The organism is Paraburkholderia sp. JHI869 (genome assembly GCF_038900775.1).
Classification (GTDB): domain Bacteria; phylum Pseudomonadota; class Gammaproteobacteria; order Burkholderiales; family Burkholderiaceae; genus Paraburkholderia.
Genome location: NZ_JAYMSC010000025.1, coordinates 1 through 57,671, shown reverse-complemented (window position 1 = coordinate 57,671; position 57,671 = coordinate 1). Strand labels below are relative to the sequence as shown.

At 64.2% G+C, this 57,671-nt stretch carries 50 protein-coding genes; 34 read left to right on the top strand and 16 right to left on the bottom strand.

From position 1 onward, the window contains the following. Positions 1–182: 182 nt before the first annotated feature. Both VSR72_RS32055 and VSR72_RS32050 read right to left on the bottom strand, forming a co-directional pair. Positions 183–1,622 (bottom strand): coniferyl aldehyde dehydrogenase, encoded by a 1,440-nt coding sequence (locus tag VSR72_RS32055; protein WP_342956275.1) that lies wholly within the window; start codon positions 1,620–1,622, stop codon positions 183–185. 59 nt (positions 1,623–1,681) lie between these two features. Next, positions 1,682–3,226: an acetolactate synthase large subunit gene (locus VSR72_RS32050; protein WP_342956274.1), complete on the bottom strand. Its 1,545-nt coding sequence runs from the start codon at positions 3,224–3,226 to the stop codon at positions 1,682–1,684. A gap of 145 nt (positions 3,227–3,371) precedes the next feature. On the opposite strand from VSR72_RS32050, the gene VSR72_RS32045 reads away from it, so the two are divergent. The 5 genes from VSR72_RS32045 to VSR72_RS32025 all read left to right on the top strand — a co-directional run bounded on the left by VSR72_RS32045 (position 3,372) and on the right by VSR72_RS32025 (position 8,000). Then, positions 3,372–4,358 carry a LysR family transcriptional regulator gene (locus VSR72_RS32045; RefSeq protein ID WP_342956273.1) on the top strand — a complete coding sequence of 329 codons (987 nt, stop codon included), beginning with the start codon at positions 3,372–3,374 and terminating at the stop codon, positions 4,356–4,358. 283 nt (positions 4,359–4,641) lie between these two features. Beyond that, a complete protein-coding gene (locus VSR72_RS32040) occupies positions 4,642–4,977 on the top strand; it encodes a DUF4148 domain-containing protein (protein ID WP_342956333.1) in 336 nt (111 codons plus the stop codon). Positions 4,978–5,236: 259 nt separating this feature from the next. Next, positions 5,237–6,532 carry an FAD-binding oxidoreductase gene (locus tag VSR72_RS32035; protein ID WP_342956272.1) on the top strand — a complete coding sequence of 432 codons (1,296 nt, stop codon included), beginning with the start codon at positions 5,237–5,239 and terminating at the stop codon, positions 6,530–6,532. 13 nt (positions 6,533–6,545) lie between these two features. Then, positions 6,546–7,103, top strand: coding sequence for an XRE family transcriptional regulator (locus tag VSR72_RS32030; RefSeq protein ID WP_342956271.1), 558 nt, complete (start codon positions 6,546–6,548; stop codon positions 7,101–7,103). A gap of 618 nt (positions 7,104–7,721) precedes the next feature. Then, positions 7,722–8,000, top strand: a complete 279-nt coding sequence (locus VSR72_RS32025) for an HU family DNA-binding protein (protein ID WP_110382897.1) — start codon at positions 7,722–7,724, stop codon at positions 7,998–8,000. Positions 8,001–8,239: 239 nt separating this feature from the next. On the opposite strand, the gene VSR72_RS32020 is transcribed toward VSR72_RS32025, so the two are convergent. Together VSR72_RS32020 and VSR72_RS32015 are read right to left on the bottom strand one after the other, a co-directional pair. Then, positions 8,240–9,700, bottom strand: coding sequence for a GGDEF domain-containing protein (locus tag VSR72_RS32020; protein WP_342956332.1), 1,461 nt, complete (start codon positions 9,698–9,700; stop codon positions 8,240–8,242). Positions 9,701–9,862: 162 nt separating this feature from the next. Continuing rightward, positions 9,863–10,240 (bottom strand): DUF427 domain-containing protein, encoded by a 378-nt coding sequence (locus tag VSR72_RS32015; protein WP_342956270.1) that lies wholly within the window; start codon positions 10,238–10,240, stop codon positions 9,863–9,865. Positions 10,241–10,465: 225 nt separating this feature from the next. Here VSR72_RS32015 and ssuD point away from each other — a divergent pair, with 225 nt between their 5' ends. The 3 genes from ssuD to VSR72_RS32000 all read left to right on the top strand — a co-directional run bounded on the left by ssuD (position 10,466) and on the right by VSR72_RS32000 (position 13,346). Continuing rightward, positions 10,466–11,611, top strand: a complete 1,146-nt coding sequence (gene ssuD / locus VSR72_RS32010) for an FMNH2-dependent alkanesulfonate monooxygenase (protein WP_342956269.1) — start codon at positions 10,466–10,468, stop codon at positions 11,609–11,611. 161 nt (positions 11,612–11,772) lie between these two features. Next, positions 11,773–12,018 carry a helix-turn-helix transcriptional regulator gene (locus VSR72_RS32005; protein WP_133187879.1) on the top strand — a complete coding sequence of 82 codons (246 nt, stop codon included), beginning with the start codon at positions 11,773–11,775 and terminating at the stop codon, positions 12,016–12,018. Positions 12,019–12,020: 2 nt separating this feature from the next. Next, positions 12,021–13,346 (top strand): type II toxin-antitoxin system HipA family toxin, encoded by a 1,326-nt coding sequence (locus tag VSR72_RS32000; protein WP_342956268.1) that lies wholly within the window; start codon positions 12,021–12,023, stop codon positions 13,344–13,346. A gap of 9 nt (positions 13,347–13,355) precedes the next feature. Here VSR72_RS32000 and VSR72_RS31995 read toward each other — a convergent pair whose 3' ends face one another. After that, positions 13,356–14,807 carry a PLP-dependent aminotransferase family protein gene (locus VSR72_RS31995; RefSeq protein ID WP_342956267.1) on the bottom strand — a complete coding sequence of 484 codons (1,452 nt, stop codon included), beginning with the start codon at positions 14,805–14,807 and terminating at the stop codon, positions 13,356–13,358. A gap of 83 nt (positions 14,808–14,890) precedes the next feature. On the opposite strand from VSR72_RS31995, the gene VSR72_RS31990 reads away from it, so the two are divergent. Then, positions 14,891–15,802, top strand: a complete 912-nt coding sequence (locus tag VSR72_RS31990; RefSeq protein ID WP_342956266.1) for a haloalkane dehalogenase — start codon at positions 14,891–14,893, stop codon at positions 15,800–15,802. Between the two features lie 232 nt (positions 15,803–16,034). Beyond that, positions 16,035–17,381 carry an MFS transporter gene (locus VSR72_RS31985; protein WP_342956265.1) on the top strand — a complete coding sequence of 449 codons (1,347 nt, stop codon included), beginning with the start codon at positions 16,035–16,037 and terminating at the stop codon, positions 17,379–17,381. Here the strand turns inward: VSR72_RS31985 and VSR72_RS31980 are convergent, their stop codons facing one another. Beyond that, positions 17,382–18,299 (bottom strand): LysR family transcriptional regulator, encoded by a 918-nt coding sequence (locus VSR72_RS31980; protein WP_342956264.1) that lies wholly within the window; start codon positions 18,297–18,299, stop codon positions 17,382–17,384. Between the two features lie 194 nt (positions 18,300–18,493). Here VSR72_RS31980 and VSR72_RS31975 point away from each other — a divergent pair, with 194 nt between their 5' ends. The 9 genes from VSR72_RS31975 (at position 18,494) to VSR72_RS31935 (ending at position 26,373) form a co-directional block, all read left to right on the top strand. Further along, positions 18,494–19,630 (top strand): muconate/chloromuconate family cycloisomerase, encoded by a 1,137-nt coding sequence (locus tag VSR72_RS31975; RefSeq protein ID WP_342956263.1) that lies wholly within the window; start codon positions 18,494–18,496, stop codon positions 19,628–19,630. A 28-nt stretch (positions 19,631–19,658) separates the two neighbouring features. Then, positions 19,659–19,949, top strand: coding sequence for a muconolactone Delta-isomerase (catC, locus tag VSR72_RS31970; RefSeq protein ID WP_342956262.1), 291 nt, complete (start codon positions 19,659–19,661; stop codon positions 19,947–19,949). Positions 19,950–19,994: 45 nt separating this feature from the next. Next, a complete protein-coding gene (catA, locus tag VSR72_RS31965; RefSeq protein ID WP_342956261.1) occupies positions 19,995–20,933 on the top strand; it encodes a catechol 1,2-dioxygenase in 939 nt (312 codons plus the stop codon). A 110-nt stretch (positions 20,934–21,043) separates the two neighbouring features. Continuing rightward, a complete protein-coding gene (locus tag VSR72_RS31960; RefSeq protein WP_342956260.1) occupies positions 21,044–22,414 on the top strand; it encodes a Rieske 2Fe-2S domain-containing protein in 1,371 nt (456 codons plus the stop codon). Continuing rightward, on the top strand, positions 22,411–22,899 hold the full coding sequence (benB, locus tag VSR72_RS31955; protein WP_342956259.1) for a benzoate 1,2-dioxygenase small subunit: 489 nt from the start codon (positions 22,411–22,413) through the stop codon (positions 22,897–22,899). Before VSR72_RS31960 ends, benB begins: the two co-directional genes overlap by 4 nt. 52 nt (positions 22,900–22,951) lie before the next feature. Continuing rightward, entirely contained in the window at positions 22,952–23,974 is a 1,023-nt protein-coding gene (gene benC / locus VSR72_RS31950; protein ID WP_342956258.1) for a benzoate 1,2-dioxygenase electron transfer component BenC, read from the top strand. Continuing rightward, positions 23,971–24,747: a benzoate diol dehydrogenase BenD gene (gene benD / locus VSR72_RS31945; protein WP_342956257.1), complete on the top strand. Its 777-nt coding sequence runs from the start codon at positions 23,971–23,973 to the stop codon at positions 24,745–24,747. Before benC ends, benD begins: the two co-directional genes overlap by 4 nt. A 3-nt stretch (positions 24,748–24,750) precedes the next feature. Further along, positions 24,751–25,974: a benzoate/H(+) symporter BenE family transporter gene (locus VSR72_RS31940; protein ID WP_342956256.1), complete on the top strand. Its 1,224-nt coding sequence runs from the start codon at positions 24,751–24,753 to the stop codon at positions 25,972–25,974. Next, entirely contained in the window at positions 25,975–26,373 is a 399-nt protein-coding gene (locus tag VSR72_RS31935) for a RidA family protein (RefSeq protein WP_342956255.1), read from the top strand. A 41-nt stretch (positions 26,374–26,414) separates the two neighbouring features. On the opposite strand, the gene VSR72_RS31930 is transcribed toward VSR72_RS31935, so the two are convergent. The 3 genes from VSR72_RS31930 to VSR72_RS31920 form a co-directional block, all read right to left on the bottom strand. Beyond that, the gene (locus tag VSR72_RS31930) at positions 26,415–27,644 is read right to left on the bottom strand and encodes a porin (protein WP_342956254.1); all 1,230 of its coding nucleotides are present in this window, start codon (positions 27,642–27,644) and stop codon (positions 26,415–26,417) included. An 82-nt stretch (positions 27,645–27,726) separates the two neighbouring features. Next, positions 27,727–29,052, bottom strand: coding sequence for an MFS transporter (locus tag VSR72_RS31925; protein WP_342956253.1), 1,326 nt, complete (start codon positions 29,050–29,052; stop codon positions 27,727–27,729). Between the two features lie 56 nt (positions 29,053–29,108). After that, positions 29,109–30,341 carry a lactonase family protein gene (locus VSR72_RS31920; protein ID WP_342956252.1) on the bottom strand — a complete coding sequence of 411 codons (1,233 nt, stop codon included), beginning with the start codon at positions 30,339–30,341 and terminating at the stop codon, positions 29,109–29,111. 78 nt (positions 30,342–30,419) lie between these two features. On the opposite strand from VSR72_RS31920, the gene acnA reads away from it, so the two are divergent. The 7 genes from acnA (at position 30,420) to VSR72_RS31885 (ending at position 39,080) form a co-directional block, all read left to right on the top strand. Then, positions 30,420–33,044 (top strand): aconitate hydratase AcnA, encoded by a 2,625-nt coding sequence (gene acnA / locus VSR72_RS31915; RefSeq protein ID WP_342956251.1) that lies wholly within the window; start codon positions 30,420–30,422, stop codon positions 33,042–33,044. 38 nt (positions 33,045–33,082) lie between these two features. Then, positions 33,083–33,973, top strand: coding sequence for a GntR family transcriptional regulator (locus VSR72_RS31910; RefSeq protein WP_342956250.1), 891 nt, complete (start codon positions 33,083–33,085; stop codon positions 33,971–33,973). Between the two features lie 19 nt (positions 33,974–33,992). Continuing rightward, positions 33,993–34,727: an ABC transporter substrate-binding protein gene (locus VSR72_RS31905; protein WP_342956249.1), complete on the top strand. Its 735-nt coding sequence runs from the start codon at positions 33,993–33,995 to the stop codon at positions 34,725–34,727. A gap of 490 nt (positions 34,728–35,217) precedes the next feature. Beyond that, the gene (locus tag VSR72_RS31900; protein ID WP_342956248.1) at positions 35,218–36,378 is read left to right on the top strand and encodes a porin; all 1,161 of its coding nucleotides are present in this window, start codon (positions 35,218–35,220) and stop codon (positions 36,376–36,378) included. Between the two features lie 200 nt (positions 36,379–36,578). Then, positions 36,579–37,007: a MarR family transcriptional regulator gene (locus VSR72_RS31895; protein ID WP_342956247.1), complete on the top strand. Its 429-nt coding sequence runs from the start codon at positions 36,579–36,581 to the stop codon at positions 37,005–37,007. A gap of 73 nt (positions 37,008–37,080) precedes the next feature. Continuing rightward, the gene (locus tag VSR72_RS31890; RefSeq protein ID WP_342956246.1) at positions 37,081–38,349 is read left to right on the top strand and encodes a M20 family metallopeptidase; all 1,269 of its coding nucleotides are present in this window, start codon (positions 37,081–37,083) and stop codon (positions 38,347–38,349) included. Then, entirely contained in the window at positions 38,346–39,080 is a 735-nt protein-coding gene (locus VSR72_RS31885) for a trimeric intracellular cation channel family protein (RefSeq protein ID WP_342956245.1), read from the top strand. The genes VSR72_RS31890 and VSR72_RS31885 overlap by 4 nt, the downstream gene beginning before the upstream one ends. An 11-nt stretch (positions 39,081–39,091) precedes the next feature. Here the strand turns inward: VSR72_RS31885 and VSR72_RS31880 are convergent, their stop codons facing one another. The 5 genes from VSR72_RS31880 to VSR72_RS31860 all read right to left on the bottom strand — a co-directional run bounded on the left by VSR72_RS31880 (position 39,092) and on the right by VSR72_RS31860 (position 44,024). After that, complete coding sequence (locus VSR72_RS31880) at positions 39,092–39,634, bottom strand: cysteine hydrolase family protein (protein WP_342956244.1); 543 nt, start codon at positions 39,632–39,634, stop codon at positions 39,092–39,094. 43 nt (positions 39,635–39,677) lie between these two features. Beyond that, on the bottom strand, positions 39,678–40,997 hold the full coding sequence (locus VSR72_RS31875) for an MFS transporter (RefSeq protein ID WP_342956243.1): 1,320 nt from the start codon (positions 40,995–40,997) through the stop codon (positions 39,678–39,680). A 105-nt stretch (positions 40,998–41,102) separates the two neighbouring features. Continuing rightward, a complete protein-coding gene (locus VSR72_RS31870; protein ID WP_342956242.1) occupies positions 41,103–41,483 on the bottom strand; it encodes a BON domain-containing protein in 381 nt (126 codons plus the stop codon). A gap of 34 nt (positions 41,484–41,517) precedes the next feature. Continuing rightward, a complete protein-coding gene (locus VSR72_RS31865) occupies positions 41,518–42,741 on the bottom strand; it encodes a porin (RefSeq protein WP_342956241.1) in 1,224 nt (407 codons plus the stop codon). 92 nt (positions 42,742–42,833) lie between these two features. Further along, positions 42,834–44,024, bottom strand: coding sequence for a M20 aminoacylase family protein (locus VSR72_RS31860; RefSeq protein ID WP_342956240.1), 1,191 nt, complete (start codon positions 44,022–44,024; stop codon positions 42,834–42,836). Positions 44,025–44,117: 93 nt separating this feature from the next. On the opposite strand from VSR72_RS31860, the gene VSR72_RS31855 reads away from it, so the two are divergent. From VSR72_RS31855 to VSR72_RS31820, 8 genes are all read left to right on the top strand, one after another. Further along, positions 44,118–45,068 (top strand): LysR family transcriptional regulator, encoded by a 951-nt coding sequence (locus VSR72_RS31855; protein WP_342956239.1) that lies wholly within the window; start codon positions 44,118–44,120, stop codon positions 45,066–45,068. Positions 45,069–45,199: 131 nt separating this feature from the next. Further along, the gene (locus tag VSR72_RS31850; protein ID WP_342956238.1) at positions 45,200–46,465 is read left to right on the top strand and encodes an MFS transporter; all 1,266 of its coding nucleotides are present in this window, start codon (positions 45,200–45,202) and stop codon (positions 46,463–46,465) included. Between the two features lie 47 nt (positions 46,466–46,512). Further along, complete coding sequence (locus VSR72_RS31845) at positions 46,513–47,997, top strand: M81 family metallopeptidase (RefSeq protein WP_342956237.1); 1,485 nt, start codon at positions 46,513–46,515, stop codon at positions 47,995–47,997. Positions 47,998–48,086: 89 nt separating this feature from the next. Then, positions 48,087–48,983 (top strand): LysR substrate-binding domain-containing protein, encoded by an 897-nt coding sequence (locus tag VSR72_RS31840; protein WP_342956236.1) that lies wholly within the window; start codon positions 48,087–48,089, stop codon positions 48,981–48,983. Between the two features lie 270 nt (positions 48,984–49,253). Continuing rightward, the gene (locus tag VSR72_RS31835) at positions 49,254–50,357 is read left to right on the top strand and encodes a porin (protein ID WP_342956235.1); all 1,104 of its coding nucleotides are present in this window, start codon (positions 49,254–49,256) and stop codon (positions 50,355–50,357) included. Positions 50,358–50,410: 53 nt separating this feature from the next. Continuing rightward, complete coding sequence (locus VSR72_RS31830) at positions 50,411–52,942, top strand: glucose/quinate/shikimate family membrane-bound PQQ-dependent dehydrogenase (RefSeq protein WP_342956234.1); 2,532 nt, start codon at positions 50,411–50,413, stop codon at positions 52,940–52,942. Positions 52,943–53,081: 139 nt separating this feature from the next. Then, a complete protein-coding gene (locus tag VSR72_RS31825; RefSeq protein WP_342956233.1) occupies positions 53,082–54,119 on the top strand; it encodes a porin in 1,038 nt (345 codons plus the stop codon). Positions 54,120–54,366: 247 nt separating this feature from the next. Beyond that, entirely contained in the window at positions 54,367–56,022 is a 1,656-nt protein-coding gene (locus VSR72_RS31820; protein ID WP_342956232.1) for an ABC-F family ATP-binding cassette domain-containing protein, read from the top strand. Positions 56,023–56,051: 29 nt separating this feature from the next. On the opposite strand, the gene VSR72_RS31815 is transcribed toward VSR72_RS31820, so the two are convergent. Next, complete coding sequence (locus VSR72_RS31815) at positions 56,052–56,726, bottom strand: hypothetical protein (protein WP_342956231.1); 675 nt, start codon at positions 56,724–56,726, stop codon at positions 56,052–56,054. A gap of 279 nt (positions 56,727–57,005) precedes the next feature. After that, positions 57,006–57,671, bottom strand: a 666-nt coding sequence (locus VSR72_RS31810) for a hypothetical protein (protein WP_342956230.1), incomplete at its 5' end; no start/stop codon positions are given.

Genomic DNA, 57,671 nt, shown 5'->3' with positions numbered 1-57,671 from the left:
GAGCGATTGGCGTGTTGCCAACCGGCACGGTCAATCCATCATACGACAACTGCGGCGAGGGGGTATCGGGTTAATGCCGGGTCGATGCACGACGCGTTAGTGGTGCGACGCATCATGGCGATCGAATGACCGTTGAATGCGCGCTGGCCGCGTTTCGCACGCGGCCAGCCACTGCCGATGTATCAGGCGTCGATCATGCCGTTGACTGCGGTTTCCGTAGCCGCCAGATAGGGCGCACGCATCAGGAGATTCGACTCGCCGCCCGAGCTTTGAACGACAACGGGCTTCGCATGGCTGAACGTACGGTAGCCATACTCGCCGTGGTAATGGCCCATACCGGACGCCCCTACGCCCCCGAAAGGCAGCGAATCGAAGAACACGTGGGTCATCGCATCGTTGACGACGAGCGCCCCTGAAGTGGTGCGGCTCGCAACCTGGTGCTGCTCCAGGGCGTCATTGGCGAAATGGTAAAGCGCGAGCGGCCTCGGACGCGCGTTGATATACGCGAGCGCTTCATCGAGTGTCTCGTAGGTCACCACAGGCAGAACGGGCCCGAAGATTTCCTCCTGCATCACGCGCATCGTATCGTTTGCATTCCGAATGATCGTCGGCGCCATCTTGCGAACGGCGGGGTCGGCGAGATCTTCGCCAGCGGGGGCGAGACTCGCGACGTTGGCGCCTTTCTGGCGCGCATCCTCGACGAGCGCCAGTTGCCGTTCGAAACCGCGCACGTTGATCATCGCGGTGTAATCGGGGTTCTCGCGCATGGTCGGATACATCTGCGCAACCGCGGCTTCTGCGTGCTGAACGAAGGCATCGGCGCGCTCTGCCGGAATCAGCACATAGTCCGGCGAGAGGCAAATCTGGCCCGCGTTGAAGGTCTTCACCGTGAGAACGCGCTGCGCCGCAAGAGCGAGATCGGCGTCGCGACCCACGAGGACCGGTGACTTGCCGCCGAGCTCGAGCGTGACCGGAACCAGATTGTCCGATGCCGCTCGCATCACATGGTGCGCGACCTGCGTGCTGCCCGTGAACACGAGATGGTCGAAGGGCTGCGCGCTGAATGCCGCGCCCGTTTGTGCGCCGCCGAGCACGGTGGTGAGTTCGTCGCCGTCGAAATAGCGGGCAATCAGCTCGGCCAGCAATTCCGATGTTTGGGGTGTCAGCTCCGATGGCTTGAGGATGGCCCGGTTGCCCGCCGCAAACGCGCCGCCAAGCGGCCCGAACGCCAGCACGACAGGAAAATTCCACGGGCTGATGATCCCCACGACACCCAGCGGCTGATACTCGACGCGGGCCTTGACGCCCGGAAACGGCTCGGCCGTCGCCGGCTGCGCCATCCACGCTTCGAGATGCTCGCGATTGAAGCGCAGGCCTTCGATCGACGCGAGGATATCGGCGAGCAGCGTCTGCTGTTTGCCGCGGCAGCTATAGTCGGCGTTGATCGCTTCGACCAGTGCGTCCTTGTTCGAACGCAGCAGATCGATCGCGCGATCGACTCGATCGCGGCGAACGGCCAGCGAGGGCGGGCCGTCCTTGAGTTGCGCCTGCTTCATGGCGTCGAGTTGTGCGCGGATTTGCGCGGCTGTCGCTTCGACCGGCAGCCGGAATTGCTTTGACATGCTTGACCTCATCAGAGAATTGAATCGCTCGTTGAATGCGTTGAACGCATTCAGTCTGTTTAAATGACGGCCTCGATCAGCGTCGGGCCGCGGCGCTTCATCGCGCTCGCGAACGCGGCGTCGAAATCCGCCCGCGTTTCGGCACGCACGGCTTCCACGCCCATGCCTCGCGCGAGTGCAACCCAGTCGAGCGACGGGTCCTGCAGATCGAACATGGATGCGGCGTGCGCGCCGTCCGTGCGGGCGCCCACACGCTTGAGTTCGTTTGCGAGGATCTTGTAGCCGCGGTTCGCATAGATGACCGTCACGACGTCGAGCTTTTCGCGCGCCTGCGTCCAGAGTGACTGAAGCGTGTACATGGCGCTGCCGTCGCCCTGAAGGTTGACGACTTTGCGCTCGGGGCAGGCCACGCTCGCGCCGACCGAAACGGGCATCAAGCAGCCGATCGCGCCGCCCGTAAGCGTGAGCAAATCGTGCGGTGCGGCGGTTTCGAGCAGGCCCGAGTACGCCATGGCCAGAGACGCTTCTTCGGTGATGATCGCGTGATCGGGCAGATGCTGCGCGACGCTGCGCATGATCGACTCGCCATCTAGCGCGCCAGCGGGCGAGAACTCGACCGCCGTGCGCGGGTTGATTCGGGCGATGGCATGCTGGGCGCCTGTCGCTTCGACGAGTGCTTCGAGCGCGGCCGCGCCGTCTTCGTGCGGATGGGAAAGCACGGCGATGCGGCAACCCTCCGGCGTGAGCCAGCTCGGCTTGTCCGGGTAGGCGAAGAAGCTCACCGGCGGTTGCGCGCCGACCAGCACGATCAGTTCGGTGCCCGCGAGGAATTCGACCACCTGTTCGGCGAAATAAGGCAGGCGCTCGACCACGACACGCCCGGCGCCGCGCGGCACACGCGGCGCGAAGGTGTCGCACAGCAGGCGAGCGCCCGTTTTCGCGGCGATCTTTCCGGCTGCGCGAAGGCCGCGTTCCTGCAGAGCCTCGCCTCGGAGCAGGAAGGCGGTGCGCACGCCGCTCTGGGCGAGCGCGGCAATCCGCTCGATGGTGTCGTCGCTCACGTGCGCGGGCGCTTGAAGCGGCAGCGGCGCTGCCACGCCATCGGCTTGCGACCAGGCGGTATCGGCGGGCAGGATCAGCGTCGCGATCTGGCCGCCGTCGGCCATCGCGGCCTGCACGGCGCGCGCTGCATCGGCGCCAACGGTCAATGCACTGCTCGACGAGTGGATCCAGTTCGAAACCGGGCGCGCAAAGCCCTTAATGTCGGAAGTGAGCGGCGCTTCGTAGCGCGCATGCGTCGAAGCATGATCGCCGACGATATTGACGACCGGGCTCGACGCGCGGCGCGCGTTGTGCAGATTCGCAAGACCGTTGGCGAGACCGGGGCCGAGATGCAGCAGCGTGGCGGCCGGCTTGCCGGCCATTCTGCCGTAGCCGTCGGCGGCCCCGGTGACAACGCCCTCGAAAAGGCCGAGTATCGGCCGCATGCCTTCAACCGAATCGAGTGCCGCCACGAAATGCATCTCAGACGTGCCGGGATTGCCGAAACACACGTCCACACCACTCGCCACCAGCGAACGCAACAGACTTTCAGCGCCATTCATTTTGGATCACCTCAGTAACAAACCTGTAAGAAGCTTTGCCCCTTGGTTGCCTTGGGGCCCAGACGTCGTGCATCGACGTACGGACTGATCCTAACTACTCGGCTATCGTGCAAAAATACAGTCTGATCTGAAAATTTATTACGTCATGCGCAAGAATCTCGACTACGGATTGCTGCACGCGATGACCGCCTTCGTGCGCGTGGTGGATGCCGGGAGCTTTACGGCAGCTTCTGAACACATGGAATTGACGACGGCGCAGGTGTCGAGGCTCGTATCGGAGCTCGAGAATCGTTTGCAAACGAAGCTGTTGCAGCGAACGACGCGGCGCATGTCGGTCACAAGCGCGGGCGAGCGCTACGCCAACCAGTGCCGCACGATCCTCGACCTGGTGACGGAAGCCGAAGGGGAGGCGAGCGGTGCGCGCATGGAACCCACCGGGAGGCTGCGGGTGCTCTGCATGGCGAGCTTCGGCGACCGCTACGTGGTGCCGCTCGTCACGAAGTATTGCGCGCTGTATCCAACGGTGAGCGTGGAATACAGCGCTTCGCAGTACGTACCGAATCTGTTGGCCGAAGGTGTGGATGTGAGCGTCTATCTCACGCGCAGCCTGCCCGATTCGAGCCTCGTTGCGCAGCGGCTGGGCGACGTTCACGGTGTGCTGTGCGCCGCTCCGGCCTATCTCGAACGTCATCGCACGCCGAAGGCCGTTCATGACCTCGCGGACCATGCCTGTCTGCGTCTCGTCAATCCGTCGACCACAGCGCATTGGGAACTGACCGACGGAACAACGACGCATTCATTGCAGCCTGAGGGGCCATTGGTCGCGGACAAGCCCGAAGCGGTAGTGCAGGCGGCGTGTGCCGGACTGGGCATTGCGTTGCTGCCGGCTTTTGCCGTGCTTGATTGCCTGCGCAAGGGTGACCTCGTACATGTCTTGCCACAGTGGCGCTCGCCCGACGTAGGCGTGTATGTGCTCATGCCGTCGAGAAAATTTCTCGAAGCCAAGACCCGCGCATGGATCGAACTGTTGAAAGCCGAATTGCCGGCCGCACTCGAACGCGACGCGATTCAACTCAATGGGGAAAGCAAGCCAAAACGCAGGCGTTCGCGCGCTGCGAACTTCTCAGGGTAATGTAGAGACGCTTTCCGGTAGTGCGACCTGATCGCTCAGATAGTTATTCAGTACTGCTTTTCTGTTATTTCTTGTGATTGGAAGTTTGGAAATAAACCTGCGTGACCAGACCAGACTGCTTCTCTGTTTACTTCCATGCCATTCCTCGCTGGTTTTTTACCAATGGGCACAAATGTTGTTCCAGTGCGGTTCTTTATCGTAAGTGCTCTCCCATTTACGATGCAATCCGTCGCTGCAAACAACCGTACGCAGCCCTTCACAACCATCGAGGTGAATCATGAAAGTGAAAGTTCTGGCTTCGGCCCTTTCAATCGCAGTGGCGCTCGCCGCACCTGCAATTGCATTTGCTCAGTCTAACGGCGCACTCACTCGCGCGCAGGTTCGCAGCGATCTCGTCCAACTCGAAAAGGCCGGATATCAACCGGGAGACGGTGATCAAACGACTTACCCTCAGCAGATCGAGCAGGCCGAGGCGCGCGTGGCGCGCGTGGCGCGCTTATCTGCGACCTCGAGCGGCTATGGCGGGGTTGCCAGTGGAACTTCGGCGTCCGGTCAAGCCGCAGCAGCCCCTCTCCAAACCGATATTCCGGGTCTGCGACCGATTTACTCCGGCCAATGACTCACGGTTTTCGCGCCCGATTGCGTCATCGAATCGGGCGCCTGCAGCTGGCACAACGTGGTAACAGGGGAGAGGGACACGTACCGATTCACAATCGATTATTAAGGACGACGATATAAGACCGCAAATTGTCGAGGAAGGTCCCCGTGACTTCCCTGGATTCCGGGCACGTTACTGCGGGAATACGCCGATTTGCATGCGTGAAAATATCGTGCTAGTTTTTCATGAAATTTAACATGGAAAATTTCACGCTCACCTCATGTTCGCCGAATCGACTCGTCATATCGAAAGCTATTACGCACGTCACTACACCGAAAGCGGCGTGCTGCCCGAGCGCCCCGCGCTGGCGGGCGATTACAGCGCGGACGTCCTGGTCGTGGGCGCGGGCTTCAGCGGCCTGCACACGGCGTTGCGGCTGGCGCTGGCCGGCCGGCGCGTAGCGGTCGTCGAGGCGAGCCGCGTGGCGTGGGCCGCCTCGGGGCGTAATGGCGGGCAGGCGCTGCTCGGCTGGTCGTGCGACATGCCGCCGTTCGAGCAGGCGCTGGGGTTGGCGGGCGCGCGAGAGTTGTGGGACAGCATGCGCTGGGCCGCCGCCGAAGTGCGCGAGTTGCCCGCGCGTCACGGCTTCGACATCGACTACCGGCCAGGGAGCCTGTGGGCGGCGGTCCGGCGCTCGCGCGTTGGCATGCTCGAAGCCGCGCGCGACGAGGCCGCGCAGAAGTGGGGCTACGAACGCCTGCGTTTCATCCCCGAGTCGGAGATGCCGGAGTGGATCGGCGGCCGCCGCTATCGCGCGGCGCTCTACGATCCCGAGGCGGGGCATCTCGATCCGCTCAAGCTCGCGCTGGGTCTCGCTAAAGCCATCGAGCGCGCGGGCGGCGCTATCTTCGAGCAAAGCCGTGTGCTCGCGTATCGCGAGACGCCGGGCGGCTACGTGGCGAGCACGCGGGAAGGCACGGTGCGCGCCGGCACGCTGGTGCTGGCCTGCAACGCCTACATCGACCGGCTCGATAGCAATCTGGCAAGCCGTGTGCTGCCGGTGGGCACCTGGCAGATCGCCACGCGCAGACTTGACCCTGCGCTGGCGCGCTCGCTGCTGCCGCGCAACAGTTGTGTGATCGACAATCAGTTCGTGCCGGACTACTTCCGCCTGAGTCCGGACCATCGCCTGCTCTTTGGCGGCGCGTGCACGTATCTCGGCGGCATCCCGAAGGACATTGGCGCGGCGATCCGGCCGAGTCTCGAGCGCGCATTTCCGCAACTGCGCGGCATCGAATTCGACTACGCGTGGGGCGGTCATATCGACATCAGCATCCGCCGCACGCCGGACGTCGGTCACGTACGCGATCGCTTCTGGCTGCAAGGGTTTTCCGGGCACGGCATCCTGCCGACGCTCGCGGCGGCGCGCGCCGTTGCCGACGCTATTCTCGGCGAGCCGCGCTTGCTCTCGCTCTATGAGCGCATTCATAATCCGCGCTTTCCGGGCGGCGAGCGCTTCGCCGCGCCGCTCGAGGCGCTCGGCAAGCTGTGGTATCGCCTGCGCGACGTCGTGTGACAGAGAGAACCGCATGGACCAGCAGGACGAAATGGAAGGCCTCGCGATCCTCATTCGCGATCTGCGCAAGCACAAGAAGGTGACGCTCGCCGATCTTGCGCAAAAAATCGGCCGCTCGGTGGGCTTTCTTTCACAGGTCGAGCGCGGTCTTTCGCGGCCAACGGTGGCGGATCTCACGGCCATCGGCGAGGCGCTGCAAACGCCCACTACCTATTTCTACAGCGTGAGCAAGCCGCGCGAGCTGCCGTGGGTCACGCGGCCAGGCGAGCGGCGCACGCTCTACTATGGCGGCGGCATTACGGACGTGCTCGTTTCGCCCAGCATGTCGTCGGGTTTCTCGATGCTCGAGAGCCGGCTCGACCCAGGAGCCACGAGCGGCGAGCGCCCCGTGGACGACAGCGACGAGCAGGGCGGTTTCGTGCTCGAAGGCGAGATCGCGATCTGGGTGGAGGGCAACGAGGAACCCGTGACGCTAAGGGCCAATGACAGCTTCCAGTTGCCGGCGCGTTGCCGCTTTCGCTACGCCAATCTCGCCGATGCGCCCGCGCGCGTCCTGTGGGTTTTCACCTGAGCCTGGTCGTCGCGATCTCGCGCGGCGAGAACAGATAATCAGCATGGCTGATCAATTCGTGGACTGATCGCGCGATTTCCCTTGGTGCGCGCCACACCAAAAGCGTAAGGCGTTCATGCTGCCTTACGTTGCGCAACTGAAAGGCAGGATGTGCGATTCAGCCGGCCGCCATCCCCGCATCGGATGACCGCTCCGATATTGCACAGCGTCCCCTGGACCCGCCCGGCAGGCTCGCCCTACGCGGCGCGAGCTGCGCCCACCCGCAGGATTCGGCAGGCAGGAGGTTGGTTTGAGGCATTTTTTTCTGGCGCGGTCAAAATCGGAAATATCGCCGATTTTCGTTATGCATCTGACGGCATCTGCACGAATTGTTCCTGTATAAGCGCGCTTGAAACCGCCGCAATGTCGTTTTTATGCATTTTTGCCAATTTTTAACGTGTTTTTGTCTACACACTGACTCCGTGTTGTGCTATTGATTCGGCTTTCGTCGTCATGCGCGTGGGAGGCAAAACACGTGCCGGGCGGGCGATCGGCGCGTTTCCATATGCAACGCGATTTGCCTGTTTTGCCCGCGTGAGGTAGGGTATGCAGGTTTTCTCAACTCAACACAGGTAGCAGATGAACAAACAGGAACTCATTGACGCAGTCGCCGCTAGCACGGGCGAGACCAAGGCAGCCACCGGCGCCGCTATCGACGCGATCCTCGAGGTCGTCACGCGTGCGGTCACCTCGGGTGACTCCGTGCAACTCGTCGGCTTCGGCTCGTTCTCGACTGGCCAACGTGCTGCCCGCGTGGGCCGCAACCCGGCCACGGGCGCGGAGATCCAGATTGCCGCAGCCAAGACGGTGAAGTTCACCGCTGGCAAGGCATTCAAGGACGCCGTCAACGCGTCGTGATGCCAGGTCCGCCGTGATGGCGGATGCGCGCGCTGCCGGCTCACTGGCTGGCGCGCGGCGCAGTATCACGCCAGCGCGGTGGCGCGCACTCAGGCACGTGGCGCCACGCCGCTCGCCTGGGTGTGTGAAGCGAGGGCGCAAGGCCCTCGGCAAGCCGGCATGCTGATATGCCGGCCGCTTTTTCTTCCCTGATTTTCTTATGGCGTCCGAAGCGTTTCTCACGTCCCGCGTGTCGACGCTCAGACGTCGCGCGCCGTGTCGGTTTCCATCGACGCGCGGTTCATTTCGTTGCGGCGGCGCTTGGCCTCGTACATCGCCGAATCGGCTTCACGCAGCATCGCTTCCACGCTTTCGCCTTCCTCGCAGCTCGCAAAGCCCATTGAAAAGCTCAGTTTCGGTCCACCGTAAAACTGGTTGTTCAACTCGACGAGTTTGTTGATGCTGTCCACCACGGTTTCCGCGTCGCGGGTGTCGGCGCCGGGCATCAGCACGGCGAATTCGTCGCCGCCGATGCGCGCGGCCTGATGCGGCTTCTGGATCGCTTTCGCGAGCACTTCGCCGGCGCGGCGCAGCAACGCGTCGCCGGCCGCGTGGCCGAGCTGGTCGTTCACCGCCTTCAGGTTGTCCATGTCGACGACGATCGCGCTGACCGGGAACGGCCCCTTGCGATGCAGACGATTGAGTTCGTCCACATAGAACGAGCGGTTCTTGAGCTTCGTGAGCACGTCGTGCTTGCCGAGGAATTCGAGGTAAGCCTCGGCTTTTTTGCGCGCCGTGATGTCGGTGAGCGCAAGCAGCACGAGGTCCCATTGCGCTTCGTGGCCCGGAAACACGGAAAACTGCAGATGCACGTTGACTTCGCTGCCGTCGAGCGCGTAGTTCACCACCTCGCGCTGCTGAAAGAGGCGGCCTTCCCATAGGTCGAGCAACTGCTCGCGGAAATGCGGACGCATTTCGTCGCGGAACACCTCGGGCAGGCGCGCGAGCAGCGTGGCCTTGTCCGGCGCGCGAAACATGCCCAGCGTGTAGTGATTCACGTCGAGCACCTGGATTTCGCTCATGCAGCGCTCGACGAATTCGGGGTGGACGTCGGTGAAGGTGCGAAAGTCGATGATGCCTTGCTCGCGCACTTCGTTGAGCAACTCGCGAATGGCGGAGAAGTTTTCGACCCACAGCGAAACGGGCGCGTGCTCGAAAACGCCGAGCGCGTATTGCTCGCTCGCGGCCGCCCGATGGCGCGCTTCTTCGAGCGCCGAGACGTCTTCGATCGCTACGAGCACGCGGCTCCAGTCGGCTTCGTGACCCGGCAGGATCACACCGCGCAACAAGATATCCATGCGCCGGCCGCGCAGCGTGTAGTTCACGCTCTTGCTCTCGAACGTGCTATGGCCGGCCCACATCTGCTCGAGCTCGCCCACGTGCGCCTGGAACATGTCGTCGCGCAGCACCTGCGGAAGATGCGCGGCGAGTTCGTCATAGTCGCGCGCGCCGTAGAGATCGAGCGTATGGCGATTGACCTTGAGCACGCGGATGCAGGCCGAGCATTCGGCCACGCGGCGTGGATCGTCTTCGAGGAAACGGCGCAGGTCAGTCACGCCTTGCGCGCGCCAACGATCGAAGAGCGCGCGCAACTGGCTATAGTCTTCGAGCCACAGCGAAGTGGGCGTGACGTCGAAGAAGTCGAGCAGATCGACGCCCATGTTGGCAAAGCTGGCCGCGGTGGCCGGGGTGCCTTGTTGCATGTCGGTTGGATGTAAGGGGGCCGGGTGCGGCGGGCTGCGCCGCACGAATACCCGAATCCTGGCACACCTTGGAGCCTGAGTGGGCGTCAATCTTGCAGATGGAGTGCCGCTGTGGCGCGTTCAGTCGGACGTTTCGATCGAATCGACGCGATCCGGGTAGAACGCAAGATGGTTCTTGATTGCCGCGACGGCTTCGTGCGGCGTTTCATAGCTCCATATCGCGTTCGCAGCGCGCGCGCCGCCTGGCGTGATCGAGTAGTAGGAGGCCTCGCCCTTGTATGGACACCAGCTCGTGTGTTCCGTGCGGGAGAGCAGCGCCATGTCGGCGTCCTCGCGCGGTACATAGAACACCGCCGGATAGCTCGCTTCGCGCAGCGTGAGCGCGCGGCGGGTGTCGGCGACCACGCGCCCGCCTGCCTTCACCACTACGCGTGTGTGCGCCGGTTCGACCGTGATCGGATGATCGGGGCCGGGAATCTTGACAGTCCGTGTGTCCATGGCTGGGTTCCTCGCAGAAAGGGGAAATGCGGGCGTTTAGCCGAATACATCATATGCAATTGCAGATTAACTGGTAGGGGAAAACACTGCAGGCTGTTTCAATGAGGGCGCGACGGAGTTCGACGCACGGGCGGCGATTTTCACGCGATAGTCACGCGATTGCGCCGCGCGCATGCACGCTCAAGTCTTCACCCGCGCCTTCATTTACCCGCAGCAGGATCACTGATGAGCCTCGATATTTTCTGGTTCTTGCCGACCTCCGGCGACACCCGCTACCTCGGCAAATCCGATTTCGGCCGCGCGCCGACCAACGCCTATATGCGCCAGATTGCCGTGACCGCCGAAGAACTCGGCTACGACGGCCTTCTCATTCCCACCGGCAGCAGTTGCCTCGACCCCTGGGTGACGGCGGCGAGCCTCGCGCCCGTCACGCAGCGCATCAAGCTGCTCGTCGCACTGCGCACGTCGCTCGGCGGGCCGACCGCTTCGGCGCGCCAGGCGGCCACGCTCGACCAGGCGTTGAACGGCCGGTTGCTGCTCAACGTCGTGCCGGGCGGCGACGCCACCGAACTCGCAGCCGACGGCGTGTTCCTCCCGCACGACGAGCGCTACGAAGCGGCCGACGAATTCCTCACGATCTGGCGCGACCTGCTGCGCGGCGACACGGTGAACTTCGAGGGTAAGCATTTGCGCGTGCAGGGCGCGCAGAACTTTCACGCGCCGGTTCAGACGCCGCATCCGCCGCTGTATTTCGGCGGTTCGTCGCCGGCGGCGCATGAGCTGGCGGCCAAGCATGTGGATGCCTATCTCACGTGGGGCGAGCCGCCCGAGGCCGTCGCGCAGAAGTTCGCCGATATCCGCGAGCGGGCGGCGCGCCATGGGCGCACGCTCAAGCTCGGCGTGCGCCTGCACGTGATCGTGCGCGAAACCAATGACGAAGCGTGGGCCGCCGCCGAGCGGCTCATCAGCAAGCTCGATGACGATGATATCCGCCGCGCCCAGGAAAACTACGCGCGCATGGACTCGGTTGGCCAGCGCCGCATGGCCGAACTGCACGGCGGCAGCCGCGACAAGCTCGAGATCAGCCCGAACCTGTGGGCCGGCGTGGGCCTCGTGCGCGGCGGCGCGGGCACGGCGCTCGTGGGCGACCCGCAAACCGTGGCGACGCGGCTCAAGGAATACGTGGATGCCGGCGCGGACAGCTTCGTGCTCTCCGGCTATCCGCATCTCGAAGAGGCGATCCGCTTTGCCGAACTGGTGTTCCCGCTGCTGCCGGGCAAGAAACCGGTGACGCTGCGCGACCAGGCCTTGACGGGCGGCGCGTTCGACGTTCGCGCGCGTGAGCGGGCGCAGGAGGCCGCGCGCGCGTGAACGCCGGCGTTCGCGGCGACTGAGCCATATACAAGTCAAGTGCAAGAGGCTTGTTGGGTATTTATTCGTGTGGGCGATATCCCCGGTTTATTTGTGTGAGTGATATTGGCGAAATATTCCCCACAGGCATATAATCGGTTTATGCCTCACAGGAATATGCCATGAAGATCATCGTCCAGACGCCCGGCGGGCTTGGTGAGATTCTGCAATCGGCCCGCAAGGCGCGCGGCATGACCCAGGCGCAGGCCGCGGCGAATCTCGGCATCGGCCAGCCACGCCTTTCCGCGCTTGAAACCACAGGCGCCGCCAGCCTCTCGCTCGAGCAGATGCTCGCGCTTTTCGCGCTCTACGGGCTGGAACTCTGCGTGCAGTCGCGCGAAGCCGCGGCCGGCACGCCGGAGTGGTGAGTATGGGCCGCAAATCGCATACGCGCGCGCTATCGATCTGGGCCAACGGCGAGCGCGTGGGCACGTGGATCATGCTGCCCTCCGGCGACACCGAACTGCGTTATGACGACGCCTGGAAGCGTTCGGCCGTGGGGCGGCCGCTTTCGCTCTCGCTGCCGTTCGGCATTGGCGACGTGCCGTTGCGCGGCGAACGCGTGCAGCACTATTTCGACAATCTCCTGCCCGACAGCGAGCCCATCCGCCGCCGCATCGCCGCGCGTTTTCGCACGGATACGCTCGAGGCTTTCGACCTGCTCAAGGCCATTGGGCGCGATTGCGTGGGCGCGGTGCAACTGCTCGGCGAGGATGAAACGCCGGGCCGCGTCGACCGCATCGAAGGCACTGCGCTCACCGATGCCGTCATCGAGCGCCTGCTGCTCGAAACGGCCGGTGCGCTGCCCGGCGGGGCGCTCGAGCCCGACGATCTGCGCATTTCGCTGGCGGGTGCGCAGGAGAAGACCGCGCTCCTGCGTCACCGCGGCAAATGGCTGCTGCCGCGCGGCGCCACGCCCACCACGCACATTCTCAAGCTGCCGCTGGGGCTGATCGGCCATCGCAAGGTGGACTTCAATACCTCGGTCGAAAACGAATGGCTTTGCCTGGCACTGCTGAGAGCGTATGGATTGCCCGCCTCGCAGGCGCAGATCATCAAGTTCGGCACGCAGAAGGTGCTCAGCGTGGAGCGCTTCGACCGTACGCGTTCTCGTACGGGTGGATTGTTGCGCCTGCCGCAGGAGGACTTCTGCCAGGCGCTCGGCGTGCCGCCGCATCGCAAGTACGAAGCGCATGGCGGGCCCGGCGTGCGCGAGATTGCCGGTCTCTTGCGCCAGTCGCAGCACGCGCGCGAAGACATCGAAACGTTTCTCGCCGCGCAAATCGTCTTCTGGATGCTCGCGGCGCCGGACGGTCACGCGAAAAATTTCAGCATCCGCCTGTTGCCGGCAGGGCGCTTTCAGCTCGCACCGCTTTACGACGTCATGTCGATCTGGCCCGTGGAGGGCGACGGCGGCAATCAATGGTCGTGGCACAAGGCGTCGCTCGCCATGGCGGTGTGGGGCAAGGCGCGCCACTACCGCATGCGCGACGTCAAGCGCACACACTTCGACGCCACCGCGCGCCTGTGCCACTACGGACCGGATGCGGGGCCGTTGATCGAGCGCGTGCTGGCGCGCACGCCCGGTGCGATAGAAGAAGTCGCGGCGGCGCTGCCTGAAGGCTTCCCCGAACGGGTGGCCGAGCGGCTTTTCGACGGCTTGCGCTTTTCGGCCGAGCGGCTGGCGGCGCAGTGATGAGGCGCTTCAGCGCACACAGGCGGCCAGTCGCGCGACAGCCGCTTCGATGCGCTCGGCTTCGATCATGCCGAAACCAAACGCGAGTCCTTCGAGCGCCGTGCGCGGCTCGACGGCGAAACCGGCCAGCGCCTGCAAACGGATTCCCGCTCGCGCGGCGGCGCTGACCAGCGCATCGGCGCGCACGCTCGCGTCGAGCCCGGCGGCGAGATGAAGCCCCGCGGCGGGCGCGACGGGCCGCACGAACGCGCTGCAATGGCGGGCAAGCGCCTCCAGCAGCGCGTTGCGACGCGTGCGGTACTGCGAGCGCATCTTGCGGATGTGCCGCACCAGATGGCCCTCGCGCATGAATGCCGCGAGCGTGTCCTGCGCCAGCAGATTGCCGTGCCAGTCGGCACACTGGCGCGCGGCGACGAGCGCATCGCGCACCCAGGCCGGCGCGACGACATAACCCATGCGCAAGCCTGGAAAGAGGCATTTGGAGAACGTGCCGACATAGCAGACGCTCGCATGGCGATCGAGCGTTTGCAGTGCGTCGAGCGGGCGGTCGTCGTGACGGAATTCGCCGTCGTAGTCGTCTTCGATCACGACCGCGCCGTGCCGTTGCGCAAACGCGAGCAACGCACGCCGCCTGGCCGCCGACATTGGGACACCTAACGGAAACTGATGCGAAGGCGTGACGCAGACCACGCGCGCCTCGGCTGGCAGGGCGTCCACGACGATACCTTCGGCATCGACGCTCACGCCCGCGATACGCGCTCCCGCCAGCGCAAATGCGCGGCGCAGCGGCGGGTAGCCGGGGTCCTCCAGCGCAACCACGGTCTTGCCCGGCGTGACGAGTACGCGCGCGAGCAAGTCGAACGCCTGTTGTGCGCCGGCTGTGACGACGACATCCTCCGCCTCGCAGGCCACCGCGCGCGCATAGGAAACGTGGTGCGCAATCGCCTCGCGCAGCGCGGCGCGGCCTTCCGGTTCGGCATACACTGCAGGCGCCCTGGAAAGCCCGCGCAGCGCGCGCGCCGAAAGACGCCGCCAGACATCGAAGGCAAACGTGCGCTTGTCGGGCAGGCCGAGGATGAAGTCGTAGTCGTAGTTCGCGCTGGGATCGAGCCGCACGAGGGCAGGCGGCGTGCGCCAGCGCTCGTTCAGGCGTGGGTCGCCTTCTGCAATAATTTTCGACGCGTTGGCTGGACTGGGCCGCGCCGCGACTTCGCCCACGAACGTCCCGCCGCCCGGCTGCGTGACGATATAGCCCTCCGCGAGCAGCAGATCGTAGGCCGCCAGCACCGTATTGCGCGCGACGCCGCAACTATGCGCGAGCGAGCGGCTCGACGGCAGACGCAGCCCGGCCGCGAGACGGCCTTCGACGATGGCCGCGCGCAACTGGCGATGCAGCGCATGCAAGATCTCGCGCGATCCATGCTCGGGCAGGGTGATTTCGAGCTGCAAGACTGGTTCCATATTCTTTGCCGAATCTGGTCCTGTTCCTGGGCCGGTTCCGATTCTAGCATCGGCTCATACTCCCACCGCGCAGGAGCCGCGCCATGAACATCGCCACCATTTCAGCCGCCGCAATCAGCCCCGACGATCCGCATCCGCGAGAGCGCGCGGCCATTCCGGGCGGCGCGATCGTGTATGTCGATACGGGCGTGGGCGATCCCGTCGTCCTGCTGCACGGCAATCCCACCTCGTCGCGCCTCTGGCGCAACGTCATACCGCATCTGAGCGATGCTTACCGATGCCTCGCGCCAGACCTCGCGGGCATGGGCGATTCGCCTCCCGCGCCCGACGGCGCATGCCGTTTTGCCGATCACGCGCGGTATCTCGACGCGTGGTTCGACGCCGTCCTGCCGCACGGCCGCGTCACGCTGGTGCTGCACGACTGGGGCTCGGCGCTGGGCTTCGACTGGGCGCGCCGCCACCCGCAGCGCGTGCATGCGATCGCTTATATGGAGGCCATCGTGCAACCGCGCCAGTGGAGCGATTTCCCACCCGAGCGCGAACCGCTTTTTCGCGCGCTGCGCGGCGAGGCAGGCGAGCGTCTCGTGCTCGATGAGAATTTTTTCGTCGAAACGGTCTTGCCGCATAGCGTGCTGCGCGCGCTGTCGCTAGAAGAAATGGAGGCGTGGCGCAAGCCGTTCGCGACGCGCGAATCGCGCAGAACGACGCTCGTGTGGGCGCGCGAACTGCCGATCGAAGGCGAGCCCGCCGATGTGACGCAAGCGGTTCAAGCCTACGGAGCGTGGCTCGCTGCCAGCGCTATCCCCAAGCTGCTAATCCGCGCCGAGCCAGGCGCGCTGCTAACGGGCCGCGCGCTGGACGCTTGCCGAAGCTGGCCGAACCAGCGCGAAGCGGCGGTGGCGGGGATTCATTACCTTCAGGAAGATTCGCCGCACGAGATCGGCGCGGCTGTGCGCGAATTCCTCGACGCGTTGGCGGCGGGGAGTGCTCCCTGAATCATTACTGGATGTGCACTCCAGATGAAATCGCAGACCAGACTGCCATGCATGGATCGTCCGCTCAAGGCCCGGTGTGCCGCGCCAACTATGCCTTGAAAGTATGAATGAATACCTATTCGGTGTTGGACGGCGTGCCTCGACGGCCTCTATGCTTGGCCGAGCTTCGATCGGTGTCAAAACAACAAACGCCACGCATCCACCCGATGCGTGCAGTCTGGAGACCTTCGTCATGACTCTCGCTTCCGCGCGTTCCATCCCGGCGCTCATCGACAGAGAGCGGCTCGGCGCGTTCCAGTGGCGCGTGCTCGCGCTCTGCGTGCTGATTGCGTTGCTCGATGGCTTCGATACGCAGGCCATCGCCTTCACCGGGCCCGCCATTCTCGCTGCGTTCAAGCTGCCCGCCAACGCGCTTGCCCCCATTCTGACCGCCGGGATCGTCGGCATGACGGTCGGTGCGATGACGCTGGGCCTGGTTGGCGACCGCATTGGCCGCCGGCCCGCGATCATGATCGGCCTCGCGCTCTTTGGTTGCGCGACGCTGGCGACATCCTGGGCGACCACGCCCCAACTCATTCTGGTGCTTCGCTTCATCGCCGGGTTGGGTATGGGCGGTTGCACGCCCGTGCTGCTCGCGCTGGCCGCCGAATATGGTCCCGCACGGCTGCGCGGCGCCATCATGACCGGCGTGCTGCTTGGTTTGCCCGCGGGCGCGATGCTCGGCGGCCTGCTGGCGGCGCGCATGCTGCCTGTGATTGGCTGGCAGGGCATTTTTGTCGTGGGTGGCGGCGTGCCGCTTGCCGTGCTCGTTCTCGCCGCGCTCTTGCTGCCCGAGTCGCTCTACTATCAGGCCTCGCGAGGCGGCGCCCGCGGACAGCGCTTCGTGCGCAACACGCTCTCGAAGATCGTGACGCAGCCGCTGCCGCCCGACGTGCGCTTCACCGTGCCCGAAGAGGCGGTGGCCAAGGCGAGCGTCGGCGCGCTGTTCAAGGACGGGTACGCAGCGAAAACGCTCGCCATCTGGGCTGTCTATCTGCTCAACTGGGTAGCGTGGTTCATGCTGCTCTCCTGGTTGCCGACGGTCCTCAAATCGGCGGGGCTGCCTGCCGCACAGGCGCCGCTCGGCACCGTGATCGTCAACGCCGTGTTCATCGTTTGCGCCATTCCGCTTTCGTTTGCTTTGCCGCGCGTGAACACGCGCAATCTGCTCGGCGCCATGTTCGCGTTCGGCATCGCCATTGCGTGCGGGCTGAGCTACGCAGGCACCCAGTGGTCGCTCGTCTTCGCTCTCGTAGGTGCGGCGGGTTTCGGCATTGGCGGGCAGCAGATCGCCTTGAACTACCTCGTCGTGGGCGCCTATCCAACAGCCCTGCGCGCCACGGCCACGGGATGGGCCATTGGCATGGGCCGTGCCGGCGCGATTGCGGGATCGGCGATCGGTGGCACATTTTTGTCGTGGGGCGGCCCTGCGGGTTTCTTCCTCGCGCTAGCCGTGCCGCTTGCGGGCGCCGCGCTTGCCGTGTTCAGCCTGCGCCTGAATCCGGTCACGGCCGAGGCCGCTCTCTCGTCGAACCACTGATCACGCGTTCTTCTTCGCCGGCAGCCACGTTTGTGGCTCGGCGTACATCTCCTTGACCAGTTGCTTCACGAGATCGACGTATGGCGAGTTGTCGTTCGCGCGGTGATTCAGGATGATCGGCGATGTCGCGTGGTCGCTGTCTATCAGCCGGTAGTGCACGTCCTGGCGCAACTGCCGCGCTGAAGCAGGGATCACGCATACGCCGAACTCGGCCGCGACGAGACCCAGCGCAGTCTGGATTTCCCGCACCTCCAGCACTTCACCCGGTTGCACGCCGTCGCCGTGCAACACGTTCAATACCTGATCGGCGAAACTGGGGCGCGGCTCCTTGGGATAAACAATCAGTTTTTGCCCGGCCAGTTGCTCAATGGGAATCGGCGTCGATTCCTGTGCCATCTCGCTGCCGATCGGCACGACCACGGCCAGCGGCTCTTCGCGCAGGACGATACCGGCCACGTTGGGGTCGCTGTGACGCACGCGCCCGAAGCCGATGTCGATGCGGCCTTCCTTCAACGCCTCGATCTGCTGCACCGACATGAGTTCGACCATCTGGATGTCGAGTTCCGGCGCATTCTGGCGCAGCTTGCGCATCAACGGCGGCAGGCCCGAGTACAGAACGGAGGCGACGAAGCCGATCGACAACACCGTGCGGTGATGCAGTCCCACGTGCTTGGCCGTTGCCTGCAGTTGTTCGACGCGCCCAAGAATCTGCATGGCCTGCTCGTAGACGAGACGCCCCGCATCGGTCGTGCGCACCGGCCGCGTATTGCGGATCAGAAGAGGCACGCCGATCTCCTGTTCGAGCAATTGAATCTGCCGGCTCAGCGGCGGTTGAGCGATGCAAAGCTGTTCCGCAGCGCGCGTGAAATTGCGCTCGCGGACAACGGCAACGAAGTAACGAAGCTGGCGGAGATCCATGGTCTGATCCGAAAAGAAGCATCGAATTCTCGATACTCAGAGAATATGATGCACCGCAATATCGGCTGATTTATGGGCGATAGCGGTGTCTCCATATTATAAAGGTATGGAATTGGACGCAAATAGTATTGGATCTGGCGGATGCGCGGCGTGTATAAATCCACCATACCTTCTTCACTTATGCCGCCTTCGACATGACTTCCGCGACGATCGAACGTATCGAAACCCGCCTCGTAGATCTGCCGACGATTCGCCCTCACAAGCTATCCGTCGCCACGATGTACGGGCAAACCCTGATGCTGGTAAAGGTCTACTGCAGCGATGGCGTGACCGGCATCGGTGAAGGCACGACGATCGCCGGCATGGCCTACGGCCCGGAAAGTCCGGAAGCGATGAAGCTGGCGATCGACGCCTACTTCGCCCCGGCGATGATCGGCCAGGACGCCACGCGTATCCAGGCGCTCATGGCGCACCTGGGGAAACTGGTGAAGGTCAATCACTTTGCCAAGTGCGCGCTGGAAACCGCGCTGCTCGACGCGCAGGGCAAGCGCCTCGGCGTGCCGGTGAGCGAACTGCTGGGCGGCCGCCGCCGCGAGCGCCTGCCGGTGGCATGGACGCTGGCTTCGGGCGATACCGCCAAAGACATCGCCGAAGCCGAGTCGATGCTCGAAGTACGTCGCCACAAGATTTTCAAGCTGAAGATCGGCGCGAAGGAACTCAAGACGGACATCAAGCACGTTGCCGAAATCAAGAAGGCGATGGGCGATCGCGCCGCCGTGCGCGTGGACGTCAACATGGCCTGGAGCGAGACGCAGGCGGCATGGGCGATTCCTGCGTTGGCGGAAGCCGGCTGCGAACTGGTCGAGCAGCCCGTTGCCTCGCCCGCGGCGCTGGCGCGCCTCATGCGCCGGTTCCCGGTGGCGTTGATGGCCGACGAAATCCTGCAAGGCCCGGAAAGCGCGTTCGAGATTGCGAAGAACGAGGGCGCCGATGTGTTCGCCATCAAGATCGAACAAAGCGGCGGACTGTTCGCGGCGCAGCGCGTGGCCACGATTGCGGACGCCGCGGGTATCGAGCTGTACGGCGGCACGATGCTCGAAGGCGCGTTCAGCACGGTGGCGTCGGCGCATCTGTTCGCGAGCTTCGCGAACCTGCAGTGGGGCACCGAACTCTTTGGCCCCTTGCTGATCACCGAAGAGATCTTGACGAAGCCGCTGGACTACAGCGACTTCGAGCTGACGGTGCCGAACGGGCCGGGTCTGGGCATCGAACTGGATGAAGCAAAGGTCAAGCGCTTCACCCGCGACGGCCTGATGAAAGTCACGAAGTAATCTGGACACCTGATAAACGGACAAGACGATGCTTTTCCACGTACGAATGGATGTGAACATCCCGGCCGACATGCCTGCCGAAGTCGCCAATCAGATCAAGGCGCGCGAAAAGGAGTATTCGCAGGAGCTGCAACGCAGCGGCAAGTGGCGCCATATCTGGCGACTGGTGGGCGAGTACGCGAACTACAGCATCTTCGATGTAGAGAGCAATGCAGAACTGCACGACATCCTCACCGCCTTGCCGCTTTTCCCGTACATGAGGATAACGGTCACGCCGTTGTGTCGCCACCCGTCCTCGGTCAGGGACAACGACGCTTGAGTTGATTTCCCCCTCAATACCAGCAAGCACCAGGAGACAAAGACCATGAGCGCAAAAGTATTCGAAACGAAGGAAGTGCAGGACCTGCTGAAGGCCGCTGCGAATCTGAATGGCGGTAGCGGCAACGCGCGTTTCCAGCAGGTCGTCTATCGACTGCTGGGCGACCTGTTCAAGGCCATCGACGATCTCGACATCACGCCCGATGAAATCTGGGCCGGCGTGAACTATCTGAACAAGCTCGGCCAGGACGGCGAAGCGGCGCTGCTCGCTGCGGGTCTTGGTCTGGAAAAGTACCTCGACATCCGCATGGATGCCGCCGACAAGGCGGTGGGTCTCGAAGGCGGCACGCCGCGCACCATCGAAGGGCCGCTTTACGTTGCGGGCGCACCGGTGCGCGAGAGCGTTTCGCGAATCGACATCAACCCGGACGCCGATGCGGGTCCGCTCGTGATTCACGGCACGGTCACCGGCCTCGACGGCAAGCCGCTCGCGGGCGCCGTAGTCGAATGCTGGCACGCCAATTCGAAGGGCTTCTACTCGCACTTCGACCCGACCGGCGCACAGGACGACTTCAACCTGCGCGGCGCGGTCAAGACCGGCGCAGACGGCAAGTACGAATTCCGCACGCTCATGCCGGTAGGCTACGGCTGCCCGCCGCAGGGCGCGACCCAGCAACTGCTCGACGGCATTGGCCGCCACGGCAACCGCCCGGCGCACGTGCACTTCTTCGTCTCGGCGGATAACAGCCGCAAGCTCACCACGCAATTCAATATCGAAGGCGACCCGCTCATTTGGGACGACTTCGCCTACGCGACCCGTGAAGAACTGATTCCGCCAGTGACGGAAAAGACCGGCGGTACGGCGCTCGGCCTGAAAGCCGATACGTACAAGGACATCGAGTTCAACGTTACGCTCACGCCGCTGGTTCAGGGTAAGGACAACCAGCTCGTCCACCGCCTGCGCGCAGCAGCAGCGGCAGCGTAACCGTCCCGCATGGCGGCGGCATATTGCCGCCGCTCATTTCCCCGCGATCATCTTTCGACACCGATGCAGGAACTCCGTACCGCGAGTGGAGTATGCATAGGAGAGCTAATATGTCAGCCATTATCGACAAAGCCAGTGACCTGGATCACCTGCTGTCCACCGCCGTGCAGGACGACAAGCAAAACGGTGTGTTCCGTTGCCGCCGCGACATCTTTACCAACGCCGACCTGTTCGAACTGGAGATGAAGTACATCTTCGAGAAGAACTGGGTGTACCTCGCGCACGAAAGCCAGATTCCCGAGAACAACGATTACTACACCACGTGGCTCGGACGTCAGCCGGTGGTCATCACGCGTGACAAGACCGGCGCGCTGAATGCCGTGATCAATGCCTGCGCGCACAAGGGCGCCATGCTGTGCCGGCGCAAGCACGGCAACAAGGGTAGCTTCACGTGTCCGTTCCACGGCTGGACGTTCTCCAACACCGGCAAGCTCCTGAAGGTGAAGGACGAAAGGACCACCGAGTATCCCGTGCAGTTCAACAAGAACGGCTCGCACGACCTGAAGAAGGTGGCGCGCTTCGAGAGCTATCGCGGCTTCCTGTTCGGCAGCCTGAACGCCGATGTGCAGCCGCTCGAAGACTACCTCGGCGAATCGAAGGTCATCATCGACCAGATCGTCGACCAGTCGCCAAACGGACTTGAAGTGCTGCGCGGCAACTCCTCGTACACCTACGACGCCAACTGGAAGATGCAGATGGAGAACGGCTGCGACGGCTATCACGTCAGCACCGTTCACTGGAATTACGCGGCGACCATGGGCCGGCGCAAGGAAGACGGCACCCAAGCGGTGGACGCCAATAGCTGGAGCAAGTCGGTGGCTGGTGTTTATGGCTTCGACCACGGCCACATCCTGCTGTGGACGAATACGATGAACCCGGAAGTGCGTCCGGTCTACAAGCATCGCGAAGAAATCAAGGCGCGTGTGGGCGAAGTACAGGCCGATTTCATCGTCAACCAGACGAGAAACCTGTGCCTCTACCCGAACGTGTTCCTGATGGACCAGTTCAGCACGCAGATTCGCGTGGTACGCCCGATCAGCGTGGACAAGACTGAGGTGAACATTTTCTGCTTCGCGCCGAAGGGCGAGAGCGCGGAAGATCGTGCGACGCGCGTTCGCCAGTACGAGGACTTCTTCAACGTGACGGGCATGGGCACCGCCGACGACCTCGAAGAGTTCCGCGCCTGCCAGACGGGTTATGCCGGCACCACGGCGCTGTGGAACGATCTCTCGCGCGGCGCGCCGCTGTGGGTGGAAGGCGCGGACGAGAACGCGAAGAAGATGGGCATCAAGCCGGTCATTTCCGGCGAGCGCAGCGAAGATGAAGGCCTGTTCGTTGTCCAGCACGAGTACTGGGTGCACGCCATGCGCGACGCACTCAAGCAGGAACTGACTCAAGAACAAGCAGGAGCGCAGGCATGAGCAACGATTACCAGAAAATCTGCGCCACGCTGTACCGCGAAGCGCGCCTGCTCGACGACCGCCAGTGGGAAGAATGGCTCGCCTGCTATGCAGAAGACGTGACCTACTGGATGCCCGCGTGGGACGACGACGACCAGCTCACCGACGACCACGAATCGCAGATCTCGCTGATGTACTACCCGGATCGCGGCGGCCTCGAAGACCGCGTGTTCCGCATCAAGACCGAACGCAGCGGCGCTTCGATGCCGGAGCCGCGTACGAGCCACAACGTCACGAACGTGGAAGTGCTGGCCGATCGCGGCGAGGCAGTGGATGTGCGGTACAACTTCCACACGCTCAGTCACCGCTACAAGACGACGGATAGCTTCTTCGGCACGATGTTCGTCACCTTGCGCAAGGCCGGCGACGACTTCCTGATCGCATACAAAAAGATCGTGCTGAAGAACGACTACATCCGGCAGGTGCTCGACGTCTATCACGTGTGAAATCACGTTTGACGTAGAGCCTCAGTTTCAACATGGGATAGAAGGAGACACCATGTCCAGCTACAAGATTGCATTGAATTTCGAAGATGGCGTAACCCGCTTCATCGATTGCAAGGCGGGCGAGAAAGTCCTCGACGCGGCCTTTCGCGCGCGCATCAACCTGCCGATGGATTGCTCGGACGGCGTGTGCGGCACCTGCAAGTGCCGCGCGGAAAGCGGCAGCTACGATCTGGGCGAAGACTATATCGAAGACGCCCTGACCGAAGACGAAAAGGACAGCGGCCTCGTGCTCACCTGCCAGATGGTGCCGGAAAGCGATTGCGTGATCGCGATTCCTGCGTCTTCTTCAGTGTGCAAGACGGGGCACAGCAAGTTCGCGGCCACGGTGACGAAGGTCGAGCAGCACAACGACGCCGCGGTCGTTCTCGAACTGGACGTCGATGCAACGGGCCCCGTGTTTCTGCCGGGCCAGTACGTCAACATCGACGTGCCGGGCAGCGGACAGCATCGTTCGTATTCCTTCTCTTCCGCGCCGGGCGAATCGAAGATCAGCTTTCTGATCAAGAAGATTCCGGGCGGCGTGATGAGCACCTGGCTCGAAGCCGCGCAAGCGGGCACGAAGCTCGAATTGACGGGGCCGCTCGGCAGCTTCTATCTGCGCGACGTGCAGCGGCCGTTGCTTTTCCTCGCAGGCGGCACGGGTCTCGCGCCGTTCCTTTCGATGCTGGAAGTGCTCGCGCGCACCAATGCGCAGCAGAAAGTACACCTGATTTACGGCGTGACGCGCGACCTCGACCTGGTGCTGGTCGAAGCGATCGAAGCCTACGCGGCGAAGCTGCCGAACTTCAGCTTCGCGACCGTCATTGCCGATGCCGATTCGAATCATCCGCGCAAAGGCTGGGTCACGCAGCACATTCCCGCCGACGCCCTCAACGATGGCGACGTCGACGTGTATCTGTGCGGGCCGCCGCCGATGGTGGACGCCGTGCGCAAGTATTTCGACGACGAAGGCGTGAAGCCCAACAGCTTCCACTACGAGAAGTTCACTCCGAACGTAGTCCAGAAGGCAGCATGATCATGCAACGATTCGCAGGCAAGGTCGTCGTCGTCACCGGGGCGGCGCAGGGCATTGGTCGAGGCGTAGCGCTGCGTGCAGCGGCCGAAGGCGGCAAGGTCGTATTCGTCGATCGTGCGGATTTCATTTCCGAAGTCGCGGCCGAGGCACAGGGCGCGCAAACGGCGGGTTTCGTCGCCGACCTCGAAACATATGAAGGCGCGAAAGCGGCAATGGATTTCGCCGCGCAGCAATTTGGCGGCATCGACATTCTGATTAACGGCGTGGGCGGTGCAATTCGCATGCGTCCGTTCGCGGAATTCGAGCCCGCGCAGATCGATGCGGAAATTCGCCGCTCGCTGATGCCCACGCTGTACACGTGCCATGCGGTGTTGCCGCATCTGCTCAAGCGGGGACGCGGCACCATCGTCAACGTTTCGTCGAACGCCACGCGAGGTATTCGCCGCGTGCCGTATTCGGCGGCAAAGGGCGGGGTCAATGCGATTACGCAATCGCTGGCGATGGAATACGCGGAGCAGAATATCCGCGTGGTCGCCACGGCGCCGGGCGGCACCGAAGCGCCGCCGCGCCGCATTCCGCGCAATGCCGCGGGCGACAGCGAGCAGGAAAAGGCCTGGATGAGCGAGGCGGTGCAGCAGGTCACCGAATCGACCTTCTTCAAGCGCTACGGCACCCTCGACGAACAGATCGCCCCGATCCTGTTCCTCGCGTCCGACGAGGCGAGCTATATCACCGGCTCTGTGTTGCCGGTGGCCGGCGGCGACACGGGCTGAGCCATGAACGCCTGGTCCCAACTCATGAAGGACGCCTCGCTGCCGGCGATTGTCGCCGGCAGCATTGCCACATTGATTTCATTTGCAGGCCCGCTCGTGCTCGTGTTCCAGGCCGCGCAGGGCATGCCGCATGCCTTGCTGGAATCGTGGGTGTGGACGATATCGATCGGCTCGGGGTTGCTGGGCATCGTGCTGTCGCTGCGTTACAAGGTCCCCGTGATCATCGCGTGGTCTGCGCCGGGTTCGGCGCTCTTGATCACCTTGCTGCCCACGGTGAGCTTTCCCGAAGCGGTCGGCGCGTATCTCGTCGCGAGCGTGGCGACCTTCGTGATCGGCGTGAGCGGTACCTTCGACAAGATCGTTTCGAGGCTCCCCGCAGGCATCTCCGCGGCGATGCTCGCCGGCATCCTGTTCGGCTTCGCAGCGAAGATGTTCGTCGTCCTGCCGGCGCAGCCTGTGCTCGTCGGCGCGATGTTCGTGGCGTTCTTTGTCGGACGCAGATGCTTCCCGCGCTATGCGGTGGTTGGCGTGCTCGCTGTCGGCGCGCTGGTTGCGATATTGGGCGGCAAACTCACCGGGCACGTACCTTCGTTGCAGTTCACCGTACCGGTGTGGACCACGCCGCGCTTCGACTGGCATGCTGTCGTCAACATCGGACTTCCGCTGCTCGTGGTGGCGCTCACCGGGCAGTGGATGCCGGGTATGGCCGTGTTGCGCAATAGCGGTTATTCGAAGCCGACGGCGGGGCCGCTGATCGCCTGGTCGTCGGCGGTGTCTGCCGTGCTTGCGCCGTTCGGGTGTCACGGGCTGAACCTCGCGGCCATCACCGCCGCGATCTGCACTGGCCACGAGGCCCATGCCGACCCGGAAAAACGCTACGTGGCGGGCGTTTCCGGCGGAGTCGTGTATCTCCTGCTCGGCTGCATTGCCGCGACGGTCTTGTCGCTGTTTGCCATGCTGCCTAAAGAACTGATTGCCGCGCTCGCCGGCCTCGCCTTGTTTCCCACCATCGCCAATGCGCTGGCTGCTTCGATGAGCGATGTGAAGGACCGCGACGCGGCCCTGGTCACCTTTATCGTCTCGGCTTCGGGAATGTCGCTGTTCGGTCTGGGGGCCGCGTTCTGGGGGCTGTTGTTCGGCGTTGCCGCGCACGCGCTGTTGCAATGGAAATTTGCTCGACTGGGCCAAAATTCACACGCGCTGAAAGTAAACATAGGAGACGACTGAATGACTGATCGCGAGGCGATTATTCCCGAAGGAATGGAAGCGGTTTACGAAAAAATCCGCTATGCGCCGGCCGTCAAGGCGGGCAACACGATTTATGTGTCCGGTCAGATTGGCCGTGACAAAGGCATGCAACTCGTGAGAGATCGCGAGGCGCAAATGGTGCAAGCCTTCGAGAACCTGAAAGCGGTGCTTTCCGCTGCCGGTGCGTCGCTGCGCGATGTCGTCGATCTGACGACGTTCCACACGGACATGCGTGACCTGCCGCTCTTCATGCAGGTGCGCGATCGTTATCTGGAGGCGCATCCGCTGCCTGCATGGACAGCGGTGGGCGCGCATATGCTGGGCGGCGAGTCTGGCTACATCATCGAAATCAAGGCGGTGGCCGTATTGCCTGCATGATGGCTCGCCTTGATGCAATCGGTAGCCGAGGTGCTCAATAATCAGAACTTGTGCCGGATCCCCACACGTAGCGAAATCTGCTTGTCGGTGGTAGACGGCGTAAGCCCGGTAATCTGCGCCACGGCGCTCTGACCGAGCGAATCGGTGCCGCTCGCCTTTTCATAGACCGCAAGCGTGTAGACATCCGTGCGAGCCGAGAGGAAATAGTCGAGCCCCGCACTAAAGAGGTTGTAGTTGGCGCCGTCCTTGCCGCCCGCGCCGCCGTTTCGCGTGTAGTCGTAAGCCGCGCCTGCCAGCAGGGAAGGCGTGAGTTGATACTTCGCGTTGACTTCCACGTTGTTGAACGCCGCAGTGCCCTTGTAATGCAGCGTGTTCGGCCCGGACGCGGAACCCATATCCTCGAAGCGCGTATTCGAATACGCGAGGTTCACATTGAGCGAGCCGAGCGTCACGCCAGCGCCCACGCCCGCAATCTCCAGGCGGTTCGCGGAGGCATAGCCCGCGAATACGGGGTTGCTCTGCGGGCTCGTCGCGCTGCCGAAGCTTCCGAGGTTGTTGGTCGTCGCCGGGCCTGCGTTCGGATTCGCGCCGAAAAACGAAGTATTCGGATTGCGGATGTTCAGGTAGCCCGCACCGAGCGAGAAGGGGCCATGCGAATAGGAAGCGCCAGCGCCCCAGATCCAGTTGCTCGAAAACGAACCGGGCGTACCGCCAAGGTTCATCATGGCTTCGACGGTCAGCCCACGGTAGTTGGCGCTGCGGAACTTGATCGAGTTGTTGATGCGCCGGGTATTGAGCGCGTTGTCGAGATCGCTCGGGTGTGACGTCATGTAGCCGCCCCACTGGGGCGCCGCGAGAAACGGTCCGTAGTTATCCACCACGGGATCGTACTGACGCCCCAACGTCACCGTGCCGATGGGGTTGCCCAAGCCGACATACGCCTGCCGCCCGAACATGGCGCCACCTTGATTGAGCACGCCGTTGTTGCTGTAAAAGCCGCTTTCGAGCACGAAGAGCGCCTTGAGGCCGCCGCCCAGGTCCTCGGTACCGCGCAAACCCCAACGGCTGCCCTGCAAACCGGCCGAGCCGCCTTCGATCATGGCGATCTGGTGTCCGCCCTGCAGGCCGCTTGCTGTCTTCGCGGTCTGCACGTTATTGGTGTAGTTGATACCCGTGTCGATGATGCCGTAGAGCGTCACGCTACTCTGGGCATGAGCGAAACCTGCAATTCCGCTTAGGATAACGAATGATATAAGCGACTGTTTCTTCATAAAAAAATCTCCTCCACGTGGAATATTGTTAGTTTGAAATGTTGCCGTTCGCAGGCCGCACGGTGCGGCCTGCAAATTCGAATCAATGACTTTGGTTGGCGACCGCGCCGTGCGTGTCCTGAACCTGCTTCTCGCTGATGCGGATAAAGAACGTCATAAGGAAAGCACCAACGAGCAACGCCGCAAGGAACAGTAGACCTGGCGTCGCGCTCTGGCCCGAGCCCTTGATATAGCCAATCGCAAACGGCCCGACGAACCCGCCCAGATTGCCCACCGAGTTGATCACCGCAATGGACACGGCTGCAGTCGAGCGTGTGAGAAACAGCGTGGGCAGCGCCCAGAACGGCGACTTGAACGCATAGAGTCCTGCGAGGCTCAGGCTGATCATCGCGATCGCCACATAGGGATTTGTCGTGAGTCCCGCGCCGAGTAGCGCGAGGGCGGCAATGCCGAGCGGTATGGCCGAGTGCAGGCGGCGCTCGTTACGGCGGTCGGAACTGCGCGACCAGAGCACCATCACGATCGTCGCGAAGATGTACGGCACCATGGCGATGAGCCCGACCTGCGTATGGCTCAGCGTCTTCGAGAAGCCCCTGATGATCTGCGGCATCCAGTAGCCCACGCCCAGACTGCCGCACTGGTACACGAAGTAGATGAACGAGAGGTACAACACTTTCGGGTTGGTCATCGCCTTGAGCGAGCCGAACTGTTTCGCATCGGGCCATGCCTTTCGGTCGCTGGCCAGTTCGCCCAACAGCCAGTCGCGCTCCTCGGGCTTGAGCCACTTGGCGTCGGCGGGCCGGTCGGTCAGCCAGAGGAAGCACATGACGCCGCCAATTACCGCCGGTGCGCCTTCGAGCACCAGCATCCACCGCCACCCGCTCCATTGGAACCAGTGGACGTTGTCCATCACCCACGTGCTGAGCGGCGCGCCGATGATGTACGAGACCGGAATCGCGGCAGTAAAGAGCGCGACCGTGGTCGCGAGTTCCTTCGCGCGGAACCAGTAGGTCAGATAGACGATGATGCCGGGGAAGAACCCTGCCTCGGCCACGCCAAGCAAAAAGCGCAAGACATAGAGCTGAGTGGCGTTCTGCACAAACGCGGATGCTACGGAAACGATGCCCCACGTCACGAGAATGCGCGCGATCCAGACACGTGCGCCAAACTTGTTGAGCATGACATTGCTTGGCACTTCGAACAGAAAATAACCAATGAAGAAAATGCCGGAAGCAAAACCAAATGCCTCACTCGTCAGCGACAGTTCGTGATTCATCTGCAGCGCCGCGTAGCCGATGTTCGCGCGGTCGATGTACGAGATCACGTAAAGGATGAAGACGAACGGAATGATGCGCCAGGCGATCTTGCGCACGAGCGCGCGTTCGTCGATTGCAGGGTTAGCTTGCATGAAGTTCTCCGCCGGCGGGCGTGCTCGCCGGGTGTCGCGTGAGTCGAAAATGCGTATCAGGCCTGGTGTTGCGAGAAGACCATGCAGACAGGGCTGCCCGACTGGGCAACGAAACCGGTTGGCGTGAGGCCGCCCGCGTGCGCATCGACAGAAAACGCGACGATGGTGTCGCTGTCCTCGTTGAGTGCGTACATGAAGTGCCCGTCCGGCGTCGTGGTGAAGAAACGCGGCGTCTTGCCCTGCGACGGCACGGCGTTCACCAAGTGCAGATGGCCGTTGGCGGGATCGACCCGGTACACGGCAATGCTGTCGTCGCCGCGGTTCGACGCATAGACGAAGCGGCCGCTGCGATCGACTTCGATTTCTGAAGCCCGGCTGTTGCCCGTGTACGTGTCCGGCACGCTCGAAACCACTTGCAACGGAGTGAGCGAGCCGTTCGCCGCGTCATAGCGATAGGTCGTGACCGTCGAATCGAGTTCGTTGACGACCCACGCGTAATGGCCCTGCGGATGGAACGCAATGTGGCGCGGCCCAGCGCCTTCGCGCGAGGCGACGAACGGCGGATTGGCCGGCGTGAGCTGGCCGTTCTCGAAGCGAAACGAGAACGTGCGGTCGAGTCCCTTGTCGGGAACGATCACGAAGCGGCCGCTCGGATCGAACGGATTGAAGTGCGGCTTCGACTGTTTCTGTTCGACACGATGCGGCCCGATCGGGCCTTCGAGATGCACGAGCTGCGTGAGCGGTTCGAGCGAGCCGTCCGCGGCGATGGGCAGAACCGCGAGACTCGAGCCGATGTGATTCGATACGACCACGTAGCGTCCACTCGGATCGATCGCGAGATGCACGGGGTTCTTGCCCTCGGTGCTTTGCTTGTTCAGGAACGTGAGCGAGCCGCTGGCCTTGTCGACCTTGAACGCGCTGATATCGCTCAGGTCGCCATGCACGGTGTAAAGACGCTCACCGTTTGCGCTCAGTGCCAGAAACGATGGGTTCACGAGATCTTTGACGAGTTGCACGAGCGTGAGCGCGCCGGTCTGAGTATCGACCTGATAGACGCTGATGCCATCGCCACGGGCGTTGCGTTCTCGCGTGGTGCGCGAGCCGACGTAAGCAAACATAGGGTTATTTCCTTTTAAAACTCGATGGCGCGAGGCCGGTTCAGCGGAGAAGGCCGGCAGCGGCGCGACACTGGACAGGGCAAGTACGCCCATCGATGCGCCCGCCTGTACGAGGCGGCGCCGCGCCATGTCCGGCGGCGCTTCGCGCTTGCCGTGGCCGATCTTCTTCATGGGGTTGTCTCCGGAAGATTGTGTTTGGGGTTTTCACTATGATTGCATTTTCACCTGGAAAAATGCAAAAATACAGTCATGGAAAACACCGACACCCCCCTCATCGCCAGACTCGCTGTCTCCGGCGCCGCACTGCGCTATGTCGATCTGCCCGCCGCGTTCGGCGCGGATCTGCGCGAACTGCCCGTCGTGCTGCGGCTGCTGCTCGAAAACGTGATTCGCAATACGGACGGCGAAGAGCGCGAACAGGCCGTCGCGGCGATCCTCGCGTGGCGCGAGCGCGCCACGAGCGAGCACGAAATCGCGTTCCAGCCCAATCGCGTGCTGATGCACGACACAACGAGCACGCCTGCGCTGGTGGACATCGCAGCCATGCGCGACGCGCTCGCGGAGGCCGGCGCCGATCCCGCCAGACTCAATCCCGTGCTGCCAGTCGATTCGTCGGTGGACCATTCGCTTGCCGTCGAGTACTTCGGCAAGCCCGATGCCGCGCCTCGCAATCTGGCGCTCGAATTGCGCCGCAACGCGGAGCGCTATCGCTTTCTGCGCTGGGCTTCGCAGGCGCTCACGGGCGTACGCATCCATCCGCCTGGCACGGGCATCATGCATACGATCAACCTGGAGCAGCTCGCGACGGTGGTCACGCGCGTGATGCGCAAAGGTGAAGAATGGGCCGTGCCCGATACGCTCATCGGCACGGACAGCCACACGCCGATGATCAACGGCATCGGCGTGCTCGGCTGGGGCGTGGGCGGGCTCGAAGCGCAGACGGTGATGTTCGGCATGCCGGTGATGCAGCGCATTCCCGACGTGATCGGTGTGCGTCTCACGGGTGCGTTGAAGCCCGGCGCGCTCGCCACGGATCTCGCGCTCACGGTCACGCAGCGTTTGCGCGCGATTGGCGTGTCGGGCGAATTCGTCGAGTTCTTCGGGCCGGGCGTTTCGACGCTCAGCGCGGGCGAGCGCTCGGTCGTGGCCAACATGGCGCCGGAATACGGCGCATCTACAGGCTTTTTCCCGGTGGATGCGCGCACGCTCGACTATCTGCGCGCAACGCATCGCAGCGAGCAAGCCGTGCAACTCGTGGAAGCGTTCACGCGTGCCGCGGGCCTGTGGTTCGATCCCGAGGCCGCGCCGCGCTATACACGCACGATCGATATCGACCTTGCGGGCATCGGCATGCATGTGGCCGGACCGCGCCGTCCGCAGGATCTGCTCGATTACACGGCGCTGCCCGACACGCTCGCGAAACTCGAATTCACGCCGAAAACGCAGCACGCAGAAATGCCGCGCCATCCCGTGGCGATCGCGGCAATCACGAGTTGCACGAACACATCGGATCCCGCGTTGCTGATCGCCGCCGGCCTCGTTGCACGCAAGGCGCGTGAAAAAGGGCTTTCGGTACCCGCGTGGATCAAGACGTCACTCGCGCCTGGATCGCCTGCCGCCGCTTCTTATCTCGAACGCGCGGGCTTGATCGACGATCTCTCCGCCGTGGGTTTCGACATCGTCGGCTTTGGCTGCACGACCTGCATCGGCAATTCAGGGCCGCTCACGCAAAGCGTGCGTGCCGCGCAGGCCGAAGGCAGCATCTATCCTGTTGCGGTGCTCTCGGGCAACCGCAATTTTGCGGGCCGCATTCATCCCGATCTCGATCTCGGTTTCATCATGTCGCCGCCGCTCGTCATTGCGTTCGCGCTTGCGGGCAACGCGGAAACTGACTTGAGCCGCGAGCCCGTACAACTCACTGCCGATGGCACGCCGGTCTTTCTGCGCGACTTGTGGCCCACGCGCGAGGAAGTGGCCGCCCTCGTCGAGCAATCGGCGGACCCCGAGGATTACCCGCGCGCGTTCGCAAAGGCGAGCCGCAATCCCGCGTGGCACGACCTCGATGCGCCTTCGTCAGCGCGGTTTCCGTGGGACCCGAAGTCCACGGCGTTGCGCCGCCCGCCATTCGCAGCAGCGGATCAGGGGAGTCAACTCGGAAGCTACCGCGCGTATCCGCTGCTCGTGCTTGGCGACGACATCACGACCGACCACATCTCTCCCGCGAGCGCGATCCCCAAAGACAGCTTCGTCGCCGATTTTCTGGTTTCGCGCGGCGACGACCGCAACGACCTCAACGTGTTCGCCTCACGCCGCGGCAACTGGGAAGTGATGATGCGCGCGGCGTTCTACAACAAGACGCTCGTGAATCGCCTGAGGCCGGGCATGCCCGTGGCGCATACGCTGCACGTGCCGAGCGGCGACGTGCTGCCGATTTTCGAGGCCGCGCAGCGCTACGCCGCAGCGGGGGACTCCGTCGTGCTCGTCGCAGGCGAGCGCTACGGCACGGGCTCGTCGCGCGACTGGGCCGCGAAGGGCCAGCGGCTGCTCGGCATTCGCGCGGTGCTGGCTGCGAGCTTCGAGCGCATTCACCGCTCGAACCTCATCGGCATGGGCATCCTGCCGCTGCGCTTCGCGCGCGGCACCGGCCCGGATACACTCGCGCTCGGTCCGGGTGATATGCTCGAAGTCGACGCGGACGTCGCCACGCTCGCGCCGCGCTGCGCAGTGCCCGTGCGCATCGTTCGCGCCGATGGGCGCGTCGAGTCGCTCGACGTGCGCGCGGCCGTGGAAACGCAGCTCGAATGCGCACTGCTGCGCTCGGGCGGCGTGATTCCGCTGATCCTGCAGAAAAATCTCGCGACCGTGGAGGGCTGACCGAACACCCTGCGCGGCGCTGCTAGCTGATAGAGACGATGGACCGATCCATAGCGACCCAGATTGTCGAACTCATCAAAAACGAAGGACTCGAGGCCGGCGCACATTTGCCTGCGCAAATGCTGGCCGACCGGCTGCGCGTGTCGCGCTCGCCCGTGAACGAGGCGCTTGCTCTGCTGCACGAAAAAGGTGTCCTCACGCGCGAAAAGAATCGCGGTTTCTTCGTGGCGCGTCCGGTCGTCCAGCCGGTTTCCGATGTGGTCGACGAATTGGGGCTCAGCGAAAACGATGTGGTGACGAGCGTCTACTTCCAGATCGCCGACGACCGCCTCAAGGGTGAATTGCCCGACACGTTCTCCGAGCAGATGATCCGCACGCGTTATGGGTTGACGAGCGCGCAGCTCAATTCGGTGCTGGGCCGCATCGGGCAGGAAGGTTGGGCCGAGCGCAAACCCGGTTACGGCTGGGAGTTTTCGCCCATGCTCACCACGCCGGACAGTCTGCTCAAGTCGTACCGGCTGCGTCTCGCGCTGGAACCGGCGGCGCTGCTGGAGCCTGGCTACCGGCTCGAACGCAAGGTGCTCGAACGCTGCCGCGAAGTGGAAAAGCATCTGCTTGCAGGCGGCATCGAAACCGATACCGCCGATCAGCTGCACGAGCGCGGTGTGCGTTTTCACGAGTCGCTGGTCGAGGCGTCGGGCAACAGCTTTTTCATCGACACGATCCGGCGCGTGAATCGCGTACGTCGCCTGCTTTCGTATCGTTCGATGCAGCATCGCGAACGTTATGCCGAGCATGCGAAGCAGCACTTGCATGTGCTCGAACTGCTGGAGCGCGAGCGCAACGAAGAGGCCTCGGAAGAATTACGTCAGCACCTGCTGCACACGCTCGATGCGCTTGCACGCATTCGCGAGATTTTCGAACCCTGATATACGTACCGCAATCCCCATGAACATCGATCCCGCCGTCGTCAAAGCCTTCGCTCCCACGGGCACGTTGCGCGCCTCCATCAACCTCGGCAATCCAATACTCGCGAATCGCGACGTGGCGTCGGGCGAACCGTTCGGCGTTTCCGTCGATCTCGCGCGTGCTTTTGCGCAGCATCTGGGCGTGCCGCTCGAGCTCGTCGTGTTCGATGCGGCCGGCAAGTCGGTCGAAGCCGTGAGCGACGAGCGTGCGGATTTCGGCTTCTTTGCCGTCGATCCCAAGCGAGGCGAAACAATCGCGTTCACCGCGCCTTATGTGCTGATCGAAGGCTTTTATCTGGTCCGCGACGATTCGCCAGTGCGCACCAATGCCGAAGTCGATCAACCGCATAACCGCGTGGCAGTAGGCAAGGGCAGTGCATACGATCTCTTTCTCACGCGCGAATTGAAGCAAGCGCAGATCGTGCGCGCGCCGACTTCGCCAACTGTCGTGCAAACCTTCCTCGAACAAGGGCTCGAAGTGGCCGCGGGCGTGAAGCAGCAACTCGAAGGCGATGCCGCGAAAGTGGGCGGCCTGCGTCTGCTGGGCGAACGCTTCATGGTGATTCGCCAGGCCATGGGCGTTGCGAAGAGCCGCGGTCCGCAGGCGGCCGAAGTGCTCGGCGAATTTGTCGAAACGATGAAGGCATCGGGATTCGTCGCAGAGGCATTGAAGCGTCATGGAATAGCGGGCGCATCGGTTGCCCCGGCTGCTTAAACGAATCACATCAAGCCCAAAATAGAGAGCGTATTAATAGAACAATCAACATGCTCCGAGGGCCGATTTCCTCAATGCATTCTCAATGCGGATAATCGGCTTTTCTCGCCGGCATTAATGCGCCATTTCGAAAGCATTATGTAATTTGTCCGGCGAAATTCACGCCCCGCACATTCCTTGGCGCGCGTCGAGCCTTGCCCGGCGCGGTTGTGCCATCGACGCCACGCCGCTCGAATTTCAACACCATTTTTATTTTCGACACCCTATGATGCGGGTGTTCGATTCGCGCCGTACTCGCCGCACGATCCCCATTTCGTCATTGCATTATCAACATCGATGAATTGCTCAATTCGCAATAATCATCGACGGATAGATTTTGGCTTTTGAATCTGCACCGAAATGGAATGGACACGCATGAGATTGCACGCCGATGGTGCCGGCCGCCTGAATTCGATGCATAAACCCACCGCCCAATCCGGAGCTTGAAAACATGAAAAAATCGCTACTCGCCGCGGCACTCCTGAGCGCCTTTGCTATTTCGGCGCACGCGCAAAGCAGCGTGACCCTCTACGGCCTGATCGACACCGGTCTCGTCTACACGAACAACCAGTTCGGCCACAGCAACTGGCAGCTGAACAGCAGCTCCACGCAGAACACGGTGTTCGGCCTCAAGGGTTCGGAAGATCTGGGCGGCGGTCTGCATGCGATCTTCAAGCTCGAACAAGGCTTCCTGCTCAATAACGGCGCCCAGGCATTCTCGGGTCTCGGCTTCGGCTCGCAAGCCTGGGTCGGCCTGCAAAGCGATCCGTACGGCACGCTCACGTTCGGCCGCCAGTTCGACGTGATGAACGACCTCGTGGGCCCGCTCACGGCGGAATTCAACACGTGGGGCGGCAGCCTCGCGGCTCACCCGTTCGAGAACGACAACCTCGCAGCGAACTCGGTGGTCATCAACAATTCCGTCAAGTACGCGAGCCCGACCTGGTACGGTGTGACGTTCGAGACGATGTACTCGTTCAGCAACATGGCCGGCGACTTCGCGAACAACCGTTCGTACGGCTTCGCCGTTTCGTATGCCCAGGGTCCGCTGAACCTTGCGGCCGGCTACCTGCAGTTCAACAACGCTGGCAACGGCAGCGGCGCGGTCACGAGCGGCGACACCAGCGCGAACTTCCTGGCTGAACGTCAGCGCGTCTGGTCGCTCGGCGGCAACTACACGTACGGCCCGGCTACGGTGGGCCTCGTCTGGAGCCATTCGCAGATCGACAACGCAGCAGGCGTGTACTCGTTCGGCACGGGCACCTATCTCGGCGCGAACGACAACTCCGCAGGCTCGCTCGCCGGTTCGCTGCGCCTCGACAACTTCGAAGCGAACGTGAAATACGCGCTCACGCCGGCATGGAGCGTTTCGGGTGCGTACACGTACACGCACGGCGCGTACAACGGCACGAGCCCGGGCTGGAATACGGCCATGCTGCAAACGGACTACGCTATCAGCAAGCGCACCGACTTCTACCTGGAAGGTGTGTACCAGAACGTGCACGGCGCGCCGGAAGGCTCCGTGCTCTCGCACGCCATGATCAACACGCTCTCGCCTTCGTCGACCGATACGCAGGTCGCCGTGACGGTGGGCATGCGTCACGCGTTCTAAGCGAGTTCAGCGAAGACGTTCGGCGGGCATCTGTCCCCGCCGAAGGTTCTCCCATGCGCGGCGGGTCTTCTCTCAAGGGGAGGCCCGCCGCGTTGTCATATCTGCACCCACGCAAACGCGGCTCCCCGATCTGGATAGTTGAAATTTTCAACTATTTGACTATACTGGCGTCCAGTTGGCGCACAGATGGGAGCACGCATTTGTATTCGGATTTCCTCACCTTCAGGCTCGATCAAACGAGCGCGCTGCTCATGGATCGCGCCAACGCGGTCTACCGCGAGCGCTGGGATCTCGACGTGCGCGCCATGCGCGTGCTGCGCATCATCCGGGCCGAGCCGGGCATCACGCCCAAGGCCGTTTCGCAGCGCGCGCTCATCGAAAAAACGCTGCTTTCCAAAACGCTCGGCGAACTCGAATCGCGCGGTCTGATTGGCCGGGGCACGCATGCCCAGGACCGGCGCAGCGTCGTGCTGCGCGTCACGCCAGAAGGCGCGAAAGTGGCGAATGCCTCCGAAAAAGCGGGCTCGAAGCTCGAATCCGAACTCGCCGCCGTGCTCACCGACCACGAGCGCAAGACCCTCGACCAGTTGCTCGCCAAGCTCGCGCAGAGCCTGATCGAGGGCGTTTGAGATCTCAGCGCGCACGCCGTACCTTGCACATCGCATTGACGCATTTATTGAATCAAGCATGAAGGAGCCGTCCATGCCAAATCTGGTCGAAACCGTGGCGCCCGCCATTGGCGCGCTGTTGCCCGAACTCGAAGCACTCTACAAGGATCTGCACCAGCATCCTGAGCTCTCGATGCAGGAGTTCCGCACCGCGGCGCTCGTGGCGGAGCGCATGGAAAAGCTCGGCTTCGAGGTCACCCGCGAAGTGGGCGTGACGGGCGTCGTGTGCCTGCTGCGCAACGGCGAGGGTCCGGTCGTCATGCTGCGTGCCGACATGGATGCGCTGCCCATGGCCGAAGCCACCGGCCTGCCGTATGCGAGCACCGTGACCGCAAAAGACGAAGAGGGCGTGCAGGTGGGCGTGGCGCACTCTTGCGGCCACGACCTGCACGTGACCTGGCTTCTCGGCGTGGCGCAGCTCATGGCGGCGCATCGCGACGCATGGAGCGGCACGCTGCTCGCCGTGTTCCAGCCCGGCGAAGAAGTGGGGCGCGGTGCGCGCAGCATGATGGACGACGGCATGAGCGAGCGCTTTCCAAAGCCCGATGTGATCCTCGGCCAGCACGTGATGGTGGGCCCGGCCGGCACCGTGGGCTATCGCAGCGGCACGATCCTCTCAGCGGGCGACAGCCTCAAGGTAAAGCTCTTCGGCCGAGGTTCGCACGGCTCGCAGCCGCAAACCTCGATCGACCCGGTGATCATGGCGGCTTCCACCACGCTGCGGCTGCAGACGATCGTCTCGCGCGAGATCTCGCCGCGCGAGACCGCCGTGCTCACGGTAGGCTCGCTGCAAGCCGGCACGAAGGAAAACATCATCCCCGACGACGCCACGCTCAAACTCAACATGCGCACCTTCGACGACGATGTGCGCGAGTACATGCTGGGCGCAATCCGCCGCATCTGCTGCGCCGAATGCACGGCCTCGAATGCGCCGCGCGAGCCGGAATTCACCACGCTGTCGAGCTACCCGCTCACAGTGAACGACGACGCCACCACGGCGCGCCTGCGCAAGGCCTTCGAGGCGCAGTTCGGCGAGCGCGCCTACGAGACGCAGCCGGCCGCCGCCAGCGAGGACTTCAGCGTGTTTGGCCGCGAATGGGGCGTGCCGTACGCGTTCTGGTTCATCGGCGGGACCGAGCCCGAGGTCTACGCGAAAGCGAAGGCCGCGAAGAAGCTCAATGAAATTCCGAGCAACCACTCGCCGAAGTTCGCGCCCGTGCTCGACCCCACCTTGCGCACCGGCCTCGAAGCGATGCTGTGCGCGGCCGCCGCGTGGCTTGGCCGCGAAAGCGAGGCGGCGTGAGCGTGGCAATCGGCGCGCACGTGGGCGCGCATCTCAACGCCCACGCGGCCTATACGGCGCTCGACCTGATCGGTACGTTCGCGTTCGCGATCTCGGGCGCCGTGGCCGCGCGGCAGCGGCGGCTCGATCTGTTCGGCATTGTCGTCGTGAGTTTCATGGTGGCGTGCGGCGGCGGCATCATCCGCGATCTGTGCATTGGCGCGGTGCCGCCGGCGGGGCTCGCCAACTGGGCCTATCTCGCGGTGACGTTGCTCGCTACGGGTCTCACCATCGCCGCGTATCCGCAAGTGCGGCGGCTGCGTCACCCGGTGCTGTTGTTCGATGCGATCGGTCTCGGGCTCTTTGCCGTGGCGGGCGCGCAGAAGGCGCTCGCCTATAGCCAGAGCGCGGAGCCGGCCATCATCCTCGGCATCGTGAGCGCGGTGGGGGGCGGCGTGATGCGCGACGTGCTGCTCTCGCGCGTGCCCGCCATTCTTGATCGCGAGATCTACGCTTCGGCGGCGCTGCTCGGCGCTTCGGTGCAGGTGGGGCTCACGTACTTGGGCTGGTCGACGTTCTGGACGCCCTGGGTGGCCGTGATTTCCTGCGTGGCGTTGCGTCTGGCCTCGCTCTATTTCGGCTGGCGTCTGCCCGTTTTCCACTCTGTGCGGGCCGCTCAGCCGCAGCCCACGCAGGGTGGCGACGCCGCGAAGCTCGCGGCAAAGGCGGATTCGCGGCACGACGCGCGCTAGCGTCAGCGGCCTTACGCCGCGCTATCGAACGCGATTTCCACGCTGCGCACCGCGCTGATCTTCGGGCCGAAGCTGCGGATATTCGAAAGCGTCGCGTTGTGGTGCGCGCGAATCAACGCCGCGTTCGCGTGCGACTTGTCGTGTGTGGTGTGGGCGTCGGCGGCGAGCGTGACCGTGAGGCCGTTCGCGGCGGCCCGCCGCGTCGTCGTGTCCACGCAGAATTCGCTCGCATAGCCGCAGATCACCACGTGCTTCACCGCATGCGCGGCGAGGAGCGCGCCCAGACCGGTGCCGAGAAACGAATCCGGTGTGCGTTTGCCGATGAGATGGTCGCTCGGGTCCGTCACAAGCGCGGCCGACAGCGCCCATGGTTCGGACCCGCGAACGAGCGCCGTATCGTCGTCATGCTGGATCAGCACGACCGGCGCACCCGCTTGCCTTGCGCGCTGCATCAGGGTGTTGATGTTGGCGCTGACCACGGCGATGTCGCCGGGCAGCGGTTCGGTGTCGACGAGTTCCTTCTGAAAATCGATGACGAGCAGCGCAGTGGTCATGGCGAAACGTCCGTGGGAAAGCGCTGATTCTAGCGCGTGAGCGTCATCCCTTCTCGCGAAACAGCGCGACGCCCGCGAGACTCACGATCCCGCACGCAGCTACATACCACGCCGGCGCATAGAAACTGCCCGTGGCTCGCCACAGGAAGCCCACTACAAGCTGCGCGAAGCCGCCGAAGAGCGTCACGCCCACCGCGTAGATGATGCCGAGCGAGGTCGCGCGCACTTCGGGCCGCAGCGCTTCGAGAATCATCAGGAATCCTGTGGGAGTCGTGAGCGTCATCAGACCGATCAGCACGACCACCACCACGAGCACCGTCATGGGCGTGGGCCACAGGGCGATGGCGCGAAACGCCGGGAACACGAGCGCGAGCGACACCACGCTCGCGCCCGCGAGCAGCCGCTTGCGATGGCTCACGCAGTCCGCGAGCCGCCCCGCAAACGGCGAGCCCACCAGCAGCACGACGCCCGCCGCCACGCCGCTCGCCGCGGCAGCAGCCTGCGGCATGCCGAGCGAGAGCGAGAGAAACGCGGGCAGGAAAAACACGATGGTGTACATCGTCGCCGTGCCGCCGATCACGAGCATCGTGCCCGCTACGATCTGGCGCAGTGGCAACTTCCGGCGCGTGGCCGAAGCGGCTTGCTGTGCCGATGGGGCAGCGTCATGGGCCTGCGGCAGTGTATCTTCAAGCCGCGTGCGCAGAAAGAAACCAAGCGGCCCGATCGCTAGACCGATGAGAAACGGCACGCGCCAGCCCCAGCTTTCGAGCTGTTCATGTGCAAGCGCTTTCGATAGCAGCACCGCGATCGCCGCGCCCGCCAGCGCCGCGCCGCCCTGGCTCGCCATCTGCCAGCTCACGAGCACGCCGCGCCGGCCTTCGCGGCCCGCTTCCATGAGCAGCGTCGTGGCCGCGCCTACTTCGCCGCCAGCCGAGAACCCCTGCAGCAAGCGCCCCAGCACGATCAGCGCGGGCGCGGCGAGGCCGATCCGCGCGTACGTGGGCGCAAGGCCGATGAGCCCGGTGCCGAGCGCCATCATCAGCACGGTGAGGACGAGCGCGGGCTTGCGCCCCGCGCGGTCGGCATACGCGCCGATGACCACGCCGCCGAGCGGCCGCACGACGAAGCCCACGCCGAACGTGGCGAGCGACATCATGAGCGAGCTGAACGCGTCATGCGCGGGAAAGAACAGCCGCCCGATGATCGCCGAAAAGAAGCTGTAGACGGTAAAGTCGAAGAACTCGAGTCCATTGCCGAGCGCGGCGGCGAGCACCATCGTGCGGCTGGTGCGCGCTGTTTTGTCCGCCGGTGTAGCAGGGCCAGCTTGCGCGGCGAGCGTAGCGTGTTCCTGTGCGAGTTTCATGATGAAGCCTTGTTCCGATGATGAGGCGCTGCGGTGGCAACGTCGTGGTGCTGACGCGCGGCGCAACACGCACGCCGCGCGCGATTCGGGAGCTAGCGGGTGCGCTTACTGGCTGCCCTTGATGCCGGCATTCGAGCGCACTTCGATCTTGCTCGTCACCGAATGCACGCCGCTCACGCCTTGCGCGACCGAGGTCGCGAGCGCGATCTGGTTTTCGCTCGCCACCACGCCCGAGAGCGTGATCGCGCCGTTATGGGCGCGCACACGGATGAACGTCGACTTGAGCCCTTGCTTACGTGCGGCGCGCAATGCGCTGCGCACATTCTCGGCGAGCGCGCGGTCCGTGGGCGCCGAAGCGGCCGTGGCGGGCGTCGCAGACGTGATTTGCGCCGCGCTGGCTTCGCTGCCGCCTTGCGCCCAACTGCTCACGCTCGCGGTGGCGAAACAGACGGCGGCGGCACAGCGCAGCATGGTTCGGTTCTTCATGTGTTTTCTCCTCTCTGTGTGAAGCCTGCGGCCCTTAGAACTTGTGATACATGCCCACGAGCACGAGGTGCGGCGACTGATACATCTGCGTGGTGCCGTCCGCGCCCGTATAGCTGTTGTTGATGTTGTCGACGGTAGGCTGCTGCGACGGATAGCGGCCGTAGGTCGGCGTCTCACCCGTGTTGTGGATGAGCGCGCCGCGCACATAGAGCGCAGTGCGTTTCGAGAGGTTGTAGTCGTAGCCGAGCGTAATGCCGTACGAATTCGAGCTAACTCCGGCAACCGTGCGATACGCCAGTTCCATGCGGAAGTCGTTGCGCTGCTGATAGCGATAGAGCCCGCCGAGCGTATAGAGCGAGGCCACGCGGTCGCCGGCGAGACGCGGCGCGAGGAAGCTGTAGCCCGCCGAGACCACGTAGTGCCCGGCGTCGTAGAGCACGCCCGCGGCGAAGTTATCGGTGCGCACGTATTGCGACGTCGTGAGCGCGTTGAGGCCGTAGTTGCCGACGTAGCTCAACGCGCCGAACAGGTGACCGTCGAAGTAATTGAGCACGAAGGACTTTGTCGTGATCGTCGGCGAGTTCGAGCTGGGGTCGTGCAGCGCGAGTGCGACCTGCGCGTTGAGCGGCCCGAACCACGGCGAGGAATAGCTGATCGCATTCGAAAGACGGCTTGCCTGATAGCTTGCGCCGGGGCCGAGATCGTAGACCCATGCCGTGAGGTAGGCCACCGTCGAGACGGTGCCCACCTGGCCGAACACGTCGATGAAGAGCGGCACGCCCACGTCGTCCTGCAGGCCGAGCTTGAGCTCGCCGGTCTTCGACGAGCCGAGGGCGACCCAGGCTTCGCGGTTGAACAGCGTGTTCGTGCTGCCGAGCTGGCCGTTCGCCGCGTTGAAGCCGCTTTCGAGGGCAAAGCGTGCCCGGTAGCCGCCGCCCAGGTCTTCCACGCCGTAGAGGCCGAACTTCGAGGTCCATTCGCCGCCGCTCTGTTGCACCCATGACGTTTGCGCACCCTTGGTGAAGCCCACCGACTGGTCCACCACGCCATAGAGGTAGATGCCCGGCGAGTAGGCGCCGCTCACTGCGTAAGGCACGCCCTGGAAATAGTCTTCGAGGAACAGGTTCGAAGCCTGCGCGAGCGCCGCGTGCGAAGCGCCCCCGAGTGCGGCGGCGCAGGCGGCGAGGCGCGCTGCGCGGGCCATGCGCGAAAGACCGGCACCCCGGCGCGGATAAGGCGTGATGCTGCTTGCTGACATTTATAGGCTCTTTAGGTTGGTCAGAAACTGCGGGGAGGGGCGGTGCGCGCGGGCGAGAAGCGGGTGCGCGTAGCCGCCGGAAAACGCCTCGATCAAACGTTGCGCAGATAGCGTTCGGTGAGGGTGACGAACCATGCGGCTCCCCAGACGAGCGCGGCGTCGTTGAAGTCGTAGCCGGGGTTGTGGACGCTGCAACCACCCACGCTGCCCACGCCATTGCCAAGCAGTACATAGCAACCGGACAGCTTCTCGGTCATCCACGAGAAGTCTTCGCTGCCCATGACGGCGTCGGGCATCATCGTGAGGCCGCTCTTGCCGACGATCGCCTCGATGGCGTCGATCGCGTGGTCGGTGGCGTTGCGCTCGTTCACGAGCGGCCGCGAGATCGCGCGGTAGTCCACGCTGGCCGTCGCGCCAAAGGACTGCGCCTGGTGCTCCGCAATGGCGCGAATGCGCGTTTCGAGCGTGTTGCGCGTTTCGCTGTCGAGCGCGCGCACGGAGAGCTGCAGCGTGGCGGTTTCGGGAATCACGTTGCCGGCCTTGCCCGAGTTGATCGCGCCCACCGTCACCACGGCGGCGCGCGTGGGCTCCACGTTGCGCGAGACGATGGTCTGCAGCGCCATCACGATGCTTGCGGCCGCAACGATCGGATCGCACCCTTGCTGCGGCATCGCGCCGTGCGCGCCGCGCCCGGTCACCGTAATCGTCACCGTATCGGACGAAGCCAGCATGCAGCCGTGGCGCACCGCGAAATGGCCCACCGGGAGGCCCGGCGCGTTATGCAGCGCGAACACCTGGTCGCATGGAAAGCGCTCGAACAGCCCCTCGGCGATCATGCGCGACGCGCCGCCCAGGCCTTCCTCGGCGGGCTGGAAGATCACGTTGAGCGTGCCGTCGAAGTCGCCTTGCGTAGCGAGATGGTGGGCCGCCGCGAGCAGCGTGGCCGTGTGGCCGTCGTGGCCGCACGCGTGCATGGTCTGGGCGACGGTGCTCGCGTAGGGCAGCCCCGTGGTCTCCTGAATGGGCAGGGCGTCCATATCGGCGCGCAGGCCGATCGCGCGCGTGCCGCTGCCGCGCTTCAGGCGTCCCACGACGCCCGTGCCGCCAATGCCCGTCGTGACCTCGTAGCCCCATTGCGCGAGCTTTTCCGCGACGACGTGCGACGTGCGCGATTCCTCGAAACCCAGTTCGGGATGGGCGTGAATGTCGTGGCGAATCGTGATGAATTGCTGCTCGTGCTCGCGAAGCGCCGCGAGCAGCGCCGTGCTGGTGTCCTGCGTCATGTGAAGAGTCCCCGAAGTGGCCGCCCGGTATGCGGCGGCCTTCGAGAACAGAGACTAAGGACGATCGGTCGAAATAAAAAAGCAAAAATCGGCATGTCGATAACCAGTGGTAATATCCACCGCATCATGAAAATCCACCAGCTTCGGGCGCTCGTCGAAATCGCGGCGACCGGCACCCTCAACGGCGCGGCGCGGCGGCTGCACGTCACGCAGCCGGCCATTACGAAAGCTCTGCGCGAACTGGAGGACGAATGCGGCGTGCGGCTGCTCGAGCGCAACCCGTGGGGCGTCGTGCCGACCGCCGAGGGCGCGGCGCTCCTCCAGCGCGCCCGCACTGTGGTGCGCGAGCTCGAGCGCGCCGAGGAGGACCTCGCGCACCTCAAGGGGCGGCGCGACGGCAAGCTCGTGATCGGCGTCACGCCCATTGCGGGCACGGGAGGCCTTGCCGAGGCGTTCGTCGAGTTCCGCCGCCACTGGCCGCTCGTGACGATCGAGTTCCGCGAGCTGGGCATCAACCAGTTGCGCGAGCAACTACGCAACCGCACGCTCGACCTCGCGTTCGGGGCCTTTCCGGTCAATCCCGGCGACGACATCGGCACGGTGAAGGAACTGTTCGAATACGACTCGGTGTTCATCACGCGCACGAACGGCGTGTTCGCGGGCGCGGCCACGCTGGCCGAATTGCAGGAAGCCGAGTGGATCCACACCGACGTTACCGACCACTACCCGAACATGTTGCGCGCGATGTTCGAGCGCGCTGGGCTGGAGCCGCCGCGGCGCGTCACGCGTTGCACGTCGTACGCGCTTTTCTACGGCCTCACGCTGCTCTCCGACGCCGTGTTCACATGGACGCGCCATTCGCTCCAGGAGACGGAACTGGGCCGCTCGTTCGTCGAGCTGGCGCTGCCCGACCGACCGCCGCCGCTGCGGCTCTACCTGTTCTCGCCGCCCGAGGCGCAGCTCACGCGTGCCGCCGAATACTTCGTAGACTGCATCGACAAGGTGTTGATGGCGCGACGGACCCGAGCATCAACTCGCGGTTAAGCCCCCGCAACTGAAGTCGCTACTCGGCGGTTTTCTGCGCGGCTATCGTTGGCTTTCCAAACCGGACTTCCAACGATTACGCCAGAGCCGGTGACGCCGCACGCGGGGCGCCACTGGCATGGGACCCGCCCATGACACCATCCGCTTCGCCGTCTTTGCCTGCCGACCCGGCAGCGCCTTCGTCCGCTTCCCCGCATACGGTTTCGCGCCGCCGCCAGCTCGTGGTGCTCGGCGCGCTGTTCGCCGCGTGGGCAGTGGCCTATACCGACCGCATCGTGATCGGCACGGCGATCATCCCCATCTCGCACGAGCTTGGACTGAATGACGCTGCGAAGGGTTACGTGCTCGGCGCGTTCTACGCGACCTATGCGCTCATGCAACTGGGCGGCGGCTGGCTTGCCGACCGCCTCGGCGCGCGCCGCGTGCTGGTGGGATGCCTCGCGCTCTGGTCGCTTTTCACCGCGTTGACGGGCGCGGCGTGGTCGCTCGGCTCGCTGCTCGCGTTCCGGCTGTTGTTTGGCGTAGGCGAGGGCAGCTTCGCGCCCGCCAGTTCCAGCGCGATCGTGCAGACGTTCCCGCTGCGCGTGCGCGCCCGCATGCAGGCGCTCTTGTGCAGCACCGTATTTCTCGGCGGAGCGGTGGGCGCGGCGGCGGTCGGCTGGACGATTTCACGCTTCGGCTGGCGGCAGACTTTCGTGCTGCTCGGCGTGCTCGGCGCGTGTGTGGCCGTCGTGATGCTCGTGGTGCCGGGGCGGCGTACGACAGCGCAAAATCAGGCGGCAGCGCCCGAGCCTCGCGTGCGGTGGCGCGATCTCGTTCGCACGCCGCTCGTCTGGCGCGTGGCGCTCACCTGGTTCGGCGCCTGCGTGCTTGCGCTCGGGCTGCAGGCGTGGCTGCCCACCTGGATCATGCGCACGCGCGGCATCGACATCGTGCATATCGGGCTGATCTCGGCCGTGCCGTTGTTCGCCAGCTTCATCGGCACCAATTTCGCGGGGCATTTCATCGACCGCTCGCCGCTCACGCGGCTGCGCTGGATGCTCGCCGGCGGCGCGCTCGCCAGCGCCGGATTCGCGGCGCTCATGCCGTTCGTCGCCTCGCTGCCCGCGCTGATTGCCTGCTGGACGCTGTGCATGCTCGCCTTCGATCTCGTCTATGCCAGCGTATTCGCCATTCCGCTCAAATGCTTTCCGGCCAGCACGGCTGGGCGAACGACGGGCCTCATCAATTTCGCGGGCCAGCTCGCGGGCGCGATTTCGCCCGTCGTGGTCGGCCGCCTCGTGGGCGGCGCACAGGGCTCGGGCTGGCTTGCCGCGTTCGCGTTTCTCTCGGGCGGCGCGCTGCTCGCCTTCGTCGTTGCGCTGGGCTGCGACTTTCGCGCTCGCAGCACCGCCTGAATGCATCGCCGTTTGTCTACGTTCCATCCTCATTCGCGAGTCTTGCCATGAAATGCTTTGTCGCCGGTCTGCTCACTGAGACCAATGCGTTCGTCAACCTGCCCACGAGCCTCGAAATGTTCATGCGCGGGCATCTTCCGCCCGGCAAGTGCCCTATGGGCGAGGCACCGATTGTGGGAGCTGAGCTCATGTGGAGTGCGAAGCGTCGCGCAGCGAAGGGCGAGTTCGAGCTCGTGGAGGGGAGCTGCTTTCGTGCGACGCCGGCGGGCCTCACGAGCCGCGAAGCCTATGTGACGCTGCGCGAGCGCATTCTCGACGAGCTGCGCGCAGCGCTACCCGTGGACGCTGTGCTTCTCGGCCTGCACGGCGGCATGATTGCGTTCGGCTATCCCGATCCCGAAGGCGACCTGATCGCGCGCGTGCGCGAAATCGTCGGGCGGGACTGCGTGATCGGCGTGGAGTTTGATCCGCACTGCGTCGTCAACGACCTGCGTCTCGACAACAGCGACGTGATCGTGCTGTACAAGGAGTATCCCCACACGGACATGGTCGAGCAGGCCGAACGCCTCATCGATCTCGTGACGAACATGGTGCGCGGCGCGCCGCGTCCCACGGCCTCGCTCTACGACTGCCGCCAGCTCGATTCGTATCCGACCACGGCGCCCGGCATGCGTGCGCTCGTCGACCGCGCGAAGGCGATCGAAGCCGATCCCGCCGCGGGCATCGTATCGATCTCGATCGTGCATGGCTTCATTTATGGCGACTCGCCGGACCTGAGCACGCGCGTGCTCGTCTATGCGCATGACAAAGCGCGTGGCGAGACCGTTGCACGCGAACTGGGCGAGGCGCTAGTCGCGTTGCGTGGGCAGACGGCTTCGCCGCTGCTTGCCATCGACGCCGCTATCGACGCGGGGCTTGCCAGTGCTGCGAGCGGCAAATCCGGCCCGGTCGTCATTGCCGACCCCACCGACAATTCCGGCGGCGGCGCGCCCGCCGACAACACCGAAGTGCTAGCACGCCTGATCGAACGCGGCGTGACGAACGTCGCGACCGGGCCGATCTGGGACCCGGGCGCGGTGCAATTGTGCTTCGGCGCAGGGCTTCATGCGGTGCTGCCGCTGCGCATCGGCGGCAAGGTCGCGCGCACTTCCGGGCAGCCCGTGGACGGCGGGGCCGAAGTCATCGGCCTCAAACGCGGCGCGTGGCAGCGCTTCGGCACGAGCCGCGTGGAGTGCGGCGACGCGGCGGCGGTGCGCATAGGCGGCGTGGAAATCGTGCTCTCGACCCAGCGTGCCCAGGCGTTCAGCCTCGAAGCGTTCGAACAGGTGGGTATCGACCCGCGCGAGAAGCGCATGGTCTTCGTGAAGTCCGTCAATCATTTTCACGCGCATTTCGCGCCCATAGCGAGCCAGGTGCTTTACGTGGATGGCGGCGGACCGTTGCAGCGCGATTATTCGAAGGTCGCCTGGAAGAATGTGCGCCGGCCGCTGTGGCCTGTCGATGCAGACGCGGCGCCGGTGCTGATTCGCTGAGCGCTCGTGTGCGCGGCAGGCGCGAGACGCAGTTATGGCAGACTGTGGCCCGCAATCACGCGCTCCCTCGGCCCTCACGACAAGCACCCATGAAGCACCATCAGATCCACGCCTTTCTCGCGCTCGCGGCGGGCGGCAGCCTCACGCGCGCGGCCACCTCGCTCAATCGCACCACGGCGGCCATCTCCAAGTCGATTCGCGAACTGGAAGGCGAGTTCGAAGTGCAGCTCTTCGAGCGCACGCCGCACGGCATGTCGCTTTCGGCGGGCGGGCGCGCGTTCCTGCCGCGCGCGCAGGCCGTGATCGCCGAGATGACGCGCGCCCACGAAGAGCTCGGCGCCTTGCGCGGACAACACGCGGGGCATCTGCGCATCGGCCTCACGCCGGCAGTATCCGTGCTGATGGCCCCGGACCTCGTGGCGCGCTTCATGCAGCAGCATCCCGCAGTGCGCGTGGAACTGTACGAATACCAGCGCGAGCAGATGATGCATCGCCTCGACGACGGCACGCTCGACGTCGCGCTGCACACGCAACCGTCATTCGCCGATACGCAGCCGGACAGCCGCTCGCAACTCGTATTCGAAACATCGTTCGCGCTCGTCGCGGCGCGCGACGGGCGCTACGCGCAGGCGCGCGCGCTCGGCGATCTGCAGGACGCGCTGTGGATCTTCACCGATCCGAACGGCGCGCAGCAGCGCTTCGTGAATCGCGTGTTCGTCGAAACGGGGCTCGCCGCGCCGGCGCGCACGCTCATGTGCACGGCTTCGGTGCCGGGCGTGGCGCTCGCGGTGAAGATGGACGCGCTCATGCTCGTTGCGCGGCCGGTCCTGCGCACGCGCACCGAGCTGGTGGAGTTACCGCTCTTTCCCGACTTGCCGGAATTGCGCGTGTGGTGCACCGTGCGCCACGCGGCCACCGCACCCGCGCAGGTCGGAGCGTTTCTCGAGGAGGCCCTGCGCTGGCAGGCGCGCGATTCATCGCACTGATGGCGGGCCGAGCGCTCGCCGCACCCTACGCTGCGCATGGTGCGGCGCGGCACGCAATATGCTTGGCGCCACCCGCGCCGTCGCGCGCATGCAACTGTGCGTCGTCTGCCGTCCAGCCAAAATGCGGAATTCTTCACCACGCGCTATGCTTTTTTAGTGCGCGATGTGTCCGCCATCGGACCGGGCGCGCAGGCTTGTCCGCACGTTAAACCACGTTATCCGCCCCGGCATGGACCGGACCAAGAAAGAAGACTCCACGAGGGAGCCAACGTGAAAACGACTCTGGGCGCAGTGGTGCTGCTCGCCGCCAGTTCGGCCGCGTGCGCACAATCGAGTGTCACGATGTACGGCCGCGTGGATGGCGGTATCGAATACCTCAATCACATCGCGAACGGCAACGGTGGCAGTTCGAGCCGCTGGAGCGCCGAAGGCGGCGACTGGGGCACCAGCATGTTCGGCCTGAAGGGCACCGAAGACCTGGGCGGTGGCAGCGCCGCGATCTTCAACCTCGAAACCGCCGTGCAGATCATGAACGGCACTACGGGCGGCGGCCGTCTCTGGTCGCGCCGCGCGTATGTGGGTTTGAAGAACGACACGTGGGGCCAATTGCAAGCTGGCCGTAATCTCTTCATCGACAGCGACGGCGTGTGGGCATTCGATCCGTTCGTGCAGCAGGCGGTGTCGTCGGCCTCGCTCGTGCGCGGGCGCAACTGGCAGCAAACGAGCAACAACATCGAATATCACAGCCCGGTGTGGAAGGGCCTCGACGTGCAGGGCCAGTATTCGTTCGGCAACCAGCCCGGCAACTTCAACGCCGGCGCCGAAGGCGAGTTCGGCCGCTCGGACGGCATCATGCTCTCGTACCACTCGACGCTGTTCGACCTGCGCGGCATCTACGACGAACTGCGCGATACGAGCGGGCGCTTCTCCAACATCTTCACGGCCTCGCGCGAATACTTCGTGGGCGGCAACCTGCGCGTGCAGAAGTTCAAGATCCAGGCCGCGTACACGCATTACTCCGCACCCGATTCGCCGCCCGGCATTTCCGATACCGCCGACCACTACTGGCTGGGCGCGACTTACCAGGCCACGCCGAAGTGGGCCGTGACCGCCGCGGGTTTCTACATTCATGTAGGCGAGGGTGGCGGCGACGCCTCGCACGACCCCGCGAGCCACGCCATGCTCTACGCGCTCGGCACCACGTATAACCTGAGCGCGCGCACGTTCCTGTATGGCACGGTGGCCTACGTGGACAACAGCAAGAACGGCACGTTCTCCGTGTTCGCCACGCCGCGCGACTCGAGCACGCCGACCAGCCCCATGGCTGGCCAATCGCAAACGGGCGCCTACGTCGGGATGATGCACGTGTTCTGACGCCACGCTTTTTTCGCCATCGCTGACGGCATTCTTCGAGGAAGGTTCAGATCATGGCCAGACTATCGAAACCGCTGGGCTTCATCGGCGTCATCTCCGTGCTGTTCACCTTGCTCACGGCGGTGTATCTGCTGACTGGCGGAGCGTGGCTCATGTCGCTCGGCGGCTCGCCGTATTACGTCGTGACGGGCGTGCTGCTGCTCGTCTTCGCGTGGCTGCTGTGGCGCGCGAGCCCGTCGGCGTTCGTGCTCTATGCGATCGTGCTGATCGGCACGGCGATATGGGGGCTCTGGGAGTCGGGGCCCGACTTCTGGGCGCTCGTGCCGCGCTCGGGCGTGCTGGTGGTGTTCGGCATCTGGCTGCTCGTGCTCATGAGCTGGCACCTGGAGCGTCCGCGCCAGTTCGGCGTGCTCTCGCTCGTGGTCGGGCTGCTCGTGTGGGGCGCCGTGCTCGTCTATGCGCACTTCAACGACCCGCAGCAGATCAACGGCTCGCTCGCGGCGGTGAGGGCCACGCCCGCGCCGAACGTCGACGGCATCGAGCCATCCGAATGGCCCGCGTATGGACGCGACCAGCAAGGCACGCGCTATTCGCCGCTGCAGCAGATCACGCCCGACAACGTGCACAATCTCGAGGTAGCCTGGACCTTCCGCACGGGCGACACGAAGGGCCCCAACGATCCGGTCGAAATCACCAACGAAGTCACGCCGATCAAGATCGGCAATCTGCTCTACCTGTGCTCGCCGCACCAGATCCTGTTCGCGCTCGACGCGCAAACGGGCGAGCTCAAATGGAAGTTCGATCCGAAGCTTCAGGCTGATCCCTCGTTCCAGCACGTGACCTGCCGGGGCGTGTCGTTCATCGATCTTTCGGCGGCGTCAGTGAACGCCGCGGCGGCGGCGCTGGGCGCGACGGCGACGACGCCTGTGGCCGCGTCGGATGCCGCCGCGGCTTCGGGAACCGAGGCGGCGGCGCCAGCCAGCGATCCCGCATCGGCTACTGAAGCCGCCGCGCCTGCAAGCGATGCTCCGGCCGCTGCAACACCTGTTGCTGCCAAAGGGACGTGCATGAAGCGCATCCTGCTGCCCGTGAACGATGGCCACCTCTACGCGCTCGACGCGATCACGGGCGAGCGCTGCGCGGGCTTCGGCAAGAACGGCGACCTCGACCTGCAGCACGCCATGCCGGTCACGACGCCTGGCATGTACGAGCCCACTTCGCCGCCCATCGTCACGAGCAAGGTGATCGTCGTCGCGGGCGCCGTGGAGGACAACTTCTCGAACCGCGAACCCTCGGGCGTGATCCGCGGCTTCGACGTGCGCACGGGTGAACTGCTGTGGGCGTTCGATCCGGGCGCAGCGGACCCGAACAAGATTCCGGGCCCGGGCGAGCACTACGTGTGGAATTCGCCGAACTCGTGGGCGCCGGCTGCCTACGATGCGAAGCTCGACATCGTTTATCTGCCGATGGGCGTGAAGACGCCCGACATCTGGGGCGGGGACCGCACGCCCGACCTCGAGCGTTACGCAACGGGCCTGCTCGCGCTGCACGCCTCGACCGGCAAGCTCGCCTGGTTCTACCAGACGGTGCACCACGACCTGTGGGACATGGACCAGCCCTCACAGCCCACGCTCGCCGACATCACCGACAAGGACGGCAAGACCGTGCCCGTGGTCTACGCGCCCGCCAAGACAGGCAACCTGTTCGTGCTCGACCGCCGCACGGGCGAACTCGTGGTGCCCGCGCCGGAAATGCCGGTGCCGCAGGGCGCGGCGCCCGGCGACCACGTCGCGCCCACGCAACCGTTCTCGCAACTCACGTTCCGGCCATCGAAGGACCTCACCGACGCCGACATGTGGGGCGCCACGATGTACGACCAGCTCATCTGCCGTGTGATGTTCCACAAGCTGCGCTACGAAGGCACGTTCACGCCGCCTTCGCTGCAAGGCTCGCTCATCTTCCCGGGCAACCTCGGCATGTTCGAGTGGGGCGGCCTCGCCATCGACACCGACCGGCAGATCGCCGTGGCGAACCCCATCGCGCTGCCGTTCGTCTCGCGGCTCATTCCGCGCGGACCGGGCAACCCCATGGAGCCGCAGCCGGGCGCGAAGGGCAGCGGCACGGAGGCGGGCATCCAGCCGCAATATGGCGTGCCTTACGGCGTGACGCTCAATCCGTTCATGTCGCCGATCGGGCTGCCGTGCAAGCAGCCGGCGTGGGGCTACATCTCGGCCGTCGACCTCAAGACCAACCAGATCATCTGGAAAAAGCGCATCGGCACGACGCGTGACAGCTCGCCGATACCGGTGGCCTTCCGCACCGGCATGCCGATGCTGGGCGGCCCGATGGTGACGGCGGGCGGCGTGATCTTCATCGGCGCGACGGCGGACAATTACCTGCGCGCCTTCGACGTGAACAACGGCGCGCGGCTCTGGGAAGCGCGGCTACCCGCGGGCGGCCAGGCCACGCCGATGACGTATGCCGTGAATGGCCGGCAGTTCGTCGTGATCGCGGCGGGCGGGCACGGCTCGTTCGGGACGAAGCTCGGCGACTATGTGATTGCCTACGCGCTGCCGAAGCAATGAGTCACGCGCGAGCCGCCCGGCAGCACAGGGCGGCCGCGGCTTTCCGCTTAGTCACGCGGCGGCGGGCGCTGCGCCAGCGCCTGCTGCTTCTCATGCAGCATGCGACGCACCGCTCGTGCGCCTCACGCCTTTTGCCTACATGAATCGAACATTGCGCGCGGCGCGCGCCTGGGCGGTGTTGTCTGCGGCAACCTTCGCCACCTTGCACACGACAAGCGCACACGCGCAAAGCTCGGTCACGCTGTACGGGGCGCTCGACACGAGCATCGAAGTGACGAACCCGGGCGCGGGCTGGGTCGCGCGCATGGACTCGGGTGCGTATCGCGGTTCGCGCTTCGGCCTGCGCGGCGTGGAAGACCTCGGCGACGGCATCAAGATATTGTTCGAGCTGGAAAACGGCTTCGGCTCCAATGACGGCACCTTCGCCGTAGCCAACACGATCTTCAATCGCCAGGCGTGGATAGGTCTCGGCACGCAGTGGGGCACGCTGCGCCTGGGGCGGCAATATTCGCCGATCTACATTCCATTCAAGGGGCAGCTCGACGCGTTCGGCGCGGGCACCATCGCATCGGGCCTCAACAATCTCTCGAAGATCACGCCCTACGAAAGCAACGCAATCACGTATCTATCGCCGGATATATACGGCTTTTCAACCACGCTGATGGCCTCGCTGCGCGATCCCTCCAGCGGCAGCAACGGACTCGCCGGCAATATCGAAACGGTCGAGTGGCGGCACGGACCGTTTCGTATTTCGTATGCGTATCAACAGCAAAACGGCGCGGGCGCACTGCGCGCGAATCTCGGAGGCATGTCGTATGTATTAGGTCCCGTGACGGGTTTTCTCGCGTATTTCAACGGCGACGGCGGCACGCCGCGCCTTCACAACAACGGAGTCTCGGTCTCGGCGCGCTACGCGATTACCTCGCGATTCCGCGCGTCGCTGGGCTACGCATGGGTGCACGACCTCTCTAGCGCCGATAACGACGCCGACCAGTTCAGCGCCGCCTGCGAGTACGACCTCTCGAAGCGCGTGCTGCTTTACGCGAGCGCAGGGTGGCTGCGCAATCACAACGATGCCACCTTCACGCTGCGCGGCGTGAACGTCACCGGCCTGCCGCCTTCATGGCCGGGTGCGCCTGTGCGCGGCGTGCAGTTTGGCATGATCGACCGCTTTTAAAAGGGCCACCTGGTCGTTAGATATGCTGGCGTCGCGCTGCGGGCCGCAGATGCACGCGGCGTGGCGCATGGCCAACGATTCGGCCGGACCATGGCTTGTGCGCGCACTCCCTCGTTGCTATCATGCGCCTTCCATTCCTGCACACCGGACTCCAGCCAAAGTGGACAACTAAGCTTTCCCCCAAAAATGTATTCGCGCCAGCGTCAAGCACGCCGCGCGAATGGTTTCATACATTCGGGAGAAGCTTATGGCTCGAGTCACGCCAGCCGCGACGCTTGTCGCACTCCATCACATTTCGTACCGGTTCGATAGCGGCATCACGCTATTCGACGCACTAGACCTCGTTCTCGATCGCGTGCCCACGGGTATTGTCGGCCGCAACGGCGTCGGCAAAAGCATGCTCGCGCAACTGATCGCGGGGCGAATCGAGCCGACGTCCGGTTCGATCGATCGGCACGCTCGGGTCGCGTTCGCGGCGCAGCAACACGCCGATGCATCGCACGATACACAGACCGTTGCGCAAGTCGCGGGACTCGATGCACCGCTCGCAGCGCTGGCGCGGCTGGCAAATGGCAATGCCGAAGCAGGTGATTTCGATGTGATCGGCGAGCGCTGGGATCTCGCCGCACGCCTGCGCACGGCGCTCGATGCGGCCGGGCTCGATCATCTGGAGTCCGACGCATTGGCGCGAACGCTCAGTGGCGGCGAACTGGCGCGCGTGACCTTGATCGGCGCGCTGCTAGCGGACGCCGGCTTGCTCGTGCTCGATGAACCCACCAATCACCTCGACGCCGCTGGCCGCGCGTGGCTGCGCAGCACGCTTGCCGGATGGCGCGGCGGCCTCGTCGTCGTGAGCCATGATCGTGCACTGCTTGCGCAGATGCAGCGCATTGTCGAGGTCACGCCCAAGGGCCTGCGAATCTATGGCGGCAACTATGCCAGCTACCGCGCGCAGCGCGATGCGGAACACGAAGCGGCCAGGAGTGCGCTCAGTCATGCGCGCACGGAACGCGAGCGCGCCGCGCGCAGGCTCCAGCGCGAACACGACACGATTCAGCGCCACGCCGCCGGCGCATTGCGTGATGCCAGGACGGCCAACTTGTCGTCGATGGCGAAGGAGGGGATCAAGGGCGGTGCGCGCAATGTGATGGGGCAGGTCAGGGCCGAGCACCGCGAGCACAAGGAGGCGCTTGACGAGCGCGTGACCGAGGCCGCAGCGCGCGTCGAGCCCGACGCGCCCGTGCTCGTGGCGTTGCCAGGCGCAGCGGTTAGCGCACGCCGCCAGTTGTTCACGCTCGAAGAAGTCGAGTTGCCGTGGCTCACGCACGGCGATCGCGCCGCCGCGCTCACGTGGTCGTGCAGCGGCCCCGTGCGCGTGGCGCTGACAGGTCCGAACGGATGCGGAAAGTCGACGCTGCTGCGCCTCATTGCGGGGCAACTCGCGCCCGATGCGGGGCGCAGCGTGACGCATGTCCACTGCGCCTACCTCGACCAGACGCTCGCGCAACTCGACCCCGACCGCTCGATCGTCGAGCAGCTCGGCTTGCTCGACACGCCGCTCGCAGAAGGTGAACTTCGCAGCCGGCTCGCGCTGCTGCAACTCGATGCCGCACGCGTGACGCAACCTTCGCGCCACCTGAGCGGCGGAGAGCGGTTGAAAGCCGCGCTCGCCTGCGCACTCTGGCGCGGCACCCCAGCGCAATTACTGCTGCTCGATGAGCCGACCAACCATCTCGACCTGGAATCCGTGCGCGCGATCGAAGGGGCGCTAGCGGACTTCCCGGGCGCGCTGATCGTAGTTTCGCACGACGCCGATTTCATCGCCGCGCTAGCGCCGACGCATACGATGCAATGGAGCCGCGAGGGATGGCGCTACGATCCCGTGATCGGATCCATCGGATAACGAATCGATTTTCCGGACCGCGCATGGACCTAGAATCGATACGTCATCGCCACCTGCGCCACGGGATACCAGCGATACCGTTCGACATTCTCGGCGAGCTTTTGCTCCTCGTCCTGAATGTCGTCCGGACCGACGAATAGCTGGTAGATCTCCGGCACGTTATACGCGAGGTGCGGGCGCCCGTAGGCAACGCCAAGGTCGGCTGCGAAGCCGAAACCGCACTTGACCTGCTTGTGCCCGTAGCCGACGCCGAGGTAGGGCATCACATGCGGAAGTGTGGCCTTCGCGGTTGGCGCGCCGCCTACTGCCGGCACGTAGGCGTTGCCGATCTTGTAGTTGCCGTCCGCGTTGGGGGTGGCCGTGGCCGTGAGCGTGTCGCTGTTGAAAAGCGCGCCGCTCGTCACGCGAAACGCGCTCGATGTGAACGGGAACAGGTCCAGATAAAGACCGCCTTGCGCGAGGCTCAGATGACCGTCGTAATTGTTGTCGTCCACAGTGAAACTGCGGCCGAAGGCGAGGCCCTGCGCCTCCGCATGCACACCCAGATGCGGACTGAGATTGAGTGCGCCCCCAAGACCCACACCGAGCGTGCCGCCTGTAGCATAGATTTCCTGTGCCTGCGCTGCACCCACCGTGCAGGCGAGCACCACGACGCCCGTTGCCACGCGCGCCACCTGATACATCGTCATACTTACTGATTTCACTGCCGATCTCCTGGAATCGGCAGGCGATTTCACTGTGTGCGAGCCGACAGAGGTGACTTTACGGCGCAAGCGTGGCATTCAATTGGGCGAGATACGGGGACTTGAGCAGCCAAATCGCTCCTGCTGCGTTACACCGATTCGACCCTGTCGTGACGGCCGCAAAAACCCGGTAAAACTTGCTTTCATTGGCGCTAAAACGTGACGACAAGGCAGTTCACCTGGTTGTATCCGCAACTGCCTGGTGCAGGACCTCACGAATGCAACGACGTTTCGCAGTGCCTAATCGAAGGCCGTGCAGAGGCGCTCGATCGGTACCGCGATCAGTATGCAGATCGAAAAGGCGAGACCGAAAGTAAAGGCTACGGAAGCGGTCGCGCCGCACCACGCGATGAAACGCCGTGCGTCGTGCTTTTCCTTCGCGACGTAGGCAATCTTGCGCCAGGCGCAACCCGCGGCGTAGGTAATGGCGAGCGCGAGCACGAGCGCGCAGACCGAGGCAATGCCGAGGATCCACTGCGTGCCGTGCCATGTCGGCACCGGAGCCTGTGAGACCGCGTCGGCGCAGGCCGTGTCAACGAGCGTGACGCCGAGTGCCAGATGCAGCAGCCAGATGAGCGGCACCGCGCACAGACCGAGCCATCCGGCGACGCGCTGCGCGCGCGTCGGCGCTGGATTCGAGTCGGTGCCGGGGGATTGCCCGGATCTGGGGGCCGGCGTCATGGGTTCCTCCTGTGAGGCGGCACGGGGTTCGCCGCGCAGGAGGTGTGCCTGGGTGGTGTTATGTGATTTTACATAACATAAATTATCGACGTTTTCGATGTAGGAGCTATATCCTAATGTCGTGTTCTGGCTATTTACAGATGTCGTGTTTTTGACCACTGGCATGCTGGTCGGCTCGTGCGAACTGCGGAGCCAGCCATGCGACCAGGCGAACTGGTGACACTG

What these genes read in the sequence shown, in the direction of transcription:
- VSR72_RS32055 (WP_342956275.1), bottom strand. Translation starts at nt 1,622, where the DNA reads ATGTCAAAGCAATTCCGGCTGCCGGTCGAAGCGACAGCCGCGCAAATC.
- VSR72_RS32050 (WP_342956274.1), bottom strand. Translation starts at nt 3,226, where the DNA reads ATGAATGGCGCTGAAAGTCTGTTGCGTTCGCTGGTGGCGAGTGGTGTG.
- VSR72_RS32045 (WP_342956273.1), top strand. Translation starts at nt 3,372, where the DNA reads ATGCGCAAGAATCTCGACTACGGATTGCTGCACGCGATGACCGCCTTC.
- VSR72_RS32035 (WP_342956272.1), top strand. Translation starts at nt 5,237, where the DNA reads ATGTTCGCCGAATCGACTCGTCATATCGAAAGCTATTACGCACGTCAC.
- VSR72_RS32030 (WP_342956271.1), top strand. Translation starts at nt 6,546, where the DNA reads ATGGACCAGCAGGACGAAATGGAAGGCCTCGCGATCCTCATTCGCGAT.
- VSR72_RS32025 (WP_110382897.1), top strand. Translation starts at nt 7,722, where the DNA reads ATGAACAAACAGGAACTCATTGACGCAGTCGCCGCTAGCACGGGCGAG.
- VSR72_RS32020 (WP_342956332.1), bottom strand. Translation starts at nt 9,700, where the DNA reads ATGGGCGTCGATCTGCTCGACTTCTTCGACGTCACGCCCACTTCGCTG.
- VSR72_RS32015 (WP_342956270.1), bottom strand. Translation starts at nt 10,240, where the DNA reads ATGGACACACGGACTGTCAAGATTCCCGGCCCCGATCATCCGATCACG.
- ssuD (WP_342956269.1), top strand. Translation starts at nt 10,466, where the DNA reads ATGAGCCTCGATATTTTCTGGTTCTTGCCGACCTCCGGCGACACCCGC.
- VSR72_RS32005 (WP_133187879.1), top strand. Translation starts at nt 11,773, where the DNA reads ATGAAGATCATCGTCCAGACGCCCGGCGGGCTTGGTGAGATTCTGCAA.
- VSR72_RS32000 (WP_342956268.1), top strand. Translation starts at nt 12,021, where the DNA reads ATGGGCCGCAAATCGCATACGCGCGCGCTATCGATCTGGGCCAACGGC.
- VSR72_RS31995 (WP_342956267.1), bottom strand. Translation starts at nt 14,807, where the DNA reads ATGGAACCAGTCTTGCAGCTCGAAATCACCCTGCCCGAGCATGGATCG.
- VSR72_RS31990 (WP_342956266.1), top strand. Translation starts at nt 14,891, where the DNA reads ATGAACATCGCCACCATTTCAGCCGCCGCAATCAGCCCCGACGATCCG.
- VSR72_RS31985 (WP_342956265.1), top strand. Translation starts at nt 16,035, where the DNA reads ATGACTCTCGCTTCCGCGCGTTCCATCCCGGCGCTCATCGACAGAGAG.
- VSR72_RS31980 (WP_342956264.1), bottom strand. Translation starts at nt 18,299, where the DNA reads ATGGATCTCCGCCAGCTTCGTTACTTCGTTGCCGTTGTCCGCGAGCGC.
- VSR72_RS31975 (WP_342956263.1), top strand. Translation starts at nt 18,494, where the DNA reads ATGACTTCCGCGACGATCGAACGTATCGAAACCCGCCTCGTAGATCTG.
- catC (WP_342956262.1), top strand. Translation starts at nt 19,659, where the DNA reads ATGCTTTTCCACGTACGAATGGATGTGAACATCCCGGCCGACATGCCT.
- catA (WP_342956261.1), top strand. Translation starts at nt 19,995, where the DNA reads ATGAGCGCAAAAGTATTCGAAACGAAGGAAGTGCAGGACCTGCTGAAG.
- VSR72_RS31960 (WP_342956260.1), top strand. Translation starts at nt 21,044, where the DNA reads ATGTCAGCCATTATCGACAAAGCCAGTGACCTGGATCACCTGCTGTCC.
- benB (WP_342956259.1), top strand. Translation starts at nt 22,411, where the DNA reads ATGAGCAACGATTACCAGAAAATCTGCGCCACGCTGTACCGCGAAGCG.
- benC (WP_342956258.1), top strand. Translation starts at nt 22,952, where the DNA reads ATGTCCAGCTACAAGATTGCATTGAATTTCGAAGATGGCGTAACCCGC.
- benD (WP_342956257.1), top strand. Translation starts at nt 23,971, where the DNA reads ATGATCATGCAACGATTCGCAGGCAAGGTCGTCGTCGTCACCGGGGCG.
- VSR72_RS31940 (WP_342956256.1), top strand. Translation starts at nt 24,751, where the DNA reads ATGAACGCCTGGTCCCAACTCATGAAGGACGCCTCGCTGCCGGCGATT.
- VSR72_RS31935 (WP_342956255.1), top strand. Translation starts at nt 25,975, where the DNA reads ATGACTGATCGCGAGGCGATTATTCCCGAAGGAATGGAAGCGGTTTAC.
- VSR72_RS31930 (WP_342956254.1), bottom strand. Translation starts at nt 27,644, where the DNA reads ATGAAGAAACAGTCGCTTATATCATTCGTTATCCTAAGCGGAATTGCA.
- VSR72_RS31925 (WP_342956253.1), bottom strand. Translation starts at nt 29,052, where the DNA reads ATGCAAGCTAACCCTGCAATCGACGAACGCGCGCTCGTGCGCAAGATC.
- VSR72_RS31920 (WP_342956252.1), bottom strand. Translation starts at nt 30,341, where the DNA reads ATGAAGAAGATCGGCCACGGCAAGCGCGAAGCGCCGCCGGACATGGCG.
- acnA (WP_342956251.1), top strand. Translation starts at nt 30,420, where the DNA reads ATGGAAAACACCGACACCCCCCTCATCGCCAGACTCGCTGTCTCCGGC.
- VSR72_RS31910 (WP_342956250.1), top strand. Translation starts at nt 33,083, where the DNA reads ATGGACCGATCCATAGCGACCCAGATTGTCGAACTCATCAAAAACGAA.
- VSR72_RS31905 (WP_342956249.1), top strand. Translation starts at nt 33,993, where the DNA reads ATGAACATCGATCCCGCCGTCGTCAAAGCCTTCGCTCCCACGGGCACG.
- VSR72_RS31900 (WP_342956248.1), top strand. Translation starts at nt 35,218, where the DNA reads ATGAAAAAATCGCTACTCGCCGCGGCACTCCTGAGCGCCTTTGCTATT.
- VSR72_RS31890 (WP_342956246.1), top strand. Translation starts at nt 37,081, where the DNA reads ATGCCAAATCTGGTCGAAACCGTGGCGCCCGCCATTGGCGCGCTGTTG.
- VSR72_RS31880 (WP_342956244.1), bottom strand. Translation starts at nt 39,634, where the DNA reads ATGACCACTGCGCTGCTCGTCATCGATTTTCAGAAGGAACTCGTCGAC.
- VSR72_RS31875 (WP_342956243.1), bottom strand. Translation starts at nt 40,997, where the DNA reads ATGAAACTCGCACAGGAACACGCTACGCTCGCCGCGCAAGCTGGCCCT.
- VSR72_RS31870 (WP_342956242.1), bottom strand. Translation starts at nt 41,483, where the DNA reads ATGAAGAACCGAACCATGCTGCGCTGTGCCGCCGCCGTCTGTTTCGCC.
- VSR72_RS31865 (WP_342956241.1), bottom strand. Translation starts at nt 42,741, where the DNA reads ATGTCAGCAAGCAGCATCACGCCTTATCCGCGCCGGGGTGCCGGTCTT.
- VSR72_RS31860 (WP_342956240.1), bottom strand. Translation starts at nt 44,024, where the DNA reads ATGACGCAGGACACCAGCACGGCGCTGCTCGCGGCGCTTCGCGAGCAC.
- VSR72_RS31855 (WP_342956239.1), top strand. Translation starts at nt 44,118, where the DNA reads ATGTCGATAACCAGTGGTAATATCCACCGCATCATGAAAATCCACCAG.
- VSR72_RS31850 (WP_342956238.1), top strand. Translation starts at nt 45,200, where the DNA reads ATGACACCATCCGCTTCGCCGTCTTTGCCTGCCGACCCGGCAGCGCCT.
- VSR72_RS31845 (WP_342956237.1), top strand. Translation starts at nt 46,513, where the DNA reads ATGAAATGCTTTGTCGCCGGTCTGCTCACTGAGACCAATGCGTTCGTC.
- VSR72_RS31840 (WP_342956236.1), top strand. Translation starts at nt 48,087, where the DNA reads ATGAAGCACCATCAGATCCACGCCTTTCTCGCGCTCGCGGCGGGCGGC.
- VSR72_RS31830 (WP_342956234.1), top strand. Translation starts at nt 50,411, where the DNA reads ATGGCCAGACTATCGAAACCGCTGGGCTTCATCGGCGTCATCTCCGTG.
- VSR72_RS31825 (WP_342956233.1), top strand. Translation starts at nt 53,082, where the DNA reads ATGAATCGAACATTGCGCGCGGCGCGCGCCTGGGCGGTGTTGTCTGCG.
- VSR72_RS31820 (WP_342956232.1), top strand. Translation starts at nt 54,367, where the DNA reads ATGGCTCGAGTCACGCCAGCCGCGACGCTTGTCGCACTCCATCACATT.